Raw genomic sequence first — 54,562 nt, 5'->3', positions numbered from 1 at the left:
GCCGCGTGAGGCCGGGGGCAGGCCCGAGTGGGGCCGACGGTGACGCCGGCTCTCACAGGCCTTGCGGGTAGGTGAAGAAGCCCTCCGGGTCGTACTGCCGCTTCAGCCGGGTCAGACGCGGGAGCGCGGCGCCGTAGTAGGCCTGCTTCCAGTCCGTGAGGGTGGGGTCCGCGTAGTTCTGGTAGGCGGCGCCCGAGGCGTACGGCTTCATGGCCGCGTGGGCCGAGGCCAGCCAGGACCGGGCCGCCGTGCCGGACGTGCCGGAGCGCCAGGAGGCGAGGTACTGGGCCAGCATGCGGGAGCGGCGGTGGACGAAGGCCGTCGCCGTGGGGGAGACGCGGTTCACCGCGCCGCCCAGGGCCGTGAACGCGATGCTGCCCGCGCCGCCGCGGACGGCGCTCAGCTGCTTCAGCAGCGTGCGGACGCCGGCCGCCGGCAGGGAGCGGTCGAAGAAGTCGGAGCCGGCCGCGTACGTCTCCCGGGCGAGTGCTCCCTGCGGGGTGCGGCCCGGCGTCGAACCGGGCAGGTGGCACTGGGCGTCGGTGGAGAAGGACGAGCAGCCGGCGTACACCTCCATGGCCTCCTCGTACGTACGGCGGCGCAGTGAGACGCCGGTCGCCGGGGCGCCGACCCGGTCCGCCAGGCGGTCGACCGCGTTCTGGAGCTCGCCGTACGTGCCGAGGGAGAACGCGGCGACGGAGATCCGGGGCGTGCCGCCGGGGGTGTTGGACAGGTGGAGGGAGGACCAGATCTCGTCGGGCTGGTCCGGGCCCCACTCCTGCCAGGCCCCCACCACCGCGGCCGCCCTCGACCAGGGCCAGGTGAGGTAGCCGGTCACCGCCTGCGGGGCCGGGTGGGTGGTGAAGTGCAGTTCCGTCACGACGCCGAAGGTGGCGTTGCCGGCGCCGCGCAGGGCCCAGAACAGGTCCTTGTGCGTCGTCGCGTCGGCGGTGAGTTCGCGGCCGTCGGCGGTGACCAGCGTCGCCCGGGTGAGGCTGTCGCAGGTCAGGCCGTACGCGCGGGAGACCACGCCGTGGCCGCCGCCGAGGACCAGGCCGGAGACGCCGACCGTCGGGCAGGAGCCCGCCGGGACGGTCACGCCCCGCGCGGCCAGTGCGCGGTAGACGTCGATGAGTTTGGCTCCGGCGCCGATCACGGCCGTGCCGCCGCTCGCCCGGACCCGGCTGAGCCGGGAGACGTCGAGGATCAGCCGCCCGTCGCCCGAGGACCAGCCGCCGTAGGAGTGACCGCCGTTGCGGACGGCGACCCGGGTGCCGTGGGCGCGGGCGTACGCCAGGACCGTGCGGACGTCGTCGGTGTGGGCGGCGTAGGCGACCGCGGCCGGCCTGAGCGTGTCGAAGCGCGTGTTGTACAGCAGGCGGGCCGTGTCCCAGGCGGCGTCGCCGGGGCGGACCAGGGTGCCGTCCAGGTCGCGGGCGAGGGCCGCCCAGTCGGGGGCGGCCGCGGCGCCGGTGGACGTGCGCGCGGTACCGGTGGCACCGGAGGCGGGGGTGGGGGCGCCGCCGTCGTGGGCCGTCGCCCGGCACGCGGTCGTCGTCAACGCCGTGACCGCGGCCGTGCCGCCTGCGATGAACGTACGTCGTTCCATGTCGTCCCGTGCCTTCCGTCGGCTTCATGGAGCGAGACGGCGGCCGGGGGGACGGGGTTCCCCGGCCGGGAGGGGAGGTGGTGAGGGGGCGTCAGGCGGGCTGCGGGCAACAGGCCCTAGCCGCGGGTGTGGCCCTCCGCGTCCGTTCTGGCCAGGCTTCTCGCCCTGCGTGCGGGGCCGCGCCAGCCGCAGGAGCAGTGGGCGAGACAGAAGGGGCCACGCTCGACGGTCGTGGTGCGGTGGAGTTCTTCGCCGGTGGGGGAGGGTGCCTCGCTGTCCTGCTGGGTCACACGGAGAACGCTACCCAGCACCGGCCGGAACCGTGCATGCGGACGGCGGGTATTCGGTCAGCGTGACGGGGCCCGCCCGAGCGTCGTTGAACGCAACAACACGGAGCCCGTGACGGACGTACCGGCTGGGGGTAGGCAGGCGATGACGGAGCGGCAGCAGCGGCGGTGGGCAACGGCGGTCGTCGCGGGGCTCGTCGCCGGGGTCTGCGCCGCCGGCGCCGCCGGGTGTTCCGGCAGCGGGGCCGCCGCCGAGGACGCCGACGCCCGCCCTGCCGACCCGGTCGGGACACTGCGCCGGGCCGCCGACACCCTGGTGGAGGCGGGCAGTTCGAAGGCCCGCACGTCGATGGAGATGGCCACCGGCGGCACCCGCGTGACCATCCGGGGCGAGGGGCTGTACGACTACCGCGAGCGGCTCGGGGCGCTGGAGGTGGTGCTGCCGCAGGACCCGGCCGGGACCAGCGAGCACCGCCCCATCACCGAACTCCTCGCCCCCGGCGCCCTCTACATGAAGAACCGGGGCGCCGGGGTGCCCGCCGACAAGTGGGTGCGGGTGGAGACGGCGACGCTGTCCGACGGCAACCTGGTCACCGGCGGCGCCACCGACCCGTACGCCGCCGCCGAGGTGCTGCGCGGCACGCGCACGGCGACGTACGTCGGGACGACCCGGCTGGCCGGGACCGAGGTGCGGCACTACCGCGGGACGGCCGACCTGGCCGAGGCCGCCGCGCGCTCCTCCGAGGGGGGCCGGGGATCGCTGGGCGCGGCGGCGAAAGGGTTCGCCACGGCCGAGGTGCCCTTCGACGTCTACCTCGACGAGCAGGGCCGCATCCGCAAGGTCCGGCACCGCTTCAGCTTCGTCAACGGCGGCCGGAAGGAGGCCGTCGCCGTCGCCTCGACGACGTTGCTGTACGACTTCGGCACCCCCGTCGACGTACGGCTGCCCGCGGGCCGGGACATCTACGCGGGGCGGATCGCCGAGGAGTGAGCGTGGTTCCGGCCGCCCGCGGAAGGGCGGATCAGGTCAGGGGGCGGGCGTGAGGACTAGCCCGTCCGTGCCATGCGCGGCGTGTAGGGCGCTGCCTACTCTAGGAAGCCGGTGACGGCAGGGACGAGGTGATGCGCGTGGCTCCGGTCGGCGGTACGGCGGTACAGGACCACGAGGCCCTCGCCGAGATAGAGCTGTGCGGAGAACTCATCATCGCGGCCTCGGCGGCCGAGGAGCGGCTCAGCCTGGAGAGCATCGACGCGGTCCTGAGGGTGGGGGAGGAACGGGACGCGGCCGGGGAGCCGGGAGTGAGGGGGCCGGGACGGCGGCGGTGCTGACGTTCCTCACCTGACGCGCCCGGTGACAGGTGTCATTTACGTCACGTTTACAAAGGGATTCATGTGCGCAGGAGGCGGCCGATCGCCTTCGTCGCCTCCTCCACCTTCGCGTCGATCTCGTCCCCGCCCTCGCGGGCCGCGTCGGCGACGCAGTGGCGCAGGTGCTCCTCCAGCAGTTGCAGCGCGAACGACTGCAAGGCCTTGGTGGAGGCGGACACCTGGGTGAGTATGTCGATGCAGTAGGTGTCCTCGTCGACCATGCGTTGCAGGCCGCGGATCTGGCCCTCGATGCGGCGCAGGCGCTTGAGGTGCTCGTTCTTCTGTTTGTGGTAGCCGTGCACACCGCGGTCGTGGTCGGTCACGGCCTCTTCGGTGGCCGCCCCGGCCTCGGTGGTCGTCATCGCGTCCTCCAGACACTCCGCACCTATACCCCTACTGGGTATATCGTACCGAACTTCGCAGGGTACGGGACCTGTGGCCGGTCCCGCCGTGGACGGCCTGTGGACTGGACCACCCCGCGGCCCCCCTGCCGTTCGTCCCGTTTCATGGGTGACACTGGTGGACGGCCCATTAGCCGTGGCCGGATGATGCGCCTAGCATCAGCCTGACCGAAACCGATGCATCCCGAGGACCCCACGTGCGCTTTCGTCTGACCCCCAGGGAGACGAGCTTCTACGACATGTTCGCCGCATCCGCGGACAACATCGTCACGGGCTCGAAACTCCTCATGGAACTGCTCGGGGCGGACACCGCCGGCCGGGCCGAGATCGCAGAGCGGATGCGGGCCGCGGAGCACGCCGGTGACGACGCCACGCACGCGATCTTCCACCAGCTGAACTCCTCGTTCATCACGCCGTTCGACCGCGAGGACATCTACTCCCTCGCGTCGTCCCTCGACGACATCATGGACTTCATGGAGGAGGCCGTCGACCTCGTCGTCCTCTACAACGTCGAGGAACTGCCCAAGGGCGTCGAGCAGCAGATCGAGGTGCTGGCGCGGGCGGCGGAGCTGACCGCCGAGGCCATGCCGAACCTGCGGACCATGGAGAACCTCACCGAGTACTGGATCGAGGTCAACCGGCTCGAGAACCAGGCCGACCAGATCCACCGCAAGCTGCTCGCCCACCTCTTCAACGGCAAGTACGACGCGATCGAGGTGCTGAAGCTCAAGCAGATCGTGGACGTGCTGGAGGAGGCGGCGGACGCGTTCGAGCACGTCGCGAACACGGTGGAGACCATCGCGGTCAAGGAGTCCTGACCCCTTCATGGACACCTTGGCTCTGGTCGTGACCATCCTGGTCGCGCTCTTCTTCACGTACACGAACGGCTTCCACGACTCCGCCAACGCGATCGCCACGTCCGTGTCGACGCGGGCGCTGACGCCGCGGGCGGCACTGGCCATGGCGGCGGTGATGAACCTCGCCGGCGCGTTCCTGGGGTCCGGCGTCGCCAAGACCGTCAGCGAGGGGCTGATCGAGACGCCCGAGGGCTCGAAGGGGATGGGCATCCTCTTCGCGGCGCTGGTCGGCGCGATCGCCTGGAACCTGGTCACGTGGTACTTCGGGCTGCCCTCCTCCTCGTCGCACGCGCTGTTCGGCGGCATGGTGGGGGCGGCGCTCGCGGGCGGGACGACGGTCTACTGGCACGGGGTGCTGGAGAAGGTCGTCATCCCGATGTTCGTGTCGCCGGTGGTCGGCCTGGTGATCGGCTACCTGGTCATGACCGCCATCCTGTGGCTTTTCCGGCGGGCCAATCCGCACAAGGCCAAGCGCGGCTTCCGGATCGCGCAGACGGTGTCGGCGGCCGGCATGGCCCTCGGCCACGGTCTCCAGGACGCGCAGAAGACGATGGGCATCGTGGTGATGGCGCTGGTCATCGCCGACGTCGAGGACTACGGGGATCCCATCCCGGTCTGGGTGAAGATCGTCTGTGCCGTGATGCTGTCGCTGGGCACGTACGCCGGCGGGTGGCGCATCATGCGGACGCTCGGGCGGAAGATCATCGAGCTGGACCCGCCGCAGGGGTTCGCGGCGGAGACCACCGGGGCGTCGATCATGTTCACCACGGCGTTCCTCTTCAAGGCGCCGATCTCGACGACCCATGTGATCACCTCGGCGATCATGGGTGTCGGGGCGACCAAGCGGATCAACGCCGTGCGGTGGGGGGTCGCCAAGAACATCGTCCTCGGCTGGTTCATCACGATGCCGGCGGCGGCGGTGGTCGCGGCGTGCGCGTTCTGGGTCGTCAACCTGGCGGTGCTGTAGGGGCGGGGCTCGGCCCGCGGTCTCCTCGGGGCGAGGGTTCGTTCCGGCTGGTGCCCGGTGGGCGGCCTGCTGTTTCGTCGTGGCTGGTCGCGCAGTTCCCCGCGCCCCTGGGGGGTGGGCGGGCCGTTTCTCAAGAGGTGACCGGCAGTCGTAGGCCGCCCTCCCGGTAGTCGGGGAAGTGGCGTAGGCCTGCCCCCGGATGTGGGGGGCATGGCGTGGGTCCGCCCCTCCGGATGTGGGGGGGACATGGCGTGGGCCCGCCCCCCGGATGTGGGGGGCGGGCCCTTTGTTGCCTCGCGGTGGCACCGCCATGCAGCACCGCGAGGGGTCGGTACGGGGGGCTCGGGTCAGCCGAAGCGGCCCGAGATGTAGTCCTCCGTGGCCTGGACGGACGGGTTGGAGAAGATCCGCTCCGTCTCGTCGATCTCGATCAGCTTGCCGGGCTGGCCGACCGCCGCGAGGTTGAAGAAGGCGGTGCGGTCGGAGACACGGGCCGCCTGCTGCATGTTGTGGGTGACGATGACGATCGTGAAGCGTTCCTTCAGTTCGCCGATCAGGTCCTCGATGGCGAGGGTCGAGATGGGGTCCAGGGCGGAGCAGGGCTCGTCCATGAGGAGGACCTTGGGCTCGACGGCGATCGCCCGCGCGATGCACAGGCGCTGCTGCTGGCCGCCGGACAGGCCCGAGCCGGGCTTGTTGAGGCGGCCCTTCACCTCGTTCCAGAGGTTCGCGCCCTTGAGGGACTTCTCGACGATGTCGGCCAGTTCCGACTTCTTGTAGTTGCCGTTCAGGCGCAGGCCCGCCGCCACGTTGTCGAAGATCGACATCGTGGGGAACGGGTTCGGGCGCTGGAAGACCATGCCGACCTCGCGGCGGACCGACACCGGGTCGATGCCCTGGCCGTACAGGTCCTCGTCGTCCAGGAGCACCTTGCCCTCGACGCGGCCGCCGGGGGTCACCTCGTGCATCCGGTTCAGCGTGCGCAGGAACGTCGACTTGCCGCAGCCGGACGGGCCGATGAACGCCGTCACCGAGCGCGGCTCGACGGTCATGGAGATGTCGTCGATCGCCTTGTGGGAGCCGTAGAACGCCGTCAGTCCGCTGACATCGATTCGCTTGGCCATGTCTCTACTTCACTTCCAGTCAGTCGCTGAGGGCCCCGACCGGCGGAGCCGGAAATCGTCGCCTTAGCGACCGGTCTTCGGGGCCTTCCAGCGGGCGATGCCGCGGGCGACCAGGTTGAGGATCATCACGAAGGCGATCAGCGTGAGCGACGCCGCCCAGGCGCGGTCGTAGGCCGCCTCCGAGCCCGCGCTCTGCGAGTACTGCTGGTAGATGTACAGCGGCAGCGACGCCTGCGCGCCCTCGAAGGGGTTCGCGTTGATGAACGGGTTGCCGAAGACGAGGAGCAGGACGGGGGCCGTCTCACCGGCGATACGGGCCACCGCGAGCATGACGCCCGTGATGATGCCGCCGATGGAGGTCGGGACGACCACCTTCAGGATCGTGCGCCACTTCGGGACGCCGAGCGCCAGGGACGCCTCGCGCAGCTCGTTCGGGACGAGCTTGAGCATCTCCTCCGTCGAGCGGACGATGACCGGCATCATCAGGATCGCCAGCGCCAGCGAGCCGGCGAAGCCGAAGGGCTGCATGTCGAACATCAGCATGAGGCTGAGGATGAACAGGCCGGCCACGATGGACGGGATGCCCGTCATGACGTCGACGAAGAAGGTGACCGCCTTGGCGAGGCCGCCGCGGCTGTACTCCACCAGGTAGATCGCGGTGAGGATGCCGATCGGGGCGCCGATGACGGTGGCGAGGCCGACCTGCTCCAGGCTGCCGAGGATGGCGTGGTAGATGCCGCCGCCCGGCTCGGAGTCGGCGACGACGCCCATGGAGTGGGTGAGGAAGTAGCCGTCCAGGACCTTCACGCCGCGCTGGACCGTCGCCCAGATCAGGGACGCCAGCGGGACGACGGCGAGGAGGAAGGCGACCCAGACGAGGGCGGTGGCGATGCGGTCCTTGGCCTGGCGGCGGCCCTCGACGCGGGCGGCGATGCCGTAGGTGGCCAGGAGGAAGACGAGGCCGGCGATCAGGCCCCACTGGACGCGGCTGTCGAGGCCCGCGACCAGGCCGATGGCGACGGCCGCGGCGAGGGAACCGGCCGCGGTGGCCCAGGGGGTCCACGGCGGCAGGCTGGCGCCGCGCAGCGTGCTGGCGGGCTTGTCGGTGACGACGGCGTGGCTCATGCGTTGGCCCCCGAGTACTCCTTGCGGCGGGCGATGATCGCGCGGGCCGCGCCGTTGACCAGCAGGGTGATGACGAACAGGACGAGACCGGAGGCGATGAGCGCGTCCCGGCCGAACTCCGTCGCCTCGTTGAACTTGCTGGCGATGTTCTGGGCGAAGGTGCCGCCGCCCGGGTTGAGCAGGCTGGCGTGGATGTCGAAGTCGGGCGAGAGCACGGTGGCCACCGCCATCGTCTCGCCCAGCGCGCGGCCGAGGCCGAGCATCGACGCCGAGATCACGCCGGAGCGGCCGAAGGGGATGACCGCGATGCGGATCACTTCCCAGCGGGTGGCGCCCAGCGCCAGGGCCGCTTCCTCGTGCATCTGCGGGACCTGGCGGAAGACCTCACGGCTGACGTTGGTGATGACCGGAAGGATCATGATGGCCAGGAGGATGCCGACCGTGAGCATCGAGCGCGGGGCGCCCTCGTCCCAGGAGAAGATCCCGGTCCAGCCGAGGTAGTCGTTCAGCCAGCCGAACAGGCCGTCCATCTGCGGCACGAGTATCAGCGCGCCCCAGAGGCCGTACACGATGGACGGGACGGCGGCGAGCAGGTCGATCACGTACGCGATGGTGCCGCCGATGCGGCGCGGGGCGTAGTGGGTGATGAACAGGGCGATGGCGACCGCGATCGGGACCGCGATGACCATCGCGATGACCGAGGAGACCACCGTGCCGAAGGCCAGCACCGCGATGCCGAAGTGCGGCGGGACGAGGCCGGTGTTCCACTCGAAGGTGGTGAGGAAGTTCCCGTCGTCCTTGCCGATCGCGAGCGAGGCCCGGTAGGTGAGGAAGACGGCGATCGCGGCCATCAGCACCAGCAGCAGGATGCCCGAGCCGCGGGAGAGACCGAGGAAGATCCGGTCACCGGGTCGGGTGGCGCCGCGGGCGGCGCGCTTCTGCTCGGCGGGGCTCGGCGGAGCCGCGGGCGGAGGGACGGCGTCTGTGGGGTTCTGCGTCGTGATGTCCATGAGTTCTCCGGTCTGCGGAGCCGCTCGCTGGGCGGCTCGGACGGGGCCGGGTCTGCGGACGGCCCCTGGCGGCGGTGCACCGGACGGCGCGGTCCGGACCGGGTCCCCCCGGCGCCGGACCGCACCACTTCAGATCAGCTCAGGCCCTCGATGGTGGAGCGGACCTTGGTGATGATGGCGTCGGGGATCGGCGCGTAGTCGATGCCCGAGAGGATGGCCTGGCCCTCCTCGCTCGCGATGTAGCGCAGGAACGCCTTCGTGGCGGGCAGGGTGTCGGCCTTGTTGCCCTTGTCGCAGACGATCTCGTACGTGACCAGGGTGATCGGGTAGGCGCCCTCGGCCGTGGTGCCGTAGTTGATCTCCAGCGCCAGGTCGCTGCCGGTGCCGACGACCTTGGCGTCGGCGATGGCCTTGGTGGCGCCGTCGGAGGAGGCCTTCACCGGGGACGCGGCGCCGGTGTCGATGGCGACCGTGCCGAGGCCGTCCTTGGCGTACGACAGCTCCATGTAGCCGATGGCGCCGTTGGTCTGCTTGACGCCCTGGGCGACACCGGAGGAGCCGGACGCGGACTGGCCGCCCTTGGCCTGCCAGGCCTTGCCGCCCTCGTAGGGCCAGTCGCTCTTGGCGGTGGCGATCAGGTACTTGGTGAAGTTGTCCGTGGTGCCGGACTCGTCCGAGCGGTGGTACGGCTGGATCTTCAGGTCGGGCAGCTCGGCGTCGGGGTTGAGCTTCTTGATCGCGGCGTCGTTCCAGTTGGTGATCTTGCCGTTGAAGATCTTGGCGATCGTCGCGGCGTCCAGGGTGAGGTCGTCCACGCCCGAGACGTTGAAGGCGATGGCGATGGGGCCGCCGACCATCGGCAGGTCGATGCCCTGGCCGCTGGAGCAGACCTTCGCGGAGGCCTCGATCTCCTCGGACTTCAGCGCGGAGTCGGAACCGGCGAACGCGACCTGGCCCTGGGTGAACGCGGTGACGCCGGCGCCGGAGCCGGAGCCCTTGTAGTTGACCTGGACGCCGTTGCAGGCCTGGGTGAAGTTCTTCACCCAGGCGTCGATCGCGTTCTTCTGCGCGGAGGAGCCGTCGGCGAGGAGCTGGCCCTTGGCGTCGTCGCACTTGATGGAACCCGCCGCGGCGGCCGCGGAGGACGTGCCGCCGCTGCTGTCCGACCCGGTGTCGTCGGAACCGCACGCCGTGAGGGCCAGGGCGCCGGAGACGGCGAGAGCACCGAGGGTGAGGGCCCGCCGGTTCATGCGCTGAAGCTTCACTTGAGGGAGATCCTTCCAGGAGCCGCCGTCCTGATTCCGGCGGCGTGCGCGAGATCTGGGTGGCGCGGACGCGTCCGTGAGGGCGCGTTGCGTACCGCGTAAGGCCGAAATTAGGCAGATCAGGTGAAGCCGCCTACGGGCACACATGAACGCGAGGTGAACCCCTGTGGACGGTGCGGTTAGGTCACGGAACGCTCACGTCGAGGACACGGTGTGGTGCAGGGGGTTGCCATGAGCGGGCTGTGTCTAGATCAGGTGAAGAGCGGCCAGCAGCGCGGGCACGAGGGTGCGGTCCCTCGGTTGGGTGAGGCGGCTTCCGGCCGCCGTCGGGGGGAGCCACAGCACGCGGTCCACCTCGTCGTTCGGGGTGAAGGTGCCGGAGACCGCTTCGGCGGCCCAGTAGTGGACCTCTTTGGGGCGGCCCTGCGCGAGGTAGCGCAGGGTGGGCAGCCGGGCGCCCAGACGGGCGGTGCAGCCCGTCTCCTCGGCCACCTCGCGCACCGCGGCGGCCGCCGCTTCCTCGCCACGCTTCAGCTTGCCCTTGGGGTGCGACCAGTCGTCGTACTTCGGCCGGTGGACCAGGCATATCTCCAGCCCGCCGGCGACCGGCGAGCGGCGCCACAGGACGCAGCCGGCCGCCTGGACCGGGGTGTCGTCGGGAAGGCTCACCGGATCACCGCCTCCGGGTCGGTCGGGTCGGTCGGGTCCGTCGGGTCCGTCGGTTACGGCGTGGTCGTGCCGTAGGTCTGCTTCTGCCACGAGCGCTGGAAGGCGTACCGTGCCGCCTCCACCTCGTGCCGCTGGTCGGCGTGGAGCACGCCGAGCGCGTACGCCGTCGCCGGGGCGATGCGCGGGGTGCGCGCCGCCTGGGCCGCCGCCGCGGCCGCCTCCGAGGCGTCGCGGTGCCGGTCAAGGGCCTGCCCGGCCGAGAGCAGCCGCATGTCGGGCGGGACGTCGCCGCGCAGGACCTCCAAGGCGTAGCGGTGCAGGCGCAGCAGCAGGCGGACCTGGTGCCAGGGCGCGTCCTGCGGGTGCGGGGCGGGGTCCGGGGACAGGCCGTGGACCAGGGCCTCCGCGTTGTACGGGTGGCCCGCGGTGAGGAGGGGCAGCGCGCCGGCCGCGTCCGTGAGGCGCTCCTCCGCCGCCGCGGCGAGGGTGCGCAGATCGGTGCTCGCGGCGGCGGGCGTGAGGGGGACGTCGCTGGCCAGGACGGCGACCTTGTCCGCCACGGCGTGGAAGCGGCTGGAGCCCAGCGCCTGGAGGGCGGTGGAGTGGGCCCGGGTGCGGGCCAGGGTGAGCTGGCGGTCCAGGAGGGCGCCCGCCTTGGCCGCGCCCACGGTGAGGTTGCCGCGGTCCGGGGCGGCCGGGCGCGCGGGGTGCCCGGCGTTGCCGGCGGGCGGCTTCTGAGCGGCGGCGGCAGCGGCGCCGGTGGCGGCCGGGCCGGTGGCGGCGGGGCCGGTGGTGCGGCGGCCCGCGCCGGCGGAGACGAGGGAGACCGGTGCGGGCGCGCCGCCGGCCGTCGCCTCCGCTCCCGGCGGGCGCGCGGGGCTGCCCGCCCCCGCCGGCTGCGTCGGGACCGCCGTCGCGCCCGACAGCCGGTGCAGGGCCAGCAGCAGGCGTTCCAGACGGGCCTCGCAGGCGTGTTCGAGGGCCAGGGTGCCGGAGAGCCAGGCCAGTTCGGGGCGGATCTCCTCGGACCAGCCGGGGTCGAGGAGGGGCCGGAACGTGTGCAGGCTGGCGCTGATGCGGCGGGCCGAGCGGCGCAGGGCGGTGGTCGCGTCGGCGGAGCCCGTGACGCCGGGGGCGCCGTTCGCCGCGCCGCCGCCGGCCTCCCGGTGCAGGCGCAGGGCGCGGAGGAACTCCGTGGCCTGCGCCCGTAGGTAGCCCGCCAGGGCGTCCCCCGTCGTCACGGACCCGGCCGTGGGGCCCGTAAGGTCATGGTGTCGCTGTGCCACGCCGGCGCCTCCGGGCGTCTATGAGCATCTCCTGGACGTTGCGCAGGGGCTGGCCGTCCCCGTCGGTCGCGTGCCGGGTCCACTCGCCGTCCGGGCCGAGGTGCCAGGAGGCGGTGGTGTCCGACATGCCGGTCTCCAGCAGCCGGTTCAGGGCCGCGCGGTGAGCCGGGTCGGTGACCCTGACCAGGGCCTCGATACGGCGGTCGAGGTTGCGGTGCATCATGTCCGCGCTGCCGAACCACACCTCGGGCTCGCCGCCGTTGCCGAAGGCGAACACCCGTGAGTGCTCGAGGAAGCGGCCGAGGATCGAGCGGACGCGGATGTTCTCCGACAGGCCCGGCACGCCCGGGCGCACCGCGCAGATGCCGCGCACCCAGACGTCGACGGGGACCCCCGCCCGGGACGCCCCGTAGAGGGCGTCGACGATGGCCTCGTCCACCATCGAGTTGGCCTTGATGCGGACGTAGGCGGGACGTCCGGCACGGTGGTGCTGGATCTCCTTGTTGATCCGCGAGATCAGGCCGTCGCGCAGCGACTTGGGGGCGACCAGCAGCCTGCGGTAGGTCTCGCGGCGAGAGTAGCCGGAGAGCCGGTTGAACAGGTCGGAGAGGTCCGCGCCGACCTGCGGGTCGGCGGTGAGCAGGCCGAGGTCCTCGTACAGCCGGGCCGTCTTCGGGTGGTAGTTGCCGGTGCCGACGTGGCTGTACCGGCGGAGCGTCTCGCCCTCCTGGCGGACCACCAGGGACAGCTTGCAGTGGGTCTTCAGGCCGACCAGGCCGTAGACCACGTGGCAGCCCGCCTCCTCCAGCTTGCGGGCCCACTTGATGTTGGCGTGCTCGTCGAAGCGGGCCTTGATCTCGACCAGGACGAGGACCTGCTTGCCCGACTCGGCGGCGTCGATGAGCGCGTCGACGATCGGGGAGTCGCCGGAGGTCCGGTACAGGGTCTGCTTGATCGCGAGGACGTCCGGGTCGGCGGCCGCCTGCTCCAGGAAGGCCTGGACGGAGGTGGAGAAGCTGTCGTACGGGTGGTGCAGGAGCACGTCCCGGTTGCGCAGGGCGCCGAAGATGTCCGGCGGTGTCGCGGACTCGACCTCGGCGAGGTCGCGGTGGGTGCCGGCGATGAACTTGCGGTACTTCAGCTCGGGCCGGTCGAGGCCGTGGATGCGGAAGAGGCCGGTGAGGTCCAGGGGACCGGGCAGCGGGTAGACCTCCGCCTCGGTGATCTTCAGCTCCCGCACGAGCAGGTCGAGGACCTCGCGGTCGATCGACTCCTCGACCTCCAGGCGCACCGGCGGTCCGAAGCGGCGCCGCATGAGCTCCTTCTCCAGCGCCTGGAGCAGGTTCTCCGCGTCGTCCTCCTCGACCTCCAGGTCCTCGTTGCGGGTGAGCCGGAAGGCGTGGTGCTCCAGGACCTCCATGCCCGGGAACAGCTCCTCCAGGTGGGCGGCGATGACGTCCTCCAGGGGGACGTACCGGCCGGGGGAGCTCTCCAGGAAGCGGGACAGCAGCGGCGGCACCTTGACGCGCGCGAAGTGCTTGTGGCCGCTCACGGGGTTGCGGACGACGACGGCGAGGTTGAGGGAGAGGCCCGAGATGTACGGGAAGGGGTGCGCCGGGTCGACCGCCAGCGGGGTCAGCACCGGGAAGATCTGGTGCCGGAACAGGGTGAAGAGGCGGGCCTGCTCCTTCTCCGTCAGCTCGCTCCAGCGGACCAGGTGGATGCCCTCCTCCGCGAGCGCGGGGGCGACGTCCTCGTGGTAGCAGGCGGCGTGCCGGGCCATCAGCTCGCGGGAGCGGGCCCAGATCATCTCCAGCACCTCGCGGGGCTGGAGGCCGGACGCGGAGCGGGTGGCGACGCCGGTGGCGATACGGCGCTTCAGACCGGCCACCCGGACCATGAAGAACTCGTCGAGGTTGCTCGCGAAGATGGCGAGGAAGTTCGCCCGCTCCAGCAGGGGCGTGTTCGGGTCCTCGGCGAGTTCCAGGACGCGCTCGTTGAACGCGAGCCAGCTGCGTTCCCGGTCGAGGAAACGACCCTGCGGCAGCTCCGCCCCGTCCTCCCGGGACTCCTCGTACGCGTCGAGATCGGCGTCGATGTCGGGTTCGAGGTCGGAGACCACGGCGGCCACGGTGTGCGGGCGGTGCGCGGCTATGGAGCCCACGGAGGGCTGCGCGTGCTGGACGTCTGCCTGGGTGTGCTGGCTCATGGACCCATTCTTCCGCGCCAGGACCGGCACAGGCGCGTCGGAACGTGCGGGCGGGAGCGCGGCGGCCCTCCCGTCGGGGCGGTTCCCCTCGGGGGGTGGCGAAGCCTCGGGCACGGCGGGGTTCATTGACCGAGCGTCGCAAGGTCGTCTGAACCAATGGTTACGGAGACATGGCGTGTGGGATATCGGGGGGCGGCTCGCGGGGGCGCGGGTGGGGGCGAGTGCGCCCCTTGGGCCCCCGACCTGGAGCTGAAGGGGTGGGGCGGGGCGGGGTGGGGGCGAGGGGCTTGGGGGCCTGAGGCCCGGAGCGGAGGGGTGGGGTCCGTGGGGCTTGGGATGCCTGGGGCGCGGGGGGACTGGGGTCCGTGGGGCTGGGGGAGTGGGGCCCGCTGGCCTGGGGGGAGTGGTTCTCCGGGGCCAGGCGGAACCTGTGTCAGGCCGTGCGGTGCTTCAGCAGGCGGAACGCCGCCGTGGTCGCCAGGGCGGCGACGGCGAGGGCGGCGACTGCGAGAGCGGTGCGGTGCACCCGCAGCACGGTCCGGGCGGTGCCCCAGCGCGGTGCCCCAGCGGGGCGCCGGGTCCGTGGTGTCCCGGCGGGGCGCCGGGTCCGTGGTGTCCCGGGGGCGCCGGGCTCGTGGTGCCGTCGGCGGAGGTGGAGGCGGAGGCGGAGACTGAGGTCGCGGCCGCGGCGGTCGTACGGCGGGCCCCTGCGGTGGTCGTACGGCGGGCCCCTGCGGTGGTCGTACGGCGGGCCCCTGACGGGTGGCGCGGGCGGTGCGGGGCGCGCGGGTGGCGTCGGCGGCGGGGGAAGGGGCCGTCGAGCGCTTCGGCAGCAAGCGGTCGGTGCCCTGAGCGGTGTGCGGAAGAAACGGAGCCGGACGCGGCGGCGCAAAATTCGTGCGGCGAACCGTGAACCGATCGGCGAGGCCCGTCCGATGAGGGGGTGTGAGCGAAACGCGAAGTGACGCGGAGCTGCTGCGGGCCATCGCGGCGGACCGGGACCGTCACGCCTTCGAGGAGCTGTACCGGCGATACGCGCCGTGGCTGACCGCGCGCATGCGCAGCCGCTGCGCCGACGCCGGGATAGTCGACGACGTCGTCCAGGAGACGTTCCTCGCGGTCTGGCGGGGCAGCGCGCGCTACCGGCAGGAGGGCGCCTCCGAGGACGCCGCCGGCTGGCTGTGGCGCATCGGCGCCCGCCGGCTGGTCGACGCCCTGCGGGGCGACGGCGCGCGCGGCCGTCTGCGCCAGGCGCTCGCCCGGCTGCGGCACCGCGACGAGGTGTCGGCGGAGGACCGCGTGCTCGCGGGGGTGGAGCACGGGGACCTCGCCGGGGCCCTCATCCGGCTCTCGCCGGAGCTGCGGGCGGTCCTGCAGGCCACCGTCATCGACGGACTCACCACCCGGGAGGCTGCCGTCCTGCTCGGCATCCCCGCGGGCACGGTCAAGACGCGGGCGCTGCGGGCCCGCAAGCAACTGCGGGAGGCGCTGGCATGACGTGGCACGTGGCAGAAGAGGACCTGCGCGCGTACGCGCGGGGCGAACTGGCGCCGCCCCTGCTGTGGTCCGCCGACACGCATCTCACGGGGTGCGCGCGGTGCCGGGACCGGCTCGCGGGCGCCGTCGACCCGGTCGCGCTGGACGCCGGCTGGGAGCGGCTGGACGCCGAGCTGGACGCGCCGCGGCCGGCCCTGAGCGAGCGGCTGCTGGTGCGGCTCGGCATGGCCGACCACACCGCGCGGCTGCTGACGGCGACCCCGGTGCTGCGCCGCTCCTGGCTGCTGGCGGTGGTGTCGCTGCTGGTCATGACCGTCCTCGCGGTCCACCTGGTGGACCGGCCCGCGCTGTTCCTCGCCCTCGCCCCGCTCCTCCCGCTCGCCGGGGTCGCCCTCTCCTACGGCCCGGCGCTCGACCCGACGCACGAGATGGCGCTCGTCGCCCCGATGCACGGCTTCCGGCTGCTGATGATCCGCACGGTCGCCGTGCTCACCGCGGGCCTGGTGTGCAACGGCCTGGCGACACTCGCCCTGCCGGGGTACGGGCTGCTGGCCCTGGCCTGGCTGCTCCCCGCGCTCGCCCTTACCGCGACGGGACTGGCGCTCACCCCCCGGCTGGGCCCGGCTCTCGCACCCGCCCTGGTCGGTGCCGTCTGGCTGACGCTGCTGCTGGTGGCCCAGGCTCAGGCCCAGGCCCACGGCGACGGCACGCTCGCCCCGTTCACGGCGGGCGGGCAATCGGCCGCGGCGGCGGTCGCGGTGCTCGCCGCCGTGCTGCTCCACCAGACCCGCGACCGCTTCGACGTCCGTCCCGTCGGAGGTTTCCCGGACGGGGGCGCCCCGTGACACCGTCCCCGCCCCCGCCCTTGTCTTCACTCCCGTCCCCACCCCTGTCCTCGCTCCCGCCCCTGCCCCTACCCCCGCTCCCGCCCCTCCCTCCGACCGACCGGACCACCAGGAGCACCCCATGAGCACCGCGCCCGCCACCGCTCCCACCACCGTCACGGCCTCCGGCCTGTCCCTGCGCTACGGCGGCACCCACGCCCTCGACGGCGTGTCGCTGCGGCTGTCCCGGGGTGTCACCGGCCTGCTCGGACCCAACGGCGCCGGGAAGACCACCCTGTTGCGGGTGCTGGCCACCGCCGTGCCGCCCGACCGGGGCGAGTTCACCGTCCTGGGGCACGACCCGGCGACGTCGACCGGCCGTCTGTCCCTGCGCCGCGACCTCGGCTACCTCCCCCAGACCCCCGGCTTCCACCCGGACTTCACGGCCTTCGAGTTCGTCGACTACGTGGCCATCCTGAAGGAGCTCACCGACCGCGGCGCACGGCACCGGGAGGTCCGGCGCGTGCTGGAGGCGGTCGACCTGTCCGCCGTGCGCGGCAAGCGCATCAAGCGGCTCTCCGGCGGTATGCGGCAGCGCGTCGCCCTGGCCGCCGCGCTCGTCGGGAACCCCGGCTTCCTCGTCCTGGACGAGCCGACCGTCGGACTCGACCCCGAGCAGCGCATGCGCTTCAGAGAGCTGGTCGCCGAGGCCGGTGAGGGCCGCACGGTCCTGCTGTCCACCCATCAGACGGAGGACGTCGCCATGCTCTGCCACCGCGTCGTGGTCCTCGCCCGCGGCCGTGTCCGCTTCGAAGGCACCCCCGCCGAGCTGACCGCCCGCGCGGACCGCCGGGTCTGGAGCAGTACCGAACGCGACCCGAACGCCCTGGCCGGCTGGCGCACCGGAACCGGCACCTTCCGCAACATCGGCGACCCACCGGAGGGCGCCGACCTCCTCGAACCCACCCTGGAGGACGGCTACCTGCTCGCTCTCGACGGCGAGGACAGGGAGGTGACCGGATGAGCGCCACCATCACCCCCGTCGACGAGTCCGCCGCCGCACCCCCCGACGCTCCCCGCCCTCCGCGCCGCACCGGCGCGGTCCTCGCCCTGGCCCGCTTCGAGGCCCGCGAGCTCTTCTTCCAGATCCCGGTGCTGATCTTCTCCGTCCTCTACGTCGGCCTCGTCGCCCTGCGCATGACGCGCCAGGAGGGCATGGACGACTACCCCGTCCTCCACGTGGTGGACCGCGGCACCCAGACACCGCCGCTGCTGCTCGCCATCGCGCTGCTCGTCTGCGCCAACGCGGCCGTCCTGCGCTCCCGCAGACACGGCACGGTCCAGCAGTTCGACGTCCTGGCCATGGAGCCCTGGCGGCGCACCCTCGCCCACCTGCTCTCCGTGCTCCCGTGCGCCGTGATCACGGCGATCGTCGTCGGCGTCGAGTTCACCCGGGAGGCGCTGAAGCCCGGCGCGATCGGCCACGGCTCCGTCGGTGAACTGGCCGCGGGCCCGCTGACCGTCCTGCTGGCCGGGGTCACGGGCGTGCTGCTGGCGCGACTGCTGCCCTCGCCCTTCGTGCCCATACTGTTCGTGGTGGCGGTGTACGTGGGCGGTGTCATGGTCTCGGCGGCCGGCGCGGACGACACATGGGCCGAGTGGCTCTCGCCGATCGTCGTCTCCGACATCGCCGGCGGCGACCCGGTCCCCTCCGGCCTGCTCGGCCGCCCGGCCGCCTGGCACGCGCTCTACCTGGCCGGACTGTGCGCCCTGCTGATGTGCGCGGCACTCCTGTTCTCCGGCGGGCGCACCCGTGCCGTCAGGACGGCCACCGTCCTGGCCCTCGCCGCCACCGCGGCCGGCGTGGCAGGCCAGTTCCCGCGTGACACGGCGGCCCTCGAGGCGGCGCGGACGACGGCGTCCACGACGCCCCGGAAGGTCCAGTCGTGCACGACGTACGGCGGGTCGACGTACTGTGCCTTCCCCGAGTGGACCGGTGTGCGCGACGACTGGGCCCGCGTCGTCGACCGCGTCCGCGCGGCGGCGGGCGGCACCGCCGCGCGCACCCCGCTGACGGTGCGGCAACACATCGACACCAGCGGCGGCGTGGAGGCCGACACCTCGCTGACTCCCTCGACCACCCCGGCCGAGGTCACCGTCGGCACCCGCTGGGGCGGCAACCGCGTCCCCGAGTTCGCGGTCGGCGTCGCCTCGGTCCTGGTCGCCGGGTCGGAGGACGCGGCCCAGCAGATGTGCGGCGCCCGGGCGGTGACGGTCATGTGGCTGGTCCTGGGCACCGACCCCACACCCCTGTCCACCTTCGGCGACGTGCGCCTCGACGACAGCGTCACCGGGGCCGGTGTGGTGCTGGCACCCACCAACGGGGTGTCTCTGACGGCGCAGCAGACGACCGTCGTGCGCGAGCTGACGACCCGCCCGCGGGCGGAGGTCTCCGCGCGGGTCAAGGCCCACTGGACGCAGCTGACGTCACCGGAGACGTCCACGGCCGAGGCGGCGAAGCTGCTGGGCGTCGCCGCACCGGAGGGAGTGGAGTCGTGCGAGGAGTAGCGAGGAGCAGGACGGTGTCCCGGGACGGGGTGCGGCGGACGGTGCCGGCCCCCGCCCTCCTCCGGTCCCTTCTCCCCCTGGTCTGGCGGACGCTCCCCTGGCGGGCACTGGCCGTGGCGGGGGGACTGGGCCTGCTGCCGGCCGCGGCGCTGCGTTTGCGGGAGCGGGCGCCGGGCGAGGAGCTGGGGCTGGTTCTCCTGCGGCTCGTCGCGCTGAGCGGCGCGCTCGGGCTGGCCTTCCTGCTGGACGACCCCGCCCGCCGGACGACCGGGACGACCCCGCTCGGCCGGCCGCTCCGGGCCGGCCTGCGACTGGCGCTCGCCGCTCCCCTCGTGGCCCTGTGGTGGACGACCGCCCTGCTGCTCATACCCGCGCCGACCCGCCCGCCCCTCGGCCCCGCCACCGTGGAGGCCGCGGCGACGGCCGCCTCCGCACTGGCCCTCGCCACCGTCGCCGTCCGCTTCACGAGCGCGGCGGAGGTGGGCAGACGGACGGCGGTCCGCCTCGGGACAGCCGCCGCCCTGGTCGTGCTGGTCCCCGCACGGTGGGGGCTGTCGGCGATGCCGGGAGAGCCGTGGTGGGAGGCGACGCAGTGGAGATGGGCGCTGCTGCTGGCGGTGACCGTCGCGACGACGGCGGTCTGCACACCGGAACCCCTGCGACGCCGCTTGCCGAGCTCCGGATAGCCCGGCTCGCTCCACGGCGGCCGTCCGCCACCGGTCAGGTCACTCCGGCCGCTCCGGGGATGCCCCCTCCGGGAATGCCCTCCGGGGATCCCCCTCGGGGAATACCCTCCGGGAATGCCCTCCGGGGATGCCCCCTCCGGGAATGCCCCCTGGGGAAGTCCGAGGACGAGGCCCCCAGGTCCCTTCAGGGCCGAAGCGGGGTTCCGGGAGCGGGGAGCCGGGAACGGCAGCTCCCGGCCGGACGTCCCCTCACGTCTCCGTCCGGTACATCAGGTCCGTCTCGTGCGTGACGAACCCGAGCCGCTCGTACACCGACACCGCCGCCTTGTTGTCGGCGTCGACGTACAGCATCGCCGTGGGCAGCCCCTGCGCCGCGAGGTGCCGCAGGCCGATGGTGGTGAGGGACTTGCCGAGGCCGCCCCCCTGGGCGCCGGGTGCGACGCCGAGGACGTACACCTCGCCCAGCTGCTCCTCGGCGTGGACCTTCGTCCAGTGGAAGCCGACGAGTTCGGTGCCGCGGAAGGCGAGGAAGAAGCCGGCGGGGTCGAACCAGGGCTCGGCCTTGCGGTCGTCGAGGTCGCGCTGGGTGAGCGAGCCCTGCTCGGGGTGGTGCGCGAAGGCGGCGCTGTTGACGGCGAGCCAGGCGCTGTCGTCCTGTCCGGGGACGAAGGCGCGGACGGTCACGCCCTCGGGCAGCACCGGATCGGCCAGTTCGAGGTCGGTCAACGACCGGCGCATCTGGCGCAGTTCGCGGAACAGCGTCAGGCCCAGCACCTGCGCCAGGTGCCGGGCGGCGGAGTGGCCGCCGTGGGCCCAGACCCGCAGCCGCTTGCCGGAGGCGGCGAGCAGGGCCGAGCCGAGCGCCCGCCCGTGCCCGTGCCCGCGGTGGGCGGGGTGGACGACGAGTTCGGCGGCCGGGGCCTCGACGGGGTCGGTGTCCTCCAACTGGGCGTAGCCGACGAGGTCGTCGCCCACGAAGAGCAGCAGATGGCCGACGCCTTCCCGGGCGCCGCCGCGCAGTTGCAGCCGGCCCTGTTCGGACACCGCCTGCTGGCCGTCGCTGTGAGCGGCGTCCGCGAGCAGGGCGAGGACGGCCTCGGTCTGCTCGGGGGAGAGCGCGGAGTGGGTCTCGATGGATCGGGAGCCGTGGATCCGTGCGGTGTCGTCGCTGGTCATGCGTACGAGGGTAAGGGGCGGACCCCGCAAAGTGGCGGCACGGGAGGAAGGGGAACGGGAAGCCAAAGCGTGCGGCGGGCGAAGGGCAAAGGGAAACCAGGATGTAACCGTGAACCCCCTGTCGCGCTACGCGCGTTGACTCTAGGCTGCGGCCCGATGTGGCCACGCGTCCCACACGCCGGGCCACCCATCCCGACCCGCCTCTCAGGGCCGCCCGGCCCGGAGGACGCCGACACCACAGGGGGGCGCATGCCAGCCACTTCCCAGTCGTATCCGACCCGCAGACGCCGTGGATACGGTCTGCTCGCGGCGGCCGCCGGTCTGGCCACCGCCGGCGCCCTGGTCGCCGCGCTTCCCGCGGACGCGCACGACGGCGAGCACGGCAAGCCGCTGCCCAGCCGCTACCAGGACGTGCAGCTGCTGTCCTTCAACGACCTGCACGGCAACCTGGAGCCGCCGTCCGGCTCGTCCGGCCGGGTCACGGAGACCCAGGCCGACGGCACGACGAAGACGATCGACGCGGGCGGTGTGGAGTACCTCGCCACGCACCTGCGCCAGGCCCGGGAGGGCAACGCCTACTCGATCACCGCGGCCGGCGGCGACATGGTCGGCGCCTCCCCGCTGGTCTCCGGCCTCTTCCACGACGAGCCCACCATCGAGGCGCTGAACAAGCTGGACCTGGACGTCACCTCCGTCGGCAACCACGAGTTCGACGAGGGCGCCACGGAACTGGCCCGGCTGCAGAACGGCGGCTGCCACCCGACGGACGGCTGCTACACGGACGAGACGTTCGAGGGCGCCGACTTCCCCTACCTTGCGGCGAACGTGCTGGACGAGAAGACCGGCAAGCCGATCCTGAAGCCGTACTGGGTGTGGAAGAAGAAGGACGTCAAGATCGGCTTCATCGGAGTCACGCTGGAGGACACCCCCGGCATCGTCTCCGCGGAGGGCGTCAAGGGCCTGAAGTTCCAGGACGAGGTCGAGACGATCAACAAGTACGCCAAGGTGCTCCAGCGCCAGGGCGTGAAGTCGATCGTCGCGCTGATCCACGAGGGCGGCCAGCCCGCCTCCGCCTCGTACAACTACGACTGCGACTCGCCGGGCGCCGGTGACGGCATCTCCGGCCCGATCGTGGACATCGCGAAGAACATCACGCCGCAGGTGGACGCGCTGGTGACGGGTCACACCCACGCCGCGTACACGTGCACGATCGACGACCCGTCGGGCACGCCGCGCACGGTGACCTCGGCCGCGTCGTTCGGCCGGCTCTACACCGACACCACGCTGACGTACGACCGCTTCACCGGGGACATCGCCCGCACGGCGGTGAAGTCGGCGAACCACGTGGTCACCCGGACCGTGGCCAAGGCGCCGGACATGACCGAGCTGATCGGCAAGTGGAACACCCTCGCCGCCCCCATCGGCAACCGCGCCATCGGCTACATCTCCGGTGACGTGCCGAACACGGGCACCGAGTCCCCCATGGGGGACCTGATCGCCGACGCGCAGCTCTGGTACGGCAAGGAGCTCGACGCGGAGACGGACCTGGCGCTGATGAACCCGGGCGGGGTCCGGGCCGGTCTCACCTACGCGGCGAAGGCCGCCGAGGGCGACGGCGTGGTGACGTACGCCGAGGGATTCACCGTGCAGCCGTTCTCCAACACCGTGAACCTCCAGGACTTCACCGGCGCCCAGCTGATCCAGGTGCTCCAGGAGCAGGTGAGCGGTACGAACGCGGCCGCGCCGAAGATCCTCCAGACGTCCGCCAACCTGACGTACACGCTGGACCTGACGAAGACCGGCGCCGACCGGATCGTCACGGACTCCGTCCGGCTGAACGGCGCGGCCGTCGACCCGGCCGCCACCTACCGTGTCGCGACGAACAGCTTCCTCGCGGGCGGCGGCGACGGCTTCACCACCCTGGGCCAGGGCACGAACGACCTGGTGGGCGCGGACGACCTGACCGCCCTGGAGCAGTACCTGACGGCCAACTCCTCGGCCTCGGCGCCGATCGCTCCCCCGGCGGCGAACCGGATCACGATCGTGCAGTAGGCCCACGGCCCACGGCCCACCGCTCCACGGCTCCACGGCTCCACGGCTCCACAGGGGCCCGGTCCGTACGCGACGCGCGTACGGACCGGGCCCCTTTCGCGTTTTATCAATTCTATGTAAGGGCGGGTTTGGTTCCCCGGTCCGCCTGAAAACTGTCTCAGCCGCAATTCATCGAGGTCTCAGCGGAATTGGCTTTTTTCCGCTCCGGCGTCCCGTAGTGTTTTCCATGTCGAAAGCGAACGACGCGAAAGCGAAGTCGCGAACACGGGACAAGGAGACAGACCATGAGCTTCCACAAGATCACCCCGGTCAAGAAGACCCGCAAGACCGCCGCCCAGGCCGCGAAGCCCGCGCCCAAGAAGAAGGTCGTCAAGAAGGTCGCGGCCAAGCGCCCGGTCGGTAGCCATAAGTAGCACTTGGCTTGAGCAAAGCAAATCACAGCTAATTTTCAGCGAAAGGGCACTGTCATGAGCTTCCACAAGATCACCCCGGTCAAGAAGACCCGCAAGGCCGCCGCCCCGAAGCCGGCCGCCCCCAAGAAGAACGCCGCCAAGAAGACCGCGGCCAAGCGCCCGGTCGGCGGCCGTAAGTAAACACCGCATCAGTACCGCACTCCACAGCTGATCACCGAGAAAGGGACACCTCCATGAGCTTCCACAAGATCACCCCCGTCAAGAAGACCCGCAAGACCGCCGCCCAGGCCCCGAAGCCGGCCCCCAAGAAGAAGGCCGTCAAGAAGGCCGCCAAGCGCCCGGTCGGCAACAAGGGCTGACGCGGTGTCCGAGGCGGGGCCGACGGTGCGGGCGAACCAGCCCGCACCGGGCCCCGCCTCCGCCGTGTCCGCCCTGTCCGCGCTCGAACGAGGGAGTCGCTGAGATGAGAGAGGCCCGGGAGGCCTTCCGCCGCTTCTGGCCGCTGACCCGCGGCGACCGCAAGTGGATGCTGGTGATCGTCGGGTGCGTGGTGGTCTCCGCGCTCGCCGAGACGGCGTCCATCCTGCTGTTCGCCGAACTGACCGACAACGCCCTGGAGGCGGGATCGCTCTCCGCGTTCTGGGGACCGGCCGGCGCCTGGCTGGGCGTCGCCGTGCTCGGCGCGCTCGTCGGCTACCTCGGCAACTCGCTCGCGACCTGGACGGCGGAGAGATTCGTGCTCCGCCTGCGCGCGGGCGTCTTCGGCCATGTCCAGGACCTGCCGCCCCACTTCTTCCAGCGGCACCGCCAGGGCGACCTGGTGGAACGCCTCACCGGTGACGTCGAGGCCATCGAGCAGATGGTCGTCTCGGGTGTCGTCGGCACGGTCTCCGCCGCCTTCTCCGCCGTGTTCTACGCCGCGGCCGCTCTCTACCTGCGCTGGGACCTGGCCCTGGCCACCTTCGTCCTCGCGCCCCTCTTCCTCCTCGCCGCCCGCCGCTTCTCCGGCCGCATCAAGCAGGCCTCGCAGGACGAGCGGGTCGCGGACGGCGCGATCACCTCGGTGGTGGAGGAGTCCCTCGGCAACATCGTCCTCACCCAGGCGTACAACCGGCGCCGGGACGAGGAGCGGCGCCTCGACAAGGAGGCCCGCGCGTGGATGCGGGCGAGCGTGCGCGGGGCGCGGCTGAGCGAGATGTACGAGCAGTTCGTGGAGGTCGTCGAGACGCTGTGCGTGCTGGCGGTGATCGGCCTGGGCGTCTGGGAGATCTCCGCGGACCGCATGTCACTGGGCGACCTGCTCGCCTTCGCCGCCTTCATCGGCTACCTGTACCCGCCCGTCCGCGACCTCGGCCAGCTCGGCCTGACGGTCACCGCGGCCACGGCCGGCGCGGAACGCATCGGCGAACTCCTGGAGGCCGAGCCGGCCGTGCGGGACCCCGAGAACCCGGTCGCCCCCTGGCCGGTACGCGGCTGGGTCGCCTTCCACGACGTCACCTTCCGCTACCCCGGAGCGGCGAAGGACTCCACGCGCGGCCTCACCTTCACCGCGGGACCGGGCGAACTGCTCCTCGTCACCGGCCCGAGCGGCGCCGGCAAGTCGACCCTCGCCAAGCTCCTCACCCGCTTCTACGACCCCGCGACCGGCGTCATCTCCCTGGACGGCGTCCCGCTGACGGACGTTCCGCTGGAGTTCCTCCGGGAGAACGTCGCCCTGCTCCCGCAGCAGACCCTCGTCCTCAACGGCACCATCCGCGAGAACATCGGGTGCGGCCGGCCGGGCGCCACGGACCGGGAGATCGAACGGGCGGCGAGGTCGGCGGCGGCGCACGACTTCATCGCCGCGCTCCCCGAGGGCTACGACACCCTCATCGCCCCCGGCACCGCCGCCCTCTCCGGCGGCCAGCTCCAGCGCATCGCCATCGCCCGCGCGATGCTCCGCGAGGCCCCCGTCCTCGTCCTCGACGAGCCGACCGCCGGCCTCGACTCGGTCGCCGCCCGCCAGGTCGTCCAGCCCCTGCGCCGCCTGATGCACGGCCGTACGACGATCATGATCACCCATGACCTCAGCCTCGCGCCGGACGCCGACCGCGTGCTCGTCGTCGACGACGGCCGTCTGCTGGACGCCGGCACGCACGACGAACTGATGGCGCGCTGCCCCTCCTACGCGAGGCTGGCCACCCCCTGGCCGTCGGCGCCGGAGCCGGTCGGCGCCCTGTCCGACGACACCTTGACGCTGCGGAGGTGAGCCCGGCCCCGGGTCAGGACGCGGTGGGTGTCCAGCCCGCCAGCCAGTCCGCGACCTCCTGGTCGGCGGCCTGGGCGTCGGTCAGCTGCGGCCGGTCGCTGCTCGCGCTGCCCGCGCCGGCGCCGGTGTTCCGGTACTCGGCGAACCGGTCGTCCTTCCAGGAGAACCCGCTCATGTCGGTCCAGGGAGCGGCCTTGATCGCGGCGCTGAGGACCGTGTCGCGGACCGTGGTCTGCGGATCCAGGGTGGCGTCCCCGCCGGCGTGCCAGGGCCGGCCCAGGTAGAAGGAGGCGGCGGAGACGTCGCCGTTCACAGTTGAACGGCTGATGAGGAAGCCCTTCCGGTCGGCCGCGGTGCTCGGTGCGGTGATGTAGCCGGCGGAGGAGCCGTCCCAGCGCTTCTTCAACGTGATCACCGACTTGTCGATCACCGCGGTCGCCCGGCCGAAGACGAAGTCGACGTTCCCGACGACGTACGAGTTGGTCATGTACACCCGGCCCAGCTTGTCCTTGGCCGCGGTGTCCAGCAGCAGGGTGTCCTGGTCGCCGCTGACGATGACCCCGTCCAGGAACACCTGGTCGGCGGCGGTGCGCAGGGCGACGGCCTGGTGGCCGGAGAGCGACTGGTTGGCGCCCTCGTCGAAGTCGTTCGTGATCGACAGGTTGCGGGCCTGGAAGTCGTCGGCCTCGACGGCGACGGTCGCGCTGCCCGAGGTGCCGTACGTGCCCGAGCCGTCGGGCTTCTGCGTGCCGGCCGCGTTGTTGTAGACGATCACCGTGTCCTTGCGGCCGGCGCCGCTGCCCTGGAGGGTGACGTGCGGCTTGTTCGACGGCACCTTGACCGTCTCGCGGTACGTGCCCGGCGCGATCGAGACGACCACCCGGGAGGTGTTGCCGGCGGGGACGGCGTCCACGGCGGCCTGGACGGTCCGGTACTGCCCGGTGCCGTCCGCCGCGACCGTGAGCGTGGTCGCCGCGGCGGCCACGGCCGTGGCGGCGGTTGTGGTGCTGCCCGTCGTCGTGGCGGCGGTCGTCGTCGTGCCGATCGTGCTGCGCGGGCCGGCCCCCGCCTTGACCAGCGACGGCACGTTCGCCGCCGCGTCGAGGGTGTACGGGTAGTAGGCCGTGGCCTCGAAGGCCGTGCCCCCGCTCTCGTTGCGGCCGGTGGTACCCGAGAAGACGTTGCCGCGCTGGACGAGCGCGGCGGTGCTGTCCTTGATGACGGGGTTGCTGAACCCCTGGAAGTAGCTGTTCTCCAGCAGCATCCTCGTGGCGCCGCGCGCGTAGTTGCCGTACGAGGACGTGATGTCGGTGTCCGCCACGTCCTCCAGGAAGTTGTTGTACAGGTGGGCGTGGGCGGCGTTGTCCGTCGAGGGGTTGCGCTGTTCGGTCTCGCGGATCCAGTTGTGGTGGATCGTGATGTCGGTGACGACGTTCTCCGTCCAGCCGATGCCGAAGGCCTTGTTGTCGTTGCCCAGCCGGTTCCAGGACACCGTCACGTACGTGCTGTCCTTGCGGACGTCGATCAGCCCGTCGGCCATGTGCCGCAGATCGTTGTGGTCGATCCAGACGTGGTGCGCGCCGTCCATCTGGATCGCGTCGAAGTCGTGGTCCTTGTCGTTCCAGACGCCCTGGTAGGTGTCCCGGATCGTCAGGTTCCTGATGATCACGTTGTGGACGCCCTGGCCCAGGAAGAAGCCGCCGCCGACGAGGTGCCCGGAGGTCCCGGACCCGACGATGGTCTTGTCGGACGCGACCTTGATCTCCCGGCCCACCGTGTCCATGGTGATGGCGGCGGCGACGACGATGACGTACGGCTCGGCGGCCGTCGCGTACTTCTCCAGGTCGGCGAGCGTCCGGACGGTCACGGTCGCGCCGTCCCGCCCGCCGTACGTCCCGTTCTGCCCGAGCGCGTCGACGGAGGCGAACCCGTCGGCGGTGGCGGTCGCCCAGGCGGGCGCGGCGGCGGTGGCGGCGGACGCGGTCCGGGGGGAGCCGAGCCCGGACACCGTGCCGTACGCCAGCGCGCAGGCGGCGGTCAGGGCCAGCGGCACACCGACCGTGAGCGCCTTCCTGCGCCGGCGGTGGCGGGGCTTGCCGGGGTCTGTGACGCGGTGTGCGTTCATGCGGCTCTTCCGTTCCGTGTGGGGGATGGGACCGCTGGTGGGTCGCCACACGGAACGGAAAGGTTGCCGGGGACGGGGAGCGAGAGGGGCGGAGGGTCAGACGGCCGGGGTCTCCGGCGGCGGGGTCGGTGCCCCCGGCAGCCGTACGGTGGCCACCGTGCCGCCGCTCTCCGCGCGGGCCAGGGTCACCGCGCCGCCCGCCTGCTGGACGGTGCGGGCGACGATCGACAGGCCCAGCCCCGATCCCGGCAGGGCACGGGCGCTCGGGGAGCGCCAGAACCGGTCGAAGACGTGCGGGAGTTCGTCCTCGGGAATGCCGGGGCCGTGGTCCCGCACGGTCAGGACGCCCTCGCTGAGCCGCACCTCGACCGTGCCGCCCTCGGGGCTGAACTTCACCGCGTTGTCCAGGATGTTGACCACCGCGCGCTCCAGCGCCGCCGGCTCCGCCCGGGTGTACCAGGGTTCGAGCGTGGCCGTGATGGACAGCTCGGGCCCGCGCAGCCGCGCCCGGCGCAGGGCGGCCTCCACGGTGTCCTCCAGCGAGACCACCTGGACGCGCTCACCGCGCTGGCCCTCCGAGCGGGACAGCTCCTGGAGGTCGCCGATGAGCGACGCCAGCTCCGTCATCTGCGCCTTCACCGACGCGAGCAGCGCCTTGCGGTCCGCGGCGGGGATCGGCCGGCCGGTCTCCTCGCTGCGGGTGAGCAGTTCGATGTTGGTGCGCAGGGAGGTCAGGGGGGTGCGCAGTTCGTGCCCGGCGTCCGCGATGAGCTGCTGTTGCAGCTCGCGGGAGTTGGCCAGGGAGGAGGTCATCGAGTTGAAGGACCGGGAGAGCCGGGCCACCTCGTCGTCGCTGTCGTCCTCCACCGGGATGCGGACGCCCAGGTCCTCGGTCCGCGCCACGTGCTCGACGGCCTCGGTGAGCTTGTCGACGGGACGCAGACCGGCCCGCGCGACGGCGAGCCCGGCGGCACCGGCGCCGACGACCCCGATGCCGGAGACGAGGAGGAGGATGAGGGCGAGGTCGTTGAGGGTGGACTGGGTGCCCTTGAGGGAAACGGCGACCGTGAGGGCGGCGTAGGAGTGGGCGCCCGTGCTGGTGTTCTCCAGCGGCAGGGGCATGGTCAGCACGCGTACCGCGTTGCCGTCCTCGTCGGTGCCGTTGCGAATGACGCCCTCACCGGAGCTGGCGTTCTTGATCACTTCCTTGTCGGCCTGGGTGACCTTGACCAGGCCCAGGGAGTCGTCGATGACGCAGGCAGTGCCGTCCGCCGTGACCACCTGGGAGTAGAGGTTGTTGCGGAAGGGGGCGTCGCCCTGCGTCGGAGTCTGCGTGCAGTTGTTGACTGCGGCCGTGACCTGGGCGAGCTGCTCGGGCCCCTTCATCCTCGCCTGCCGCAGGTCGTCGTCGACCTGCTCGTACAGCTTGCCCTGCACGATGAACCAGCACGTCACCGACACCGCCGCCACCGCGAACGCGACCGCCGCCGCGACCAGCATCGACAGCCGGGCCCGGATCGGCAGCGTCCGGAACCGGCGGACGAACCCGTTCACTCCGCCCCGCCCTGGCGCAGCACGTACCCGACGCCCCGCACGGTGTGCACGAGGCGCGGCTCGCCGCCCGCCTCGGTCTTGCGGCGCAGGTACATCACGTACACGTCGAGGGAGTTGGAGGACGGCTCGAAGTCGAAGCCCCAGACCGCCTTGAGGATCTGCTCCCGGGTGAGGACCTGGCGCGGGTGCGCCATGAACATCTCCAGGAGGGTGAACTCCGTGCGGGTCAGCTCCACGGGCCGCGCCCCCCGCGTGACCTCGCGCGTGGCGAGGTCCATGCGCAGGTCGCCGAAGGAGAGCGCCTCGTCCTCGTGGACGTCCTCCGTCTGCGCCGCCGCGTAGGAGCTGCGGCGCAGCAGCGCGCGGACGCGGGCGAAGAGCTCGTCGAGCTCGAAGGGCTTGACCAGGTAGTCGTCGGCGCCCGCGTCGAGGCCGGTGACCCGGTCGCCGACCGTGTCGCGGGCGGTGAGCATGAGGATCGGCGTGGTGTCGCCGGCGCCGCGGATGCGGCGGGCGGCGGTCAGACCGTCCATGCGGGGCATCTGGATGTCGAGGATCACCAGGTCGGGGCGGTAGGCCGTGGCCTTCTCCAGGGCGTCCGCGCCGTCGACGGCGACCTCCGTGTCGTAGCCCTCGAAGGCGAGGCTGCGCTGGAGGGCTTCGCGCACGGCCGGTTCGTCGTCGACGATCAGGATGCGCTGGGGGTCACGGTCGCCTTCGGCGGGGCTCATGGGCGTGGCTTCCTCGGTGCGGTGGGGCGTCGGGGCTGAACGAACTCATTCAGCCTAAAGGTGCTCAGGCGCGGGCGGTCCTGCGGCGGCGGGCCGTGGTCCGCCGCCCCGCGGTGGTCCCGGTGGCGGCCGACGCCACCTCGGGGGCCCGCGGGGCCCGCCGCACGGGCGGGTGCAGCTCGTACGCCACGCCGAGGGCCAGAGCGAGGTCGGCCGGGCCGACGCCGGTCACCGTGTGCGGAACCTGCTTGATCATGACGTGCTCCCTGGGCGTGGGACGGACGGGTCAGCTGGTGCTGTCGGAGCCGCCGGCCCGCAGCGTGGCCAGGTCGGACTTGACGGTGTTGATCGGGATGGCGAAGCCGAGGCCCACGCTGCCGGCCTCGGAGGAGGAGGTGGCGTCGGCGGCGGAGTACATCGCGGAGTTGATGCCGATGATGTTGCCGCTCGCGTCGATCAGGGCGCCGCCGGAGTTGCCGGGGTTGAGGGAGGCGTCCGTCTGGATCGCCTTGTAGGTGGTGGTCGACGAGCCGGTGTCGCCGTTGAACTGCTGTCCGCCGAACTCGAACGGCCAGCCGCCGCCCTGCTGCTGTTGCTGCTGTCCCTGGCTCTCGTCGGTCGAGACGGTGACGTCGCGGTCGAGGGCGGAGACGATCCCGCTGGTGACGGTGCCGGTGAGGCCCTCGGGGGAGCCGATCGCGACGACCGTGTCACCGACCTGGACGCCGTCGGAGTCGCCGAGGGTCGCCGCCTTCAGGCCGGAGGCGTTCTCCAGCTTGATCAGGGCGAGGTCCTTGGCGCTGTCGGTGCCGACGACCTGCGCGGTGTACTCCTTGCCGTCGCTGGTCGTCACCTTGATGGAGGAGGCGCCGGAGATCACGTGGTTGTTGGTGACGATCTCGCCGTCGCTGGTGATGATCACGCCGGAGCCCGTGGAGGTGCCGCTGCTGAGGGTGGCGTTGACCTCGACGACGCTCGGGCTGACCGCCGCGGCGATCGAGGCCACGTCACCCGTCCTGCTGGAGGGGACGACGCTGGTGGTCGTGGACGAGGAGACCGTCTCGTTCTTGCCGGTCAGCTCCTGGATGCCGTAGGCGGTGCCGCCGCCGATGGCCGCGGCGACGATCGCCACGGCGGCGAGCAGGGCGATCGGGCCCCGGTTGCGCTTCTTCCGGGCGGGGGGCTCGGCGACCGGGGGGACGGCGGGCGCGGCGGGGGCGGGGTGGGTGAGGAGAGCGGTGCCGCCGCTGTCGGCGCCCTGCGCGGGCTGGTGGGCCGGCGGGGGCGGCCACTCCGGGTCGACGGGGGCGGAGGCGTGCAGCTGGGCGCCCTGGTAGGGGGTCTGGTACGCGGTCTCGTACTCGCCGTCGCGGCGGATGCTCTCGGTCATGACAATGAGCTTGTCGCCTGACGATGAGAGCTCCCTGAGCGCTCCCTGAGAAGCCCGGCAGAAGCTCCTTCGCCCGATATAAAGGCGCCGCGGGCGACGGCGTCGCGCCTCTCACAAAGCCCTCATGAAAGCCCTCATGAAAGCCGTCATGAACGCCGTCATGAAAGCCGTCATGAACGCCGTCATGAACGCCGTCATGAACGCCGTCATGCACGAGCTCCCGCGCGGAGCGAGGCGGTCAGGCGCAGCCGCAGGACCGCCGCACCACCAGCCGCGACGGGAACACCTTCAGCCGCTCGCGGCGCGATCCCGCGACCCGCAGCCCGTCGTCGAGGACGAGGTCCACCGCGGCGCGGGCCATCGCCGAGCGGTCCGAGGCGACGGTGGTCAGCGGCGGATCGGCGAGCGCCGCCTCCTTGATGTCGTCGAAGCCGGCCACGCCCAGCTCGCCGGGTACGTCGATGCGCAGCTCGCGGGCGGCCCGCAGCACGCCGAGGGCCTGGTCGTCGGTGGAGCAGAAGATCGCGGGCGGCCGGTCCGGCCCCGACAGCAGCTCCAGGGCGATCCGGTAGGCGTCGTAGCGGTTGTACGGCGCCTCGAAGAGCCGGCCCCCGGTGCTGATCCCGGCCTCGTCCATGGCCCGGCGCCAGCCCTCGACGTGGTCGGAGACGGGGTCGCCGACGGAGGGCGTCTCGGCGGTGCCGCCCATGCAGGCGACGTACTCGTAGCCGTGCTCCAGCAGGTGCCGTACGGCGAGCTGGGCGCCGCCCAGGTCGTCGGTGACGACGGCGACGTCGTCGATGGCCTCGGGCCGCTCGTGCAGCAGGACGACCCGGGCGTCCCAGGCGTCGATCTCGGCGGCCGCCAGGTCGTTGAGCGCGTGGCTGACCAGGATCAGCCCGGAGACGCGCATCCCGAGGAAGGCGCGCAGGTAGTGGACCTCGCGTTCGGCGACGTAGTCGGTGTTGCCGACGAGGACCATCTTCCCGCGCTCGGAGGCGGCCTGCTCGACCGCGTGGGCCATCTCCCCGAAGAAGGGCTGGCGGGCGTCGGGGATGATCAGGCCTATGAGGTCCGTGCGCCGGGAGGCCATCGCCTGCGCGACCCGGTCGGGCCGGTACCCCAGCTCCTTGATGGCGGCGAGGACACGCTCGCGCGTGGCCGGGGCGACCGGCCGGGGTCCGTTGTTGATGACGTAGCTGACGACCGCAGTGGACGTCCCCGCCAGTCGCGCCACGTCATCCCTGGTTACCTTGGCCACGCGCGGAGTCTACGCGGATGGACCTGTCACGGGCAGGGCGTGGAGCGCCCTGCCCGTGCCGGAGTGCGCCCCGGCACGGGGGAGCGGTGCCCGGCCCGGTCGGCGTCACGCCTCCGCCGCGACCTCTTCCGCGCCCACGGAGACCGCGTTGTCCGCATCGTCCGCCTTTGACCGGTCCGCCTTGCCCTTGGCGTCCTCGGCGGCACGGTCGATCTTCTCGGGAGTAACGAATCGATAACCGACGTTCCGGACGGTTCCGATCAGCGACTCGTGCTCGGGGCCGAGCTTGGCGCGCAGACGGCGTACGTGGACGTCGACCGTCCGGGTGCCGCCGAAGTAGTCGTAGCCCCAGACCTCCTGGAGCAGCTGCGCGCGCGTGAAGACGCGGCCCGGGTGCTGCGCGAGGTACTTCAGGAGCTCGAACTCCTTGAAGGTGAGGTCGAGGACGCGGCCCTTGAGCTTGGCGGAGTAGGTGGCCTCGTCCACGGAGAGGTCGCCGTTGCGGATCTCCATGGGGGAGTCGTCGTTGACGATCTGCTGGCGGCCCATGGCCAGCCGCAGCCGCGCCTCGACCTCCGCCGGACCGGCGGTGTCGAGGAGCACGTCGTCGATGCCCCAGTCGGCGGTGACGGCGGCGAGACCGCCCTCGGTCACCACGAGGACGAGCGGACAGCCGGGCCCGGTGGAGCGCAGCAGCTGACACAGGCTGCGCACCTGCGGCAGGTCACGGCGCCCGTCGATCAGGATGACGTCGGCACCCGGGGTGTCGACGAGGGCGGGGCCCTCCGCCGGAGCCACCCGCACGTTGTGCAGCAGAAGGCCGAGTGCGGGGAGCACCTCCGTCGAAGGCTGGAGGGCGTTGGTCAGGAGCAGCAGAGAACTCATACGTCTGGTTCCTCCTCGGTCCCTGCGAGGACGTGTGCGGTGCGGCACTGCTCTGCGATCCCGGGGCCCCGTACACCTGCGGTTTCCCGCTTCGTATACAACGCTTCCGAAAGCACAAAAGGACCCGGGGGCTACGCTGCCCGAGTCCTCTGCCCAGCAGAATAGCCCACATGAGCAACAGCCGGGCAGGTCATGCGGCGCGTTCCACCGCTCGTCCGCATTCCGAGACGAGCAGACGCACACCATTGCGGACGTTTCTGTACACGGCCGACGGCCTGTCCGTCGATTCCGTATACGACCCGGGCGCGGTCGTATACGACGCCTCCACGCCATCCTCCGGTCACCCGGTGTTCGTCGTGGCCCACGGCTTCACCGGCGACGTGGACCGCCCGCACGTGCGCCGGGTCGCCTCGGTGTTCCGCCGCCACGGGGCCGTCGTCACCTTCTCCTTCCGGGGCCACGGCCGCTCCGGCGGACGCTCCACGGTGGGCGACCGCGAGGTCCTCGACCTGGCGGCCGCCGTGGAGTGGGCGCGTTCGTTCGGGCACGCGCGCGTGGTGACCGTCGGCTTCTCCATGGGCGGCTCGGTGGTGCTGCGGCACGCGGCACTGCATCCGGGCACGGTCGACGCGGTGGTGTCGGTCAGCGCGCCCGCCCGCTGGTACTACCGGGGCACGGCCCCCATGCGCCGCCTGCACTGGATGGTCACCCGCCCCGAGGGCCGCCTGGTCGGCCGCTACGGCTTCCGCACCCGCATCCACCACCGGGACTGGGACCCCGTACCGCTGTCCCCGACGGAGGCCGTCCCGCGGATCGCGCCGACCCCGCTGCTGATCGTCCACGGCGACCGGGACGGCTACTTCCCCGTCGACCACCCCCGGATGCTGGCCGAGGCCGCCGGCGAGCACGGCGAACTCTGGCTGGAGCCCGGCATGGGCCACGCCGAGCACGCCGCCGGTGACGCCCTGCTGGCCCGCATCGGGGACTGGGCGGTCTCCCGGGCGGGCTAGCCTGACCCTGTTGACCGTCGATGGACTGACTGAGGAACGAGATGGCAAAGGGCACGGTGCGCTACTGGGCGGCCGCCAAGGCCGCGGCGGGAGTCGCCGAGGAGCCGTACGACGCGGCCACGCTCGCCGAGGCGCTCGACGCCGCCCGCGGCCGGCACCCCGGTGAACTCGTACGGGTGCTGCTGCGGTGCTCGTTCCTCGTCGACGGCGACCCCGTGGGCACCCGCGCACATGAGACGGTACGGCTGGCCGAGGGCGGCACGGTCGAGGTGCTCCCGCCGTTCGCAGGAGGGTGACGATGACCGACCAGCCGTACGCGCAGGGGTACGAGGGCTACGACCCCTACCGGCCGCAGCATCCGCAGCATCCGCAGCAGTCGACGCCGCGGTCGCAGCCGCAGTATCCGCAGGCGTGGCCCGGGCAGCACCAGCCCGGGTACGAGGACCCCCAGGACCGGCTCCAGCACACGCAGCAGTGGCAGGGCCAGACCTGGGAGACCGGCCTCCAGCCGCCGGTCCCCGCCGTGGACGCGGCCGAGACGGCGTACCTGCCGCCGCAGACCGGCGACGCCCCGTCGTACGGCGGCCCGCAGAGCCCGTCCCCGTCCGGCCCGGCCGCGACGCCGGCGCCGTCCCCCGCCTGGCAGCAGCAGGCACCGTACGGACAGCGGACACCACCCCACGGGCAGCAGCAGCCGTACGGCGGGCAGCAGACGCCGGACGGACGTCAGCAGCACTCGTACGGCGGGCAGCAGACGCCGGACGGACATCAGCAGCACTCGTACGGCGGGCAGCAGACGCCGGACGGACATCAGCAGCACTCGTACGGCGGGCAGCAGGCGTCGTACGGCGGGCGGCAGGACTCCTACGGCGGGCCACAGGCGTCGTACGGCGGGCAGCAGACCACCTACGGCGGGAAGCAGACCACCTACGGCGGGCAGGAGACCTCCCATGGCGGGCAGCAGCCCTCCTACGGGCGGCCGCAGGCGTCCACCACGCCCCCGCCCGCCGCCGAACCCACCGCCGAACCCACCGCCCCGGCCTCCGCGCCCACCCCCACCCCCTCAGCGGCCCCCGCCACCGCCACCGCCCCCGCCTCCGCCGCCGAGCCCGCCGACCTCTCCTCCTACGGTCCCGCCACCCTCGCCGGCAACGCCCGCGTCACCGACGCCCAGCGGGCCCGCCTGGAGGGCCGCTCGCCGATCATCGAGCCCGGCATGCAGCCGGCCGCGCTCACCGCGCTCCTCGGCCTGCTGCTGTCCGGTACGGCGGCCGTCGGCACGTACGCGCTGCTCGTCCCGCTGGTCGTCCTCCAGGCCGTGACGGCGGCGGGCTGGTTCCGGCTGAACGGCATGTGGCCGGCCCGGCAGGGCATCGCCCTGGCCTTCCTCGGCGCGCTGGTCGCCGACGTGGCCCTCCTCGTCGCGGGCCGCGCCCACGCGCCCGCCGCCATCCTCGGCACCCTCGGCGTCTGGGTCCTGCTCTGCCTGGTCCTCCAGCTCCGCTCGCACGCGGACCCCGACGAGCGGATGTACGGCCTGATGGCGACGGTCGCCTCGGCCGCGCTCGCCATCATGGCCACCGGCCATCTGGGGGCCGACCCGGACGCGGTCACGGTCGGCGCCGCCGCGGTCGCGGTCGCCGTCCTGGCCCGCGCGCTGCCCCTGCCGACCCCGGCGTCGGTGGTCGTCTCGCTGCTCGCCGCCGCGGGCGCGGGCGTCGCGGTGGGCGGGATGACGGATCTGGGCGCGCGGGGCGCGTTCCTCGGCGCGGGAGCGGCGGTGTGCGCCCTGATCGGCCACCGGGCCGCGAGCTACGACTACCCGTCGCGCTTCGTCCACTTCACGGCGGGTGTAGCACTGCCGCTGGCGGCCGCGGCCCCGGCCGTCTACGTCCTCGGCCGGGCCCTCGGCTGAGCGGTCGGCGGCGGCGCGCCCCGGCCCGCCGCCGCCGACGGCCGGCCCGCGCGCCGTCTGTCACAGGTGATCGACAATCCGGTGGCGCCCCTTCCGCGCGGGGTTACCGTGACTCGTCCATGAACCGACTGTCAGACCGTCCGGGTGGGGGAACGACCGCAATGCGCGCGCTTCGAATACTGCTGGTCCTCGTGGTGGTCCTCGGCGGCCTCTTCGTGCTCGCCGACCGCCTCGCCGTGAACTTCGCGGAGGGCGAGGTCGCGGACAGGCTGAAGACGAGCGAGAACCTCGCGGCCACCCCGGACGTGTCCATCAACGGCTTCCCCTTCCTCACCCAGGTCGTGGGCGGCGAGCTGGACGACGTGGAGGTCGGCATCCCGGCCTACGAGGCGGCGGGCACCGAGGGCGGCACGATCCGCATCGACGACCTCGAGGCGCACATGAAGGGCGTCGAGTTCTCCGGCGACTACAGCTCCGCCACCGCGGCCACCGCCACCGGCACGGCCTCCCTCACCTACGCCGAGCTGCTGAAGGCCGCGAAGCCCGAGGCGACGCAGGTCTTCCCCGGGGTGACGGCCCAGGTCGTCGGCCTCTCCGACGGCGGCAACGGGAAGATCAAGGTCAACGTCGAGGTCACCGCGCTGGGCGCGAAGAAGACCTACCCCCTCCTCAGCTCGGTCGCCGTCGAGGGCGACACCGTCCGCGTCCACGCCGACTCGCTGCCCAGCTTCGGGGGTGTGCAGACCGCCGAGGACGAGGTCCGTTCCATCACCGACTTCGAGCAGAAGATCGACGACCTGCCCGGCGGCATCCAGCTCGACAAGGTCGAGGCGGGGGCGAACGGCGTGCAGATCTCGGTGAAGGGTTCCGACGTCCGGCTGGCCGGGTAGGAGCGCCTTCGGCGCCCCGCCGGGCGACTTCGGTCCGAAGGGCGAGACGCCTGCGTCCGCACCGCAGAGGGGATGGCGGGCGCGCGCCCTCGGCGTGCCCGCGGCGACCTCCCGGATCGCCTCCTCGTTCCGCCATCCGGACGATCGCGTCTCACCATACGACACGCCGGTGACATGCCCGCCTGTCCGTCCCTACGATCGACAGCATGATGCAGCGACAGGCGGATCTCACGAAGCGGCGGGCAGTAGACCTGTGCCGCGTCGCCGCCATGCTCTGTCGCCCTGCCTCCTGAGCGGAAGCGCCGCCGGCCTTCCGCGCCTCCCGGCGCCCTCGCTCGAGGGCATCCGTGCGCCGGCCGCCGGCGAAGCCCGGTCGCGCACCCTCTTTCTTGCACACCCCCGCCGCAACTGCCCCGGAGGAGAACGAGCATGAGCCGCAGCGACGTCCTGGTCGACGCCGACTGGCTGCAGGACCACCTGGACGACGAGAACATCGCCGTCGTCGAGGTGGACGAGGACACGTCCGCGTACGACAAGAACCACATCAAGAACGCGATCCGGATCGACTGGACGCAGGACCTCCAGGACCCGGTCCGCCGCGACTTCATCGACCAGGAGGGCTTCGAGAAGCTCCTGTCGGCGAAGGGCATCGCCAACGACACCCTGGTGATCCTCTACGGCGGCAACAACAACTGGTTCGCGTCCTACGCCTACTGGTACTTCAAGCTGTACGGCCACGAGAACGTCAAGCTCCTCGACGGCGGCCGCAAGAAGTGGGAGCTGGACGCCCGCGAGCTGGTCGACGGCACCGAGGTGCCCGAGCGCCCGGCCACCGAGTACAAGGCCAAGCCGCAGGACACGTCGATCCGCGCCTTCCGTGACGACGTCGTCGCCGCGATCGGCGCGCAGAACCTGGTCGACGTCCGCTCGCCCGACGAGTTCTCCGGCAAGCTGCTCGCCCCGGCCCACCTGCCGCAGGAGCAGTCGCAGCGCCCGGGCCACGTCCCGAGCGCCCGCAACATCCCGTGGTCGAAGAACGCCAACGACGACGGCACCTTCAAGTCGGACGACGAGCTCAAGGCCCTCTACGCCGACGAGCAGGTCGACCTGGCCAAGGACACCATCGCGTACTGCCGCATCGGCGAGCGCTCGGCCCTGACCTGGTTCGTGCTGCACGAGCTGCTGGGCGTGGAGAACGTCAAGAACTACGACGGCTCCTGGACCGAGTACGGCTCCCTCGTCGGCGTGCCGATCGAGCTCGGCGCCAACAAGTAACCCCCACCCGACCGACCTTCTGGTCAGACCCCTTCTGGAGAACGACATGTGTGGTGCGAAGGCCGGCGGCCCGGACGCCTCGACGATCAAGCCCGGTGAGACCACCATCCAGGGTCAGGTGACCCGCGACGGCGAGCCGGTGACGGGCTACGTCCGTCTGCTGGACTCGACCGGCGAGTTCACCGCGGAGGTCCCGACCTCCGCCACGGGCCAGTTCCGCTTCTACGCGGCCGAGGGCACCTGGACCGTCCGTGCGCTCGTTCCCGGCGGCACCGCCGACCGCACGGTCGTCGCCCAGAAGGGCGGCCTCGCTGAGGTCGCGATCGCGGTCTGAACGGACTGCTGACGGTCTGAACGGACCGCTGACGGTCCGGACGGACCGGTGAACGACCGAAGGGCCGCACCCCGCGGGTTGGACGCCAGGGGTGCGGCCCTTCGGGCTGCCCGGGCCGGCGGCACGGACCTACCCTGGACGCATGTACGCACGGCGGCGCCACACGTACTTCGCCATGATGGGCGTCTGCATCGGGCTCTTCGTCCTGGCCTGGGGCGTCGTGCGCCTGTGGTCGGTGCCCGTGGCCGTCGGGATGTGCGTGGTCGCGATGGTCATCCCGCCGCTCGCGGCGATGGTCGCCAACCGCCGGGGCCCCGACGACCGCTGGTGGGACGCCCCGTCGGGGGACCCCAGGTCGGACGACTGGTGGGACGAGCTGGACGGCAAGAAGCGCCGTCAGTAGACCAGTGCCTGGGTGTCCTCGGCGAGCGACTCCTGCACGAACACCTGCGCGCCCGCGATCCGTACGCCGTCCAGGACGTCCTTCTCCGTGATGTCCCGCCGGGCCGCGCACTGCGTGCACAGCGTGAGCCGGCCGCCCGCCATGATCGAGTCGATCAGGTCGGGCAGCGGTGCGGCGTGCGGCAGCTCGAACTCGGCGGCGCGTCCCGGCAGCGCGAACCAGGCGGACTCCCCGGTCAGCCACAGGGACACCTCGACCCCGCTGGCCACGGCCACCGCCGCCACCGTGAACGCCTGCGAGCACCGCTCGGGCGCGTCGGCCCCCGCCGTCACCTTGATCACCAGCTTCTTCGCCATGCCTGAATCGTAATCAAGATCGACGCAACTGCCCCCGGCACCCATGAGTCTCCTGTGCAGCGCGATACGGAAGGCGCGCTTCATGTCCTGAGGGGGATGGTGTGGGAACGAGCGAGACGGGGGCCGACGGGCTGCCCGAGGAGAAACCCGGCGAGACGGCCGGAGAGAGATCCGGAGAGAGATCCGGAGAGAGATCCGGAGAGAGACCCGACGGGTTACCCGGCGGGAAACCGGGCGAGGCGCCGCCGGAGGCGCTCGTCGAGGCCGACGGGAACGAGGCCGGCGGGAACGAGGGCGAGGTCGCGGAAGAAGCCGCCGGGGAACCGCGGCCCGTGCGGCGTGGCCGGCGTACCGCTGCGCTGATCGCCGGTGCCGCCGTGCTGGGCCTGGTGGCCGGTACCTGCACCGGCTACCTGGTGCAGGCCGACCGTGAGCCGACGAAGCTGCCGTCGCTCTCGCAGCCGGAGATCGCCCAGGCGAAGGGCCCGGCCCCCGCGCCGCTGCCGGCGGCGCAGGACCGGCGGGTGAAGACCGACGGCGACCTGCGCGAGCTGCTGCTGTCGAAGCCGAAGGGCGCCAGGGACGCCGACTGGCTGGGTGACGACGGCTGGATGGACCTGGCCGCCTACGCCGACACCTACACCGAGCCGGGCTGGATCTTCGGCGACCTCATCGGCTCCGAGTTCCGCAGGGCGGCCGTCACGGGCTGGGAGGTCGGCTCGGCGTACACCGTGGAGATCCGGCTGGTCCAGTACCGGCAGCGGGAAGCCCTCGCGGCCGAGACGGCCAGTCACAACGACCAGCGCGCGGCGGAGGACGACGAGACGACGGACAGCTGGACCGTTCCCGGCACCGGCGACGGCATGGCGTACGTGCACACCGAGCCGGAGGTCGAGCCCGGCTACGAGCCGGTGTACGGGGCCGAGGCCTTTGCTTGGCGGGGGGACATCGCCATGGAGATCTTCGCCTACGGCGCCGAGCCGTTCGAGATGAAGACGATCGTGGATCTCGCCCAGCGGCAGATGGAGCGGCTGTGACCGACGCGCGCAACACCCCGGACGCAGCCGACGAGCCGACCGAGCCGGCCGTGGCACCCGCTGAACCCGCACAATCCGCAGAGCTCGCGGAAGCACCCACCGGACGGACCGAATTCGCCGAATCCGCCGAGTCCGCAGAGAAGCCCGCTCGGCGGGGCCGCGCCGCCGTGGTCGCCGGGTCCGTGCTGCTGGCCGGGGCGCTCCTCGCCGGGGTCGGCTGCACCGTCGTGACCGTGCGGGGCGCCGACCGTGACGCCGGGGCCCCGGTGTGGAAGTTCCCGAAGACGGCGTCCGTGCGGACGGAGGCGCCCACCGCGACCGGGCTCGCCGCCACCCTCGTGCCCTACGGCACCGACGGCTGGTCGCAGGGCCCGGACCTCGGCGAGTACGGCTCCGACGCGCAGCTGGGCGGCGCCCAGGCCACGGCCCTCCAGAAGGAGGCGCTGAGCGGTCTGCCGCGTTCCCAGCGCAAGCAGCTCGAGCAGCGGATCGACGAGATGCACATCCAGGGCATGGCGATGCGCAGCTACCTCAGCGGGCCGCCCGCCCCGTACGCGAACGAGGAGCTGTACACGATGAGCGTCGTGCTGTCCCGGATGGCGGACCAGAACGCCGTCCGGGGCATCGCGACCTTCCAGAACGAGTTCCTCGCCGCCCTGGACATCTTCCGCGAGGGCCCGCGGATCAAGGGCCACAAGGACGCCAAGTGCTTCCTGCCGCCCGAGGACGACGACGAGGAACTGGACGCGATGTACTGCTCGGCCTACGTCGGTGACGTCCTGGTCACCGCCACCGCGACCGGCGTGAAGCCGCTCGACACCGCACGAGCGGCGACGTTCCTGCGCACCCAACTCGACCGCATAGCGGAGCCGGGGGAGGCGGTATGACCGAGCAGCAGACCGGGCAGCAGCAGATCGCGGATCCGGCGAGCGAGTCGGCCGTCGCGCCCGAGCCGCCCGCGCCCGAGGCGACTGCCGTGGCAGAGACGACCGCCGCGCCCGAGCCGCCCGCCGCGCCCGAACCGCCCGCGCCCGAGGCGACTGCCATGGCCGAGACGACCGCCGTGGCCGAACCGCCTGCGCCCGAAGCGACTGCCGCGCCCGAGGCGACCGCCGCGCCCGAGGCGACCGCCGCGCCCGAGGCGACCGCCGCGCCCGAGGCGGCCGCTGCGGTCCGGCCCGCCCGGGACCGCGGGGTCCTGCGGGCGGTCCTCCGCTGGACCGCCGCCGTCGCCGTGTTCGCGGCGGTCGGCACGGCCACCGCGTACGGCATCTCCGCCGTGGAGCGGACGGACGTACCGGGGCTGGCGACGGAGTCGGACGGGCGCTGGGACTACCCCACGCTCACCAGGCCGCCGCTGCCGTCGGGCAGCCCCGGACCGTTCGACGAGGCCAACCCGGCAGGCGCCCACTACGCCGACCTGCGCGCCCTCCTCCTGCCCGCGCCCGAGGGCGCCACCGAGGACAAGGCGCTGCGCGGCGCGGACGGCTGGCTGGGGACGGAGGACTACCTCGCCGAGTACGCGCTGGAGGAGGACCGCGCGGAACTGGGCCAGAAGCTCGTCGACCACGGCCTGAGGCACATAGCGGCCTGCGGCTGGACCACCCCGGACGGGACGCGGACCCGGATCTACCTCCTCCAGTTCGACACGGCGGTCGTCGTGGACACCGTCATGGCCGGCGAGGCCGTCCCCTACGCCGACCTGGTCCGCCAGGTGCGCGGCGCGGAGACGCTCCCGTACGACGAGACCTTCGAGACGAAACCCGGGGCCCCGGAGATCGAACGCGTCCTGCACGCCGAGGCCGAGCCGTACGGCGCGGAACAGGTCCGGGCGGCGGCCCTCGCCGCGGGCGACGTCTACGCGGTGATCCTCCAGAGCCGCGCGGGCGGCGCCGCCGCCGTCCCCTTCCAGCAGACGGTCACGCTCCAGAGCCAGTTGCTGGGCTGACGCCCGTGAGGGCACACCTCACGAAGAGGGCCGGGCCCCGGCCGCGTAAGCTGGGGCCCGGCCCTGTTGTACGCACACCTGAAGCACGCTCATCCGAGGAGCACCCCGTGGAGATCTTCTTCGAAGCCCTGCTGGTCCTGGTCTGCGTCGGCGTCCTCGCCTTCGCCGGGCTGACCGTGAAGAAGCTGTACCAGGGCCAGCGCTGACCGACCACGTCCAGGAACTGCCACCCATGATCGAGATCCCGTCCGACCTCCACAAGGACCTCGTCCCGCTCGCCTTCCTGCTCGGCAGCTGGGCGGGCGCGGGCGTGCACGACTTCCCCGGCTCCGAGAAGTGCAACTTCGGGCAGGAGGTCACCTTCGGCCACGACGGCCGTGACTTCCTGGAGTACCACTCCCACACCTGGGTCCTCGACAAGGACGGGAACAAGGTCCGGCCCCTGGAGTCCGAGTCCGGCTTCTGGCGGATCGACGGCGCCCGCAAGGTCGAGGTCACGATGACCCGCGACGACGGCGTCATCGAGATCTGGTACGGCGAGCTCGCCGACAAGAAGCCCCAGATCGACCTGGTCACGGACGCGGTGGCGCGGACGGCGGCCTCCCGACCGTACTCCGGCGGCAAGCGCCTGTACGGCTACGTCAAGAGCGACCTCATGTGGGTCGGCGAGAAGCAGACCCCCGACGTCGAGCTGCGCCCCTACATGTCCGCCCACCTGAAGAAGGTCGTCACCCCGGAGGACGTCGAGCGCTGGGCCAAGGCCCTGCCCGACGACATGCCGGACGACGGCATCGCCTTCTTCAAGTAGCTCGACTCTTCGCGTAGCCCTCGCATCTTCAAGTGGTCCTAGACTCTCCTGTGTGGCGAGCACCCAAGGCACCGACTGGAAGAGCGATCTGCGACGGCGCGGCTACCGGCTGACCCCGCAGCGGCAACTCGTGCTCGAAGCCGTGGACACCCTGGAGCACGCGACCCCCGACGACATCCTCGTGGAAGTGAGGAAGACCGCGTCGGGGGTCAACATTTCCACCGTCTACCGGACCCTGGAGCTCCTGGAGGAGCTCGGGCTGGTCAGCCACGCCCACCTCGGCCACGGCGCGCCCACCTACCACCTCGCCGACCGGCACCACCACATCCACCTGGTCTGCCGCGACTGCGGGGACGTCATCGAGGCGGACATCCAGATCGCCGCCGACTTCACGGCCAAGCTGCGCGCGACGTTCGGTTTCGAGACCGACATGAAGCACTTCGCGATCTTCGGCCGGTGCAAGGACTGCTCGCTCAAGGCCTCGACCAGCGAGAGTTCAACTACCGAGTCGTAGGCTTGTCTTCATGAAGAGCCCCTTGCTGTCCCTGCCCGGCGCCGTTCCCGCCGAGGGCGTGGACGAAGGCGTCGCCGCCCACTACGGCGACCTGTTCCGCGAGCAGCGCGCCCTCGCCGACGGCACCGGATTCGTCGACCTCTCGCACCGGGGAGTCGTCACCGTCTCCGGTGAGGACCGGCTCAGCTGGCTGCACCTCCTGCTCACGCAGCACGTCACCGACCTGCCCACGGGCCAGGCCACCGAGGCGCTGATCCTCTCCGCGAACGGCCACATCGAGCACGCCCTCTACCTCGTCGACGACGGCGCGACGGTCTGGGCCCATGTCGAACCCGGCACCCAGGACGCCCTGATCGCGTACCTGGAGTCGATGAAGTTCTTCTACCGGGTCGAGGTCGCCGACCGGACCGACGCGTTCGCGGTGGTGCACCTGCCGGCCGGGTCCATCGCCGAGGTGCCCGAGGGCGTCGTCGTCCGGGAGACGCCGTACGGCCGCGACCTCTTCCTCCCGCGCGCCGACCTGGAGTCGTACGCCGGGAAGGCGGGCCCCGCCGCCGGGATCCTCGCCCACGAGGCGCTGCGCGTCGAGCGGCACCGCCCGCGGCTCGGTTTCGAGACCGACCACCGCACCATCCCGCACGAGCTGGGCTGGATCGGTACCGCGGTCCACCTCCAGAAGGGCTGCTACCGCGGGCAGGAGACGGTCGCCCGCGTCCAGAACCTGGGCAAGCCCCCGCGCCGCCTGGTCTTCCTGCACCTGGACGGCAGCGAGGTGCACCTCCCGCCCGCCGGAACCGAACTGCGCCTGGCGGCCGACGGCCCCGAAGGCCGCAAGATCGGCTTCATCACCACCTCCGCGCGCCACCACGAACTCGGCCCCGTGGCCCTGGCCCTGGTCAAGCGGAACGTCCCGGTCGACGCCCCCCTGGTCGCGGACAGCACCGCGGCGTCCCAGGAAGTCGTCGTGGAACCCTGAGCGTGGGGAACCCTGCGCGCGGGGAGCCCCGGGCGCGGTGAGGAACCCTGAGCGCGGGGAAACCTGCGTGGCCGTCGCCCGCCGGGCCCCGCACGGCGGGCCCGGCGGGGTGCCGGTGCGGTGGACCGGGTCAGCGCGGAACGGCGATCTTCGCCGCCAGCGTGAAGCCCGAACCGCTGATCGTCACCGCGGTGCCCAGCGCCTCGAGCGTCCCCGGCATCACGAGCAGCACCGTGATGCCGCCCAGCAGCGCCGCGACGGCGATGATCACCGCTGCGATCGCGTTGGACATCGGCAGCCGCGCGACGCCGGCCCCCTCGTCCCTCGTCTCCGGTGGTGAGCCGGATCCCCTTTCTCCGGGCAGGTGGTGTCCCATGCCCCGCTCCCTTCGTCAGCCCAGGTGAGTGGCGCCCGCGGTAGCAGCCGCGTGCACCGTGCCGGAGAGATGCCCAGGGTCCGGGCCGCGCAACACCGCGCCGGGGTACGGGAAAAGGGATACGGCGGGGAGGGGAGGGGCACTCCACCGTTCTCCGTAGGGAAAGCACGACCGCCGCCCCGGAGGCCTGTGACCCCCGGGGCGGTCCGGGTCTTCCGGGGCCCGCTGCTACAGGCCCCGGTGATCGGTTGCCGACGACCTGGGGTCCGACCCACCTGGGCTGACAGGGAAGTCAGGGATCCGGCGGCGTTCGCCGCCAACATGGCCAAGTTGGCAACCAACTTCGCTCTACTTATCCCCACGTGGCGGGGATCCATAAACAACTCGGGAACAACTGCCGACGGATGGACCGAAGTTGTGGCGCCCGGACCCGTGAGGTGCGGACCTGGACCCGAAGCCTTCCGGCCCCGGCGGTCCGGATCAGACCTCGATCAGCACGGTGAACGGGCCGTCGTTCGTCAGCGACACCCGCATCCGTGCGCCGAAGCGGCCCGTCTCCACCGTCGCGCCCAGCGAGCGCAACCGCGCCACCACCTCGTCGACGAGGGGCTCGGCGACGTCGCCGGGGGCGGCCGCGTTCCAGGTGGGCCGGCGGCCCTTGCGGGCGTCGCCGTACAGGGTGAACTGGCTGATGACCAGCAGGGGCGCGTCGATGTCGCTGCACGACCTCTCGTCGGCCAGCATCCGCAGGGTCCACAGCTTGCGGGCGAGCTGGGCCGCCTTCTCCTTGGTGTCCTCGTGGGTGACCCCGACCAGGACGCACAGGCCCTCGCCGGTGATCTCGCCCACCGTCTCGCCGTCCACGACGACGCTCGCGCCGTCCACCCTCTGCACCACTGCACGCATGCGGACCATCATGCCGTGTGCCCCCGCAACCGCCGGCCAGGGGATTCTTTTTGATCCTTTGGCCCGGATCTGGGCCGTTCGGGGGCACTCGGTCACATAGGGGTCACTTGGGGTGGCACGATGCTCCCACACGCCGGTCGAGGGGACGGTAGAGCCACATGAGCACACCAAGCACCGGGCCGCTGGGGACGACCACCCAGCGACCGCCCGTGCAGCGCACCGACAGTCCGCCGTGCAGGCTGCCCGCGGAGCCGCCCGAGCACGACACGGCCCGCCTGAGCCTGCCCGAGCTGCGCACCCTGCGCCGGGACGCGCAGCGCGACGAGGCGGACCTCAGTTACGTACGACGGCTCCTCCAGGGCCGTATCGACATCCTGCGCGCAGAGCTGGCCCGCCGTGGGCCGGCGGCCGTGCCCGAACCGGCCGGGGACTCCGTGGTCGCCCGTCTGCCGGAGATCCTCACCGACGCCCCGGCCCGGCACCGTTCCTCCGCCCGCCACGTCACCCTGGGCACCCCGCACAGCGAGGAGTACGGGCGGCTGGCCGCGGACATGCTCGCCGAGGTCGAGCTCTCCGACCTCGCCGCCCGCACCGACCCGGAGCTCCACGAGGCGATGGCCCGCCTCGTCGGCTACGAGCAGCAGGTCTCCCGCTGCCGGCAGCGCCTCCAGCGGACGGCGGACGGCTGCGGCGCGGAGATCACCCGCCGGTACCGGGAGGGGGAGGCGCAGGTGGACGACCTGCTGGTGTAGGCCGGGCGGACGGGGCGGACGGGGCGGACCGGGTGGACCGGCCGGACCGGACACACGGCAGGCGGCAGGCGGCAGCGGCAGGTGGTCGTACGGGGCGGGCGGGGCGGGCGGGGCGGCGCGCGGAGGGGCCGAAAAGGCCTCGACGGCACCCACCCCACCCTGCCTACGGTGACGTCATGACCCACCGAGCCGACGCACTCGACATACGTCCCGTCACCGAGGACGAGTTCCCCCACTGGCTCCGTGCCGTGCATACCGGCTTCCTGCGCGAACCGGTGGTCGGGGAGACCGAGCTGAGCAGCCGCCGGAGCCAGTTCGTCCCCGGCCGCCACCTGGGCGCCTTCGACGCGGGCCGGTGCGTGGCCACCTTCAAGTCCTTCGACCAGCAGGTCACGGCCGTCGGCGGCGGGTCCGTCCCGGCCAACGCCGTCACGGGCGTCACCGTCACCCCCACCCACCGCCGCCGCGGCCTGCTCAACCGCATGATGGGCCAGGACCTGGCGGCCGCCAAGGAGCGCGGGGCCGTCGTCGCCACCCTGATCGCCGCCGAGTACCCGATCTACGGCCGGTACGGCTTCGGCCCCGCCACCTGGGCGACCGAGTGGACCGTCGACGTGCCGCGCACCGGCCTCGACCCCCGCCGCTCCGGCCAGGACGAGGCGGGCGGCCGGATCGACCTCGTCGACGGCGAGGACGTCCGCAAGCTGGGCCCCGAGCTGCACGAGCGGGTGCGCCGCGCCCAGCCCGGCGCCGTCAGCCGCGACGAGCTGTGGTGGCAGCGCAACACCGGCGCCGTACGGTTCGAGCCGTCGTGGACCGAGCCCTTCTACGCGCTGTACCGCTCGCCGGACGGCGAGGTCGAGGGCCTGGCCTCGTACACCTCGGACGACCACTGGCCCGACAAGCGCCCGCATCACACGGTGACCGTGAACTGGCTGCTCGCGGCGGGCCCGGCCGCCGAGCGCGCGCTGTGGCGCTACCTCTGCTCGATCGACTGGGTCACGCAGGTGAAGAGCGGCTGGCGCGCCCCCGACGACCTGCTCCCCTTCCTGCTGCCGGACCCGCGGTCCGCGCGGACCGCCACGCACGCGGACTGGCTGTGGGTGCGGATCCTGGACGTCGTACGTGCCCTGGAGGCGCGGACGTACGGGGCGGAGGGGACGCTGGTGCTGGAGGTGGCCGACCCGGGGGGTCTGGCCGGGGGCCGGTTCCGGCTGGAGGCGTCGCCGCTGGGCGGGTCCTGCACCCCGACGACGGAGAGCGCCGACCTCGCGCTGGACGTGGCCGGGCTGGCGAGGCTGTGGCTGGGCGACGAGTCCGCGGTCCGGCTGGCGGCGCTGGGGAGCGTCGGGGAAGAACGAGCGGGCGCCGCCAGGTCGGCCGACGCCCTGCTGCGTACGTCCAGGCGGCCTTGGTGCCCGGACATGTTCTGAGCTCCCTCCTGCCGTGGGGGGCGGTGCCGTGCGCGATGATCCGTAGCCGCCGCGGCCGATCCGGCGATGTGCTGTGGTGCCGTTCTTCAGTTGTGGCTGTGCGGTCGTGCCCGTTGTTCGGTTGTGGCTGTGCCGATCGGTTGTCCGTGCGTGGGGTGCGCTGAACGGCCGGGCTCCCGGCTCCCCTCCGGAGGGGAGCCCGACCAACCCCGCGAAGTACGGCCATGTTGGACGAGTTGGTCGCCAACTTAGCCAATATGGTGCTGAGTTGGAAGTGTCTGGTAACCATCTACCGGGCAACTGCCGGAAGATGGCGCAAAGTTGTACTGTTCTGCTGTGACGTCGGAAAGTGCCCTGGTCAACGGTCGGCGGAGACCGCGGCCGCCTCAGCGCTCGTACCGCGAGGTGGCGGACGAACTGCGCGCCCGTATCAGGACCGGTGAGCTCAGGCCGGGGCAGCGCATGCCCACACAGGCCAAGCTGGCCGAGGAGTTCGGCGTGGAGCGCGGCACCGTACGGCAGGCGCTGCGCATCCTGCACGAGGAGCGGCTGCTGACCAACGTGTCGAAGGGCAGCCCGGCGACCATCGCCGCCGCCCCGGGCAAGGGGCCCCTCGGCTCCGGGGCGCCGCCGCTGCCCACCGCGGTGGCCCTGGCCCCCCGGATCACCGCGGCCTTCGCCGCCCCGCGCGTCCGTATCGACGCCGTGTGCCTGACCTCGACCACCCTCACCCTCACCCTCAGCGAACCCCTGCGCCAGATCCATGCCGGGCAGCTGAGACCGGCCGGGGTGGACGTGCGGGTCCTGCTGCCGTCCCGGGACATCGACCTCGCTTTCCCGGTGCCGGTCGAGGGCCACGGCGCCGGTCCGGACCGTCCCGTCCACCGGCAGTGGCTCGCCACGCGCAACGCACAGGCGCAGGTCTTGCGCCACAACCTGCTGGCGCTGCGCTCCACGCACGGCATCGACGTGCGCGTCGCCTTCCGCGCACTGCCCTTCACCCCGCCCGTCAAGCTCTACCTCCTCAACGGGTCGGAGACCCTGTTCGCCTACTACACCGTGAGGCGCCGTGAGGTGGGGATCGGCGACGAGCACGTGGAGATGTACGACGCGGAGGGGGCGCAGTCGATGCTGTTCGGCTTCGAGGCGGCCGCCGGACCGCGCGACCGCGCCTTCGTCGAGCAGTCCCACCTGTGGTTCGACGCGTTGTGGGAGACCATCAGTTCGGACCTGCACCTGAACGGCTGAAGGGCCGTACCGTGGGCGTGTGACCGAGGAGAGTGCGGCAGTGAACGGCAGCCGGCGGCTCAGCTTCCGGGAGATCGCCGACGTCCTGCGCGAACGCATCCGGGACGGGCAGCTCAAGGCCGGCGACCGTCTGCCCACCCAGGCCGAACTGGCCGAGGAGTTCGGCGTGGAGCGCGGCGCCGTCCGCCAGGCCCTGCGGCTGCTCCAGGACGACGGGCTGCTCAGCAACGTGAACAAGGGCAGCCCGCCGCGCATCGCCGCGCCGGGCACGGACGCGTACGGGCGGGAGCCGCAGCCGACCATGGTCGCGCTGGCCCCCCGCCTCGCGGAGGCCTTCACCGCGCCGCACGTCCGGATCGACGCGGCCTGCCTCACGGCCGAGAGCCTGATGCTGGCCCTGGGGGAGCCGCTGCGCCGCATCCACGAAGGCCGCATCCGCCCGGAACGGGTCGACGTCCGCATCCTCCTGCCGTCCCGCGACATCGACCTCGCCTTCCCGGTCCCGATCGAGGGGCAGGGTGACGAGGACCGGGTGCACCAGCGCTGGCTCGCCATGCGCAACGCCCAGGGGCAGGTGCTGCGCCACAACCTCGTGGCGCTGCGCTCCTCGCACGGCATCGACGTGAGCGTCGCCTTCCGCGCACTGCCCTTCACCCCGCCGGTGAAGCTGTACCTCTTCAACGAGACGGAGGCGCTGATGGCGTACTACACCGTCACGCGCCGCGAGGAGTCCATCGACGACGCCACGCTGAACATGTACGACGTGCTCGACTTCCAGTCGCTGCTCTTCTCCTTCGCGTCGGGCCGGGGACCGAACGAGGCGGCTTTCGTGAACGAGTCGCGGAAATGGTTCGACGCCCTCTGGGAAACCATCACCACGGACCTGACACTCACTTAGTGACTGCTGAATCGAGCGGGTTCCGGGAACTGGTCGTCGGGGCGAAAGTGGTCCTGTGGGACTTCGACGGGCCGGTCTGCCGGCTGTTCGCCGGGTGTCCGGCGGAGGACGTGGCGCACGCGCTGGTGCGACGGCTGCGGGAACGTGACCTGGCCGGCCTGCTGACGGAGTCCGAGCGGCGGACCGCGGACCCCCGGACCGTCCTGCGTGCCGTCGGCCGCGCGCACCCGGGCGGCGACCTGGTGGCGGAGCTGGAGGAGCAACTGACCCGGGCGGAGACGCGGGCCTGTCCCTCCGCCATGCCCACGGCGTACGCGGACCCCCTGATCCGCACGTGGACGGCGCTCGGCGTGCGGATGGCGATCACCACGGACGTCTCCGCGCGGGCGGTCGCCGCGTACCTGGCCGGCCGTGGCCTGACGTCCTGCTTCGCCTCCCACGTCCACGGCCGCACGGCGGACCTCGGCCGTCCGGAGCCGCACCCGCACACACTGCACCGCGCGCTCGCCGCCCTGGGCGCGGCACCCCAGGACGCGCTGGCGATCGGCGACTCGCCCACGGACGCCCGGGCCGCGGCGGAGGCCGGGGTCCCCTTCCTGGGCTACGCGCGGGGCGAGGCGAAGGCCGCGCTCCTGAGGGACGCGGGCGTCACCCGCGTCGTGGCGTCGCTGGAACCCGTGCTCACCGAGGTGAGGCGGACGGCGCCGGTCCGCGCCCGCGTCGGCTGATCCCCCGGGGCCCCTGCTCAGTCCATCGGGGATCTAGGCTCCCCCCATGAGCGAGACCGGCCTGCGCGAGCGCAAGAAGCGGCGGATGTACCGGACCGTGTCGGAGATCGCCGTCCGCCTCTTCGTGGAGCGGGGCTTCGACGCGGTGTCCGTCGCCGAGGTCGCCGCCGCGGCGGAGATCTCCAAGCCGACCCTCTTCCGGTACTTCCCGGCCAAGGAGGACCTCGTCCTGCACCGGATCGCCGACCACGAGCGGGAGGCGGCGGAGGTGGTCGCCGGGGCGCGGGACGAGGGGGCCGCGCCGCTGGCCGCCCTGCGCCGGCACTTCCTCGCGGGCCTGGCCGCGGCCGACCCGGTCACCGGCCTCAACGACCACCCCGAGGTGCGCGCCTTCCACGCCCTCCTGTACGGCACCCCCGCACTGGTCGCCCGCCTCCACGCCCATCTCGAACGGTCCGAGGCCGCCCTGGCCGACGCCCTCGGCGGCGACCTCGACGCCCGGCTCGCGGCCGGCCAGATCGTCGCCGTACGGCGCATCCTCGCCGAGGAGAACTGGCGGCGGATCGCGGCGGGGGAGCGGGTGGAGGACGTACGGCCGGAGGCGGTGGCGGCGGCGGAACGGGCGTTCGCGGTGCTGGAGGCGGGCCTGCCGTGGCTGGCCCGGCCGTCGGCCGGGCGGTGAAGCGGCCGGCCTTTCGACCGGCCGGCCGCCCGGCGGGGGCCGCCCGCATGGTGTGAGGCTGAGTAAAAAAATTAACTGAGTTACGTTTTATGGGTACGCTCGGGCCATGACGTCATCCCTCCCCGCCCCCGAGGACGACCGGCGGCCCGCCGCTGCCGACGCCCGCCCGTCCGACGACGACCCCGGCCTCGCCGCGGCGCTCCTGCGGGAACGCGCCCACCACGACGCCTGCCGGGCGGCCCTCGCCGGGATGCTGGCGGGTGCCGACGTCCAGGTCGTCACCGGGGAGGACGTCTCCGCCTCCGGTGCCGACGCCGAGGTCCTCGGGTACCGGCTGCGCAGCCGGGCCAAGGCGCTGCGGGAACTCCCCGAAGGCCCCCTCTTCTTCGGCCGCCTGGACTTCGCGGACGGCACCGGCGGTGAGCACGCGGGCCTCAGCCACCACATCGGCCGCGTCCGTATCGGCGAGCACCCCGCCGCCCCGCCGCTCGTGGTCGACTGGCGCGCCCCCGTCTCGCGCCCCTTCTACCAGGCGAGCGCCCGCGACCCGCAGGGCGTCGCCGTCCGCCGCCGGTTCGGCTGGGCGCCGGGCAGCCGCGGCGACTCCGCCGATCTGACCGGCCTGGAGGACGAGCACCTGGGACGCGGGGAGGCCGGGCCGAGCGCCCTCGTCGCCCGTGAGATCGAACGCCCCCGGGTCGGCCCGATGCGCGACATCGCCGCGACGATCCAGCCCGAGCAGGACGACCTCGTCCGCGCGGAACCGGCCGAGTCGGTGTGCGTGCAGGGCGCCCCGGGCACCGGCAAGACCGCCGTCGGCCTGCACCGGGCCGCCTACCTCCTGTACACCCACCCCCGGCGCTTCCGCCGCGACGGCCTGCTGATCCTCGGCCCCCACCGCACCTTCCTCTCCTACATCGCCGAGGTCCTGCCCTCCCTCGGCGAGACGGGCGTACGGCAGTCGACCCTGGCCGACGAGATCGCCCGGCACCCGGTCACCGTCACCGACCCCGCGCCCGCCGCCGCCGTCAAGCACGACCCGCGCATGGCCGAGGTGCTGCGCCGGGCGCTGTACGGCGGAGTCGAGGCGACCGGCGCGAGTGGTGCGGGTGGCGCGGACGGCCTCACGGTGCCGGACGGGCCGTACCGCCGGCGGGTCACGGGCGACGAGGTCGCGCGGATCGTGACCGGTGTCCTCGCCGAGGAGCCGCCGTACGAGGTCGGGCGCGAGCGGGTACGCAGCCGGATCGTGCGCCGGATCCAGGAGCAGGCCGAACAGCGGGGCGGCCCGCGCCCCGCCTCCTGGCTCCGCCGGATGGAACGGGCGCGCCCGGTGGGCGCCTGTGTGGACGCGGTCTGGCCGAAGGCGCGCCCGGAGGAGATCGTGGCCCGGCTCCTCGCTGATCCGGGGGAGCTGGCACGTGCGGCGGCCGGCATCCTGACCCCGGAGGAGCAGGCGGCCCTGCACCGGCCGGGCGCACCCCGTTCGGCCCGTTCCGCACGCTGGTCGTCCGCCGACCTCGTCCTCCTCGACGAGGTCGCCGGGCTCCTCGAACGCCCCGGGGGATACGGCCATGTCGTCGTCGACGAGGCCCAGGACCTCTCCCCGATGGAGTGCCGGGCCATCGCCCGCCGTGTGCCCTTCGGTTCGCTGACGGTCCTCGGCGACCTGGCGCAGGGCACCTCGCCCTGGGCCGCGCGCTCCTGGCGGGACCTGCTGACCCACCTGGGCAAGCCCGAGGCGAGAGTGGTCCCGCTGACCACCGGCTTCCGCGTCCCCGCCCCGGTCCTCGCGCTCGCCAACCGGATCCTGGCCCGCCTCGACACCGACGTGCCGCCCGCGCGTTCCCTGCGCCGGGACGGTGAACTCGCCGTCCGCGGGGCGGCCGGTGACCTGCCGGGGGCGGTGGTGGCCGCGGTCCGCGACGCCCTCGCCCACGAGGGCTCCGTCGGCGTCGTCACCGCCGACGCCGACGCGCCCCGCATCCGCCGGGCGCTCGCCGAGGCCGGCGTCCCCACCGCCTCCGGCCCCGACGACACGAGCACCCGCGTGACGGTCGTCCCCGCGACCGCCGTCAAGGGACTGGAGTACGACCACGTCGTCGCCGTGGAACCGGTCGCCATCGCCGAGGCGGAGGAGCGGGGGCTGAACCGGCTGTACGTGGTGCTGACCCGGGCGGTGTCGCGGCTGGTGGTGGTGGAGGAGAGAGGGGTGCCCTGGTGACACGTACCCCTACGCCCGCCCCGAGGGGTCGTCCTCCTGCGGCGGAAGGCCTGGCGGCGTACCCGACGTGGTGTCGGAGTACGCCGCCAGGCCTTGCGGTACGAGGTGCGGGGGCCGACCCGCGCTGTCATGGCGGTTACTTCGGGTCGCGGTCGAACGTCGAGGCCGACCAGAGGTAGCCGAGCGCGGTGAGGCCCAGGCACCAGGCGATCGCGAGCCATCCGTCGTGGCCGATCTCGGTGCCGAGCAGCAGTCCGCGGAG

57 protein-coding genes and 1 pseudogene (1 of these 58 cut by a window edge) are annotated in these 54,562 nt (G+C 72.5%); 36 read left to right on the top strand and 22 right to left on the bottom strand.

The features are described from left to right. Nucleotides 1-9: the end of a phosphatase PAP2 family protein gene (locus ACZ3KJ_RS34070; protein WP_389521133.1), read on the top strand. Its footprint begins 705 nt before the window's first position; only the last 9 of its 714 coding nucleotides appear in the window; the start codon falls outside the window, past its left edge; its stop codon occupies nt 7-9. Nucleotides 10-52: 43 nt separating this feature from the next. Here the strand turns inward: ACZ3KJ_RS34070 and ACZ3KJ_RS34065 are convergent, their stop codons facing one another. Together ACZ3KJ_RS34065 and ACZ3KJ_RS34060 are read right to left on the bottom strand one after the other, a co-directional pair. Then, nucleotides 53-1,609: an FAD-binding oxidoreductase gene (locus ACZ3KJ_RS34065; protein WP_467532743.1), complete on the bottom strand. Its 1,557-nt coding sequence runs from the start codon at nt 1,607-1,609 to the stop codon at nt 53-55. A gap of 116 nt (nt 1,610-1,725) precedes the next feature. Continuing rightward, a complete protein-coding gene (locus ACZ3KJ_RS34060) occupies nt 1,726-1,899 on the bottom strand; it encodes a hypothetical protein (protein ID WP_389521137.1) in 174 nt (57 codons plus the stop codon). Between the two features lie 142 nt (nt 1,900-2,041). On the opposite strand from ACZ3KJ_RS34060, the gene ACZ3KJ_RS34055 reads away from it, so the two are divergent. Together ACZ3KJ_RS34055 and ACZ3KJ_RS34050 are read left to right on the top strand one after the other, a co-directional pair. Continuing rightward, a complete protein-coding gene (locus ACZ3KJ_RS34055; protein WP_467532741.1) occupies nt 2,042-2,887 on the top strand; it encodes an SCO4651 family lipoprotein in 846 nt (281 codons plus the stop codon). Between the two features lie 131 nt (nt 2,888-3,018). Beyond that, entirely contained in the window at nt 3,019-3,225 is a 207-nt protein-coding gene (locus ACZ3KJ_RS34050; protein ID WP_467532739.1) for a hypothetical protein, read from the top strand. Between the two features lie 59 nt (nt 3,226-3,284). Here the strand turns inward: ACZ3KJ_RS34050 and ACZ3KJ_RS34045 are convergent, their stop codons facing one another. Then, nucleotides 3,285-3,626 carry a metal-sensitive transcriptional regulator gene (locus ACZ3KJ_RS34045; protein ID WP_467532738.1) on the bottom strand — a complete coding sequence of 114 codons (342 nt, stop codon included), beginning with the start codon at nt 3,624-3,626 and terminating at the stop codon, nt 3,285-3,287. A 236-nt stretch (nt 3,627-3,862) separates the two neighbouring features. Here ACZ3KJ_RS34045 and ACZ3KJ_RS34040 point away from each other — a divergent pair, with 236 nt between their 5' ends. Continuing rightward, nucleotides 3,863-4,483: a DUF47 domain-containing protein gene (locus ACZ3KJ_RS34040; RefSeq protein WP_187748798.1), complete on the top strand. Its 621-nt coding sequence runs from the start codon at nt 3,863-3,865 to the stop codon at nt 4,481-4,483. Nucleotides 4,484-4,490: 7 nt separating this feature from the next. After that, nucleotides 4,491-5,489 (top strand): inorganic phosphate transporter, encoded by a 999-nt coding sequence (locus ACZ3KJ_RS34035; RefSeq protein ID WP_467532736.1) that lies wholly within the window; start codon nt 4,491-4,493, stop codon nt 5,487-5,489. Nucleotides 5,490-5,836: 347 nt separating this feature from the next. Here ACZ3KJ_RS34035 and pstB read toward each other — a convergent pair whose 3' ends face one another. From pstB to ACZ3KJ_RS34000, 7 genes are all read right to left on the bottom strand, one after another. Further along, nucleotides 5,837-6,613: a phosphate ABC transporter ATP-binding protein PstB gene (gene pstB, locus ACZ3KJ_RS34030; RefSeq protein ID WP_467532734.1), complete on the bottom strand. Its 777-nt coding sequence runs from the start codon at nt 6,611-6,613 to the stop codon at nt 5,837-5,839. A gap of 63 nt (nt 6,614-6,676) precedes the next feature. Further along, entirely contained in the window at nt 6,677-7,738 is a 1,062-nt protein-coding gene (gene pstA / locus ACZ3KJ_RS34025; RefSeq protein ID WP_467532733.1) for a phosphate ABC transporter permease PstA, read from the bottom strand. Next, nucleotides 7,735-8,748 (bottom strand): phosphate ABC transporter permease subunit PstC, encoded by a 1,014-nt coding sequence (gene pstC / locus ACZ3KJ_RS34020; protein ID WP_467532731.1) that lies wholly within the window; start codon nt 8,746-8,748, stop codon nt 7,735-7,737. The genes pstA and pstC overlap by 4 nt, the downstream gene beginning before the upstream one ends. Nucleotides 8,749-8,882: 134 nt before the next feature. Next, the gene (gene pstS / locus ACZ3KJ_RS34015) at nt 8,883-10,013 is read right to left on the bottom strand and encodes a phosphate ABC transporter substrate-binding protein PstS (RefSeq protein ID WP_467532729.1); all 1,131 of its coding nucleotides are present in this window, start codon (nt 10,011-10,013) and stop codon (nt 8,883-8,885) included. Between the two features lie 246 nt (nt 10,014-10,259). Then, nucleotides 10,260-10,682 carry an NUDIX hydrolase gene (locus ACZ3KJ_RS34010; protein ID WP_467532728.1) on the bottom strand — a complete coding sequence of 141 codons (423 nt, stop codon included), beginning with the start codon at nt 10,680-10,682 and terminating at the stop codon, nt 10,260-10,262. A 53-nt stretch (nt 10,683-10,735) separates the two neighbouring features. Next, nucleotides 10,736-11,968 carry a CHAD domain-containing protein gene (locus ACZ3KJ_RS34005; protein ID WP_467532727.1) on the bottom strand — a complete coding sequence of 411 codons (1,233 nt, stop codon included), beginning with the start codon at nt 11,966-11,968 and terminating at the stop codon, nt 10,736-10,738. Further along, nucleotides 11,949-14,177 (bottom strand): RNA degradosome polyphosphate kinase, encoded by a 2,229-nt coding sequence (locus ACZ3KJ_RS34000; RefSeq protein WP_467532725.1) that lies wholly within the window; start codon nt 14,175-14,177, stop codon nt 11,949-11,951. Before ACZ3KJ_RS34000 ends, ACZ3KJ_RS34005 begins: the two co-directional genes overlap by 20 nt. Before the next feature lie 945 nt (nt 14,178-15,122). Between ACZ3KJ_RS34000 and ACZ3KJ_RS33995 the strand changes: the two genes are divergently transcribed. From ACZ3KJ_RS33995 to ACZ3KJ_RS33975, 5 genes are all read left to right on the top strand, one after another. After that, complete coding sequence (locus tag ACZ3KJ_RS33995) at nt 15,123-15,674, top strand: RNA polymerase sigma factor (protein ID WP_467532724.1); 552 nt, start codon at nt 15,123-15,125, stop codon at nt 15,672-15,674. Further along, on the top strand, nt 15,671-16,519 hold the full coding sequence (locus tag ACZ3KJ_RS33990; protein WP_467532722.1) for a zf-HC2 domain-containing protein: 849 nt from the start codon (nt 15,671-15,673) through the stop codon (nt 16,517-16,519). Before ACZ3KJ_RS33995 ends, ACZ3KJ_RS33990 begins: the two co-directional genes overlap by 4 nt. A gap of 121 nt (nt 16,520-16,640) precedes the next feature. After that, nucleotides 16,641-17,522: an ABC transporter ATP-binding protein gene (locus tag ACZ3KJ_RS33985; RefSeq protein WP_467532720.1), complete on the top strand. Its 882-nt coding sequence runs from the start codon at nt 16,641-16,643 to the stop codon at nt 17,520-17,522. Next, complete coding sequence (locus ACZ3KJ_RS33980; RefSeq protein ID WP_467532718.1) at nt 17,519-19,066, top strand: ABC transporter permease; 1,548 nt, start codon at nt 17,519-17,521, stop codon at nt 19,064-19,066. The genes ACZ3KJ_RS33985 and ACZ3KJ_RS33980 overlap by 4 nt, the downstream gene beginning before the upstream one ends. Nucleotides 19,067-19,080: 14 nt before the next feature. Next, the gene (locus ACZ3KJ_RS33975; RefSeq protein ID WP_467532717.1) at nt 19,081-19,752 is read left to right on the top strand and encodes an ABC transporter; all 672 of its coding nucleotides are present in this window, start codon (nt 19,081-19,083) and stop codon (nt 19,750-19,752) included. A gap of 249 nt (nt 19,753-20,001) precedes the next feature. Here the strand turns inward: ACZ3KJ_RS33975 and mshD are convergent, their stop codons facing one another. Further along, on the bottom strand, nt 20,002-20,928 hold the full coding sequence (gene mshD, locus ACZ3KJ_RS33970; protein WP_467532715.1) for a mycothiol synthase: 927 nt from the start codon (nt 20,926-20,928) through the stop codon (nt 20,002-20,004). Between the two features lie 249 nt (nt 20,929-21,177). On the opposite strand from mshD, the gene ACZ3KJ_RS33965 reads away from it, so the two are divergent. From ACZ3KJ_RS33965 to ACZ3KJ_RS33945, 5 genes are all read left to right on the top strand, one after another. Beyond that, nucleotides 21,178-22,980, top strand: coding sequence for a bifunctional metallophosphatase/5'-nucleotidase (locus tag ACZ3KJ_RS33965; protein WP_467532713.1), 1,803 nt, complete (start codon nt 21,178-21,180; stop codon nt 22,978-22,980). A 284-nt stretch (nt 22,981-23,264) separates the two neighbouring features. Beyond that, complete coding sequence (locus ACZ3KJ_RS33960) at nt 23,265-23,393, top strand: hypothetical protein (RefSeq protein ID WP_389521184.1); 129 nt, start codon at nt 23,265-23,267, stop codon at nt 23,391-23,393. Between the two features lie 54 nt (nt 23,394-23,447). Beyond that, nucleotides 23,448-23,573: a hypothetical protein gene (locus tag ACZ3KJ_RS33955; RefSeq protein ID WP_389521186.1), complete on the top strand. Its 126-nt coding sequence runs from the start codon at nt 23,448-23,450 to the stop codon at nt 23,571-23,573. Between the two features lie 53 nt (nt 23,574-23,626). Next, a complete protein-coding gene (locus ACZ3KJ_RS33950) occupies nt 23,627-23,752 on the top strand; it encodes a hypothetical protein (RefSeq protein WP_467532712.1) in 126 nt (41 codons plus the stop codon). Nucleotides 23,753-23,856: 104 nt separating this feature from the next. Then, the gene (locus ACZ3KJ_RS33945) at nt 23,857-25,641 is read left to right on the top strand and encodes an ABC transporter ATP-binding protein (RefSeq protein WP_467532710.1); all 1,785 of its coding nucleotides are present in this window, start codon (nt 23,857-23,859) and stop codon (nt 25,639-25,641) included. A gap of 13 nt (nt 25,642-25,654) precedes the next feature. On the opposite strand, the gene ACZ3KJ_RS33940 is transcribed toward ACZ3KJ_RS33945, so the two are convergent. The 7 genes from ACZ3KJ_RS33940 to ACZ3KJ_RS33910 all read right to left on the bottom strand — a co-directional run bounded on the left by ACZ3KJ_RS33940 (nt 25,655) and on the right by ACZ3KJ_RS33910 (nt 33,587). Then, nucleotides 25,655-27,766 (bottom strand): pectinesterase family protein, encoded by a 2,112-nt coding sequence (locus ACZ3KJ_RS33940; protein WP_467532709.1) that lies wholly within the window; start codon nt 27,764-27,766, stop codon nt 25,655-25,657. Nucleotides 27,767-27,862: 96 nt separating this feature from the next. Then, nucleotides 27,863-29,320 carry a HAMP domain-containing sensor histidine kinase gene (locus ACZ3KJ_RS33935; protein WP_467532707.1) on the bottom strand — a complete coding sequence of 486 codons (1,458 nt, stop codon included), beginning with the start codon at nt 29,318-29,320 and terminating at the stop codon, nt 27,863-27,865. Beyond that, nucleotides 29,317-30,051: a response regulator transcription factor gene (locus ACZ3KJ_RS33930; protein ID WP_467532706.1), complete on the bottom strand. Its 735-nt coding sequence runs from the start codon at nt 30,049-30,051 to the stop codon at nt 29,317-29,319. Before ACZ3KJ_RS33930 ends, ACZ3KJ_RS33935 begins: the two co-directional genes overlap by 4 nt. A gap of 64 nt (nt 30,052-30,115) precedes the next feature. After that, entirely contained in the window at nt 30,116-30,307 is a 192-nt protein-coding gene (locus tag ACZ3KJ_RS33925) for a hypothetical protein (RefSeq protein WP_467532704.1), read from the bottom strand. Nucleotides 30,308-30,337: 30 nt separating this feature from the next. Then, nucleotides 30,338-31,441, bottom strand: a complete 1,104-nt coding sequence (locus ACZ3KJ_RS33920) for a S1C family serine protease (protein ID WP_467532703.1) — start codon at nt 31,439-31,441, stop codon at nt 30,338-30,340. Nucleotides 31,442-31,679: 238 nt separating this feature from the next. Further along, entirely contained in the window at nt 31,680-32,702 is a 1,023-nt protein-coding gene (locus tag ACZ3KJ_RS33915) for a LacI family DNA-binding transcriptional regulator (protein ID WP_467532702.1), read from the bottom strand. A gap of 105 nt (nt 32,703-32,807) precedes the next feature. Beyond that, nucleotides 32,808-33,587 carry a winged helix-turn-helix transcriptional regulator gene (locus ACZ3KJ_RS33910; RefSeq protein ID WP_467532701.1) on the bottom strand — a complete coding sequence of 260 codons (780 nt, stop codon included), beginning with the start codon at nt 33,585-33,587 and terminating at the stop codon, nt 32,808-32,810. A gap of 170 nt (nt 33,588-33,757) precedes the next feature. On the opposite strand from ACZ3KJ_RS33910, the gene ACZ3KJ_RS33905 reads away from it, so the two are divergent. The 8 genes from ACZ3KJ_RS33905 (at nt 33,758) to ACZ3KJ_RS33870 (ending at nt 39,414) form a co-directional block, all read left to right on the top strand. Next, nucleotides 33,758-34,597 (top strand): alpha/beta hydrolase, encoded by an 840-nt coding sequence (locus ACZ3KJ_RS33905; RefSeq protein ID WP_467532699.1) that lies wholly within the window; start codon nt 33,758-33,760, stop codon nt 34,595-34,597. Between the two features lie 41 nt (nt 34,598-34,638). Further along, on the top strand, nt 34,639-34,893 hold the full coding sequence (locus ACZ3KJ_RS33900) for a MoaD/ThiS family protein (protein ID WP_467532697.1): 255 nt from the start codon (nt 34,639-34,641) through the stop codon (nt 34,891-34,893). Between the two features lie 2 nt (nt 34,894-34,895). Further along, the gene (locus tag ACZ3KJ_RS33895; protein WP_467532695.1) at nt 34,896-36,512 is read left to right on the top strand and encodes a hypothetical protein; all 1,617 of its coding nucleotides are present in this window, start codon (nt 34,896-34,898) and stop codon (nt 36,510-36,512) included. Between the two features lie 161 nt (nt 36,513-36,673). After that, on the top strand, nt 36,674-37,402 hold the full coding sequence (locus ACZ3KJ_RS33890; RefSeq protein ID WP_467532693.1) for an LmeA family phospholipid-binding protein: 729 nt from the start codon (nt 36,674-36,676) through the stop codon (nt 37,400-37,402). A gap of 206 nt (nt 37,403-37,608) precedes the next feature. After that, entirely contained in the window at nt 37,609-37,695 is an 87-nt protein-coding gene (locus tag ACZ3KJ_RS33885; RefSeq protein ID WP_385070376.1) for an Ms5788A family Cys-rich leader peptide, read from the top strand. A gap of 136 nt (nt 37,696-37,831) precedes the next feature. After that, nucleotides 37,832-38,677, top strand: a complete 846-nt coding sequence (locus ACZ3KJ_RS33880; protein ID WP_467532691.1) for a sulfurtransferase — start codon at nt 37,832-37,834, stop codon at nt 38,675-38,677. Nucleotides 38,678-38,723: 46 nt separating this feature from the next. Beyond that, on the top strand, nt 38,724-39,011 hold the full coding sequence (locus ACZ3KJ_RS33875; RefSeq protein WP_009189358.1) for a DUF1416 domain-containing protein: 288 nt from the start codon (nt 38,724-38,726) through the stop codon (nt 39,009-39,011). 142 nt (nt 39,012-39,153) lie between these two features. Further along, nucleotides 39,154-39,414, top strand: a complete 261-nt coding sequence (locus ACZ3KJ_RS33870) for a DUF3099 domain-containing protein (protein WP_467532689.1) — start codon at nt 39,154-39,156, stop codon at nt 39,412-39,414. Here ACZ3KJ_RS33870 and ACZ3KJ_RS33865 read toward each other — a convergent pair. After that, the gene (locus ACZ3KJ_RS33865) at nt 39,408-39,770 is read right to left on the bottom strand and encodes a DsrE family protein (protein ID WP_385070300.1); all 363 of its coding nucleotides are present in this window, start codon (nt 39,768-39,770) and stop codon (nt 39,408-39,410) included. The genes ACZ3KJ_RS33870 and ACZ3KJ_RS33865 overlap by 7 nt on opposite strands. Nucleotides 39,771-40,102: 332 nt before the next feature. Between ACZ3KJ_RS33865 and ACZ3KJ_RS33860 the strand changes: the two genes are divergently transcribed. The 6 genes from ACZ3KJ_RS33860 to ygfZ all read left to right on the top strand — a co-directional run bounded on the left by ACZ3KJ_RS33860 (nt 40,103) and on the right by ygfZ (nt 45,053). Then, on the top strand, nt 40,103-40,807 hold the full coding sequence (locus ACZ3KJ_RS33860) for a hypothetical protein (protein ID WP_467532686.1): 705 nt from the start codon (nt 40,103-40,105) through the stop codon (nt 40,805-40,807). Next, complete coding sequence (locus ACZ3KJ_RS33855) at nt 40,804-41,694, top strand: hypothetical protein (RefSeq protein WP_467532685.1); 891 nt, start codon at nt 40,804-40,806, stop codon at nt 41,692-41,694. The genes ACZ3KJ_RS33860 and ACZ3KJ_RS33855 overlap by 4 nt, the downstream gene beginning before the upstream one ends. Nucleotides 41,695-41,852: 158 nt before the next feature. Further along, nucleotides 41,853-42,755 carry a hypothetical protein gene (locus ACZ3KJ_RS33850; protein ID WP_467532757.1) on the top strand — a complete coding sequence of 301 codons (903 nt, stop codon included), beginning with the start codon at nt 41,853-41,855 and terminating at the stop codon, nt 42,753-42,755. A 232-nt stretch (nt 42,756-42,987) separates the two neighbouring features. Continuing rightward, nucleotides 42,988-43,563 (top strand): heme-binding beta-barrel domain-containing protein, encoded by a 576-nt coding sequence (locus tag ACZ3KJ_RS33845; RefSeq protein ID WP_389521223.1) that lies wholly within the window; start codon nt 42,988-42,990, stop codon nt 43,561-43,563. Nucleotides 43,564-43,615: 52 nt separating this feature from the next. Further along, on the top strand, nt 43,616-44,077 hold the full coding sequence (locus ACZ3KJ_RS33840; RefSeq protein WP_467532683.1) for a Fur family transcriptional regulator: 462 nt from the start codon (nt 43,616-43,618) through the stop codon (nt 44,075-44,077). 10 nt (nt 44,078-44,087) lie between these two features. Then, entirely contained in the window at nt 44,088-45,053 is a 966-nt protein-coding gene (gene ygfZ / locus ACZ3KJ_RS33835) for a CAF17-like 4Fe-4S cluster assembly/insertion protein YgfZ (RefSeq protein WP_467532682.1), read from the top strand. Between the two features lie 130 nt (nt 45,054-45,183). On the opposite strand, the gene ACZ3KJ_RS33830 is transcribed toward ygfZ, so the two are convergent. Together ACZ3KJ_RS33830 and dtd are read right to left on the bottom strand one after the other, a co-directional pair. Next, nucleotides 45,184-45,429, bottom strand: coding sequence for a hypothetical protein (locus tag ACZ3KJ_RS33830; protein WP_389521228.1), 246 nt, complete (start codon nt 45,427-45,429; stop codon nt 45,184-45,186). Between the two features lie 480 nt (nt 45,430-45,909). Next, entirely contained in the window at nt 45,910-46,335 is a 426-nt protein-coding gene (gene dtd / locus ACZ3KJ_RS33825) for a D-aminoacyl-tRNA deacylase (RefSeq protein WP_467532679.1), read from the bottom strand. Between the two features lie 158 nt (nt 46,336-46,493). Here dtd and ACZ3KJ_RS33820 point away from each other — a divergent pair, with 158 nt between their 5' ends. The 7 genes from ACZ3KJ_RS33820 to ACZ3KJ_RS33790 all read left to right on the top strand — a co-directional run bounded on the left by ACZ3KJ_RS33820 (nt 46,494) and on the right by ACZ3KJ_RS33790 (nt 54,300). Continuing rightward, nucleotides 46,494-47,087: an RsiG family protein gene (locus ACZ3KJ_RS33820; RefSeq protein WP_389521231.1), complete on the top strand. Its 594-nt coding sequence runs from the start codon at nt 46,494-46,496 to the stop codon at nt 47,085-47,087. Between the two features lie 176 nt (nt 47,088-47,263). Then, on the top strand, nt 47,264-48,520 hold the full coding sequence (locus ACZ3KJ_RS33815; protein WP_467532677.1) for a GNAT family N-acetyltransferase: 1,257 nt from the start codon (nt 47,264-47,266) through the stop codon (nt 48,518-48,520). Between the two features lie 336 nt (nt 48,521-48,856). Continuing rightward, the gene (locus tag ACZ3KJ_RS33810; protein ID WP_467532674.1) at nt 48,857-49,768 is read left to right on the top strand and encodes a winged helix-turn-helix domain-containing protein; all 912 of its coding nucleotides are present in this window, start codon (nt 48,857-48,859) and stop codon (nt 49,766-49,768) included. Nucleotides 49,769-49,787: 19 nt separating this feature from the next. Further along, complete coding sequence (locus tag ACZ3KJ_RS33805) at nt 49,788-50,666, top strand: GntR family transcriptional regulator (protein ID WP_467532673.1); 879 nt, start codon at nt 49,788-49,790, stop codon at nt 50,664-50,666. Further along, nucleotides 50,615-51,394 carry an HAD family hydrolase gene (locus tag ACZ3KJ_RS33800; protein WP_467532671.1) on the top strand — a complete coding sequence of 260 codons (780 nt, stop codon included), beginning with the start codon at nt 50,615-50,617 and terminating at the stop codon, nt 51,392-51,394. The genes ACZ3KJ_RS33805 and ACZ3KJ_RS33800 overlap by 52 nt, the downstream gene beginning before the upstream one ends. Before the next feature lie 46 nt (nt 51,395-51,440). Further along, nucleotides 51,441-52,076 carry a TetR family transcriptional regulator gene (locus ACZ3KJ_RS33795; protein WP_467532669.1) on the top strand — a complete coding sequence of 212 codons (636 nt, stop codon included), beginning with the start codon at nt 51,441-51,443 and terminating at the stop codon, nt 52,074-52,076. A gap of 106 nt (nt 52,077-52,182) precedes the next feature. After that, nucleotides 52,183-54,300 (top strand): HelD family protein, encoded by a 2,118-nt coding sequence (locus ACZ3KJ_RS33790; RefSeq protein ID WP_467532667.1) that lies wholly within the window; start codon nt 52,183-52,185, stop codon nt 54,298-54,300. A 136-nt stretch (nt 54,301-54,436) separates the two neighbouring features. Here the strand turns inward: ACZ3KJ_RS33790 and ACZ3KJ_RS33785 are convergent. Further along, a pseudogene (locus tag ACZ3KJ_RS33785) lies at nt 54,437-54,562 on the bottom strand (ABC transporter permease); the annotation flags it as partial.

Source organism: Streptomyces sp. NPDC003248, assembly GCF_055563235.1.
This window is presented reverse-complemented; position numbering and strand designations above follow the sequence as displayed.

What these genes read in the sequence shown, in the direction of transcription:
- ACZ3KJ_RS34065 (WP_467532743.1), bottom strand. Translation starts at nt 1,609, where the DNA reads ATGGAACGACGTACGTTCATCGCAGGCGGCACGGCCGCGGTCACGGCG.
- ACZ3KJ_RS34055 (WP_467532741.1), top strand. Translation starts at nt 2,042, where the DNA reads ATGACGGAGCGGCAGCAGCGGCGGTGGGCAACGGCGGTCGTCGCGGGG.
- ACZ3KJ_RS34050 (WP_467532739.1), top strand. Translation starts at nt 3,019, where the DNA reads ATGCGCGTGGCTCCGGTCGGCGGTACGGCGGTACAGGACCACGAGGCC.
- ACZ3KJ_RS34045 (WP_467532738.1), bottom strand. Translation starts at nt 3,626, where the DNA reads ATGACGACCACCGAGGCCGGGGCGGCCACCGAAGAGGCCGTGACCGAC.
- ACZ3KJ_RS34035 (WP_467532736.1), top strand. Translation starts at nt 4,491, where the DNA reads ATGGACACCTTGGCTCTGGTCGTGACCATCCTGGTCGCGCTCTTCTTC.
- pstB (WP_467532734.1), bottom strand. Translation starts at nt 6,613, where the DNA reads ATGGCCAAGCGAATCGATGTCAGCGGACTGACGGCGTTCTACGGCTCC.
- pstA (WP_467532733.1), bottom strand. Translation starts at nt 7,738, where the DNA reads ATGAGCCACGCCGTCGTCACCGACAAGCCCGCCAGCACGCTGCGCGGC.
- pstC (WP_467532731.1), bottom strand. Translation starts at nt 8,748, where the DNA reads ATGGACATCACGACGCAGAACCCCACAGACGCCGTCCCTCCGCCCGCG.
- ACZ3KJ_RS34000 (WP_467532725.1), bottom strand. Translation starts at nt 14,177, where the DNA reads ATGAGCCAGCACACCCAGGCAGACGTCCAGCACGCGCAGCCCTCCGTG.
- ACZ3KJ_RS33990 (WP_467532722.1), top strand. Translation starts at nt 15,671, where the DNA reads ATGACGTGGCACGTGGCAGAAGAGGACCTGCGCGCGTACGCGCGGGGC.
- ACZ3KJ_RS33985 (WP_467532720.1), top strand. Translation starts at nt 16,641, where the DNA reads ATGAGCACCGCGCCCGCCACCGCTCCCACCACCGTCACGGCCTCCGGC.
- ACZ3KJ_RS33980 (WP_467532718.1), top strand. Translation starts at nt 17,519, where the DNA reads ATGAGCGCCACCATCACCCCCGTCGACGAGTCCGCCGCCGCACCCCCC.
- mshD (WP_467532715.1), bottom strand. Translation starts at nt 20,928, where the DNA reads ATGACCAGCGACGACACCGCACGGATCCACGGCTCCCGATCCATCGAG.
- ACZ3KJ_RS33965 (WP_467532713.1), top strand. Translation starts at nt 21,178, where the DNA reads ATGCCAGCCACTTCCCAGTCGTATCCGACCCGCAGACGCCGTGGATAC.
- ACZ3KJ_RS33960 (WP_389521184.1), top strand. Translation starts at nt 23,265, where the DNA reads ATGAGCTTCCACAAGATCACCCCGGTCAAGAAGACCCGCAAGACCGCC.
- ACZ3KJ_RS33955 (WP_389521186.1), top strand. Translation starts at nt 23,448, where the DNA reads ATGAGCTTCCACAAGATCACCCCGGTCAAGAAGACCCGCAAGGCCGCC.
- ACZ3KJ_RS33950 (WP_467532712.1), top strand. Translation starts at nt 23,627, where the DNA reads ATGAGCTTCCACAAGATCACCCCCGTCAAGAAGACCCGCAAGACCGCC.
- ACZ3KJ_RS33945 (WP_467532710.1), top strand. Translation starts at nt 23,857, where the DNA reads ATGAGAGAGGCCCGGGAGGCCTTCCGCCGCTTCTGGCCGCTGACCCGC.
- ACZ3KJ_RS33940 (WP_467532709.1), bottom strand. Translation starts at nt 27,766, where the DNA reads ATGAACGCACACCGCGTCACAGACCCCGGCAAGCCCCGCCACCGCCGG.
- ACZ3KJ_RS33930 (WP_467532706.1), bottom strand. Translation starts at nt 30,051, where the DNA reads ATGAGCCCCGCCGAAGGCGACCGTGACCCCCAGCGCATCCTGATCGTC.
- ACZ3KJ_RS33925 (WP_467532704.1), bottom strand. Translation starts at nt 30,307, where the DNA reads ATGATCAAGCAGGTTCCGCACACGGTGACCGGCGTCGGCCCGGCCGAC.
- ACZ3KJ_RS33920 (WP_467532703.1), bottom strand. Translation starts at nt 31,441, where the DNA reads ATGACCGAGAGCATCCGCCGCGACGGCGAGTACGAGACCGCGTACCAG.
- ACZ3KJ_RS33910 (WP_467532701.1), bottom strand. Translation starts at nt 33,587, where the DNA reads ATGAGTTCTCTGCTGCTCCTGACCAACGCCCTCCAGCCTTCGACGGAG.
- ACZ3KJ_RS33905 (WP_467532699.1), top strand. Translation starts at nt 33,758, where the DNA reads ATGAGCAACAGCCGGGCAGGTCATGCGGCGCGTTCCACCGCTCGTCCG.
- ACZ3KJ_RS33900 (WP_467532697.1), top strand. Translation starts at nt 34,639, where the DNA reads ATGGCAAAGGGCACGGTGCGCTACTGGGCGGCCGCCAAGGCCGCGGCG.
- ACZ3KJ_RS33895 (WP_467532695.1), top strand. Translation starts at nt 34,896, where the DNA reads ATGACCGACCAGCCGTACGCGCAGGGGTACGAGGGCTACGACCCCTAC.
- ACZ3KJ_RS33890 (WP_467532693.1), top strand. Translation starts at nt 36,674, where the DNA reads ATGCGCGCGCTTCGAATACTGCTGGTCCTCGTGGTGGTCCTCGGCGGC.
- ACZ3KJ_RS33885 (WP_385070376.1), top strand. Translation starts at nt 37,609, where the DNA reads ATGATGCAGCGACAGGCGGATCTCACGAAGCGGCGGGCAGTAGACCTG.
- ACZ3KJ_RS33880 (WP_467532691.1), top strand. Translation starts at nt 37,832, where the DNA reads ATGAGCCGCAGCGACGTCCTGGTCGACGCCGACTGGCTGCAGGACCAC.
- ACZ3KJ_RS33875 (WP_009189358.1), top strand. Translation starts at nt 38,724, where the DNA reads ATGTGTGGTGCGAAGGCCGGCGGCCCGGACGCCTCGACGATCAAGCCC.
- ACZ3KJ_RS33870 (WP_467532689.1), top strand. Translation starts at nt 39,154, where the DNA reads ATGTACGCACGGCGGCGCCACACGTACTTCGCCATGATGGGCGTCTGC.
- ACZ3KJ_RS33865 (WP_385070300.1), bottom strand. Translation starts at nt 39,770, where the DNA reads ATGGCGAAGAAGCTGGTGATCAAGGTGACGGCGGGGGCCGACGCGCCC.
- ACZ3KJ_RS33850 (WP_467532757.1), top strand. Translation starts at nt 41,853, where the DNA reads ATGGCCGAGACGACCGCCGTGGCCGAACCGCCTGCGCCCGAAGCGACT.
- ACZ3KJ_RS33845 (WP_389521223.1), top strand. Translation starts at nt 42,988, where the DNA reads ATGATCGAGATCCCGTCCGACCTCCACAAGGACCTCGTCCCGCTCGCC.
- ygfZ (WP_467532682.1), top strand. Translation starts at nt 44,088, where the DNA reads ATGAAGAGCCCCTTGCTGTCCCTGCCCGGCGCCGTTCCCGCCGAGGGC.
- ACZ3KJ_RS33830 (WP_389521228.1), bottom strand. Translation starts at nt 45,429, where the DNA reads ATGGGACACCACCTGCCCGGAGAAAGGGGATCCGGCTCACCACCGGAG.
- dtd (WP_467532679.1), bottom strand. Translation starts at nt 46,335, where the DNA reads ATGCGTGCAGTGGTGCAGAGGGTGGACGGCGCGAGCGTCGTCGTGGAC.
- ACZ3KJ_RS33820 (WP_389521231.1), top strand. Translation starts at nt 46,494, where the DNA reads ATGAGCACACCAAGCACCGGGCCGCTGGGGACGACCACCCAGCGACCG.
- ACZ3KJ_RS33815 (WP_467532677.1), top strand. Translation starts at nt 47,264, where the DNA reads ATGACCCACCGAGCCGACGCACTCGACATACGTCCCGTCACCGAGGAC.
- ACZ3KJ_RS33800 (WP_467532671.1), top strand. Translation starts at nt 50,615, where the DNA reads ATGGTTCGACGCCCTCTGGGAAACCATCACCACGGACCTGACACTCAC.
- ACZ3KJ_RS33795 (WP_467532669.1), top strand. Translation starts at nt 51,441, where the DNA reads ATGAGCGAGACCGGCCTGCGCGAGCGCAAGAAGCGGCGGATGTACCGG.
- ACZ3KJ_RS33790 (WP_467532667.1), top strand. Translation starts at nt 52,183, where the DNA reads ATGACGTCATCCCTCCCCGCCCCCGAGGACGACCGGCGGCCCGCCGCT.